The organism is Ottowia pentelensis, from assembly GCF_964341695.1.
In genome coordinates this window covers 336,437-388,905 of the sequence record NZ_OZ224513.1, presented here as the reverse complement: position 1 = coordinate 388,905, position 52,469 = coordinate 336,437, and the positions used below count along the sequence as shown (strand labels likewise).

Here is a 52,469-nt window from a genome sequence, read left to right as displayed (position 1 = left end):
CCATGGCGCTGTCCTCGGTCTACAACCTGCTGCACCGCCACGGCTGGCGCAAGCTGGCCCCCGACAAACGCCATCCGCAAAGCGATCCTTTGGCTCAAGAGGAGTGGAAAAAAAACTCCCCGAGCGCCTTGCCGAAATCTGCTCGCACTGGCCGCAGCAAGGCCCCATCAAGCTGATGTTCCAGGACGAGGCGCGCTTTGGACGCATCAACGACGTGCGCCGCTGCTGGGCGCCCAAGCCGGTGCGGCCGCTGTGCCAAGCCATGTTGACCCACGAGTACACCTACGCGTACGCCGCCGTCGATGTGGCAAGCGGCCAGTTGGACTCGCTCATCTTGCCTCACGTCAACACCGAGTGCATGCAGTTGTTTCTCGACGAGGTGAGCGAGCGTCACCCGCACGAGCGCATCGTCATGGTGCTTGACGGTGCCGGCTGGCATGCCAGTGGTGAGCTGCACCCGCCCGCCAACATGCGCCTACTGAGCCTGCCCCCCTATGCGCCGGAGCTCAACCCGGTGGAGCACGTGTGGGACGAGCTGCGCGAGAAGCGATTCCACAACCGCGTCTTCGACAGCCTGGAGGCGCTCGAAGATCACCTTGAGCTCGCCCTGCGAGACTTCGAGAGCAACTGCGAACGGATCCGATCCATCGTCGCCTGGCCGTGGATTATTGATGCGCTATTGAATTAGAAATGGAATAAGCCGCAGCCGTCCCGCCGACCTGCGCCAGCAGCCGGTCAACATCGACGAAGTCGCCGTCGGACCTGTCCCAGTGCGCGCTCCATCAGGCGATGCGCGGGCCAGCGACGGAGCGCGCGTGCTGAGCCAACCCGAGCGTCTGCAGGCGACCGCCCGGACGCCAGGCCGAGGCATGGCCGGCGACTACTTCAATTTACATAGCTGCTTGCGCAGGATGGGCGGGCGCTGCAGCCATTTTTCATTAAAAAATCGGGCCGGATGTCAGTGCAGCAGTTGCCCCGGCACCGTCACTTCCACCACCTCGCTGCGGCCGGGGCTGGCGTGGTGCGCGGCCAGGCGCCAGCCTTCGGCGGTCTTCACGAACACGTTGGTGGCGACCACCCAGGCGTGCTGCGGGCCTTCGGCGGTCATCAGGTCGATGCGCTCCAGCACGTTGTGCACGGCGGCGCCCAGCGCCTCGATGCGGCGCACGCGCTCGGGCGTGGCGCGGATGCTGCCTTGCGCGAACATGGCCTCGAAGGCGCCGCGAATGGCCTGCGCGCCCACCAGGCGCGGGCCGCCCGGGTGCACGCAGACGATCTCGTCCTCGTCGGCCCAGCAGGCCATCAGGGCGTCGATGTCGCCATGCTGCAACGCCTCGTAGAAGGCGGCCTCGACGTCGTCGGCGGAGCCGCCCAGCACGGCGGCGCGTTGGCGGGATTTGGGCATCGGCGTTTCAGGGGGTTCGGGCGGCGGGCGATCGACGCTGCCATTGTGCCCGCACGGGCCAGCCCTGGCGGGCATGGCGGCCACGGGCGTGCTATCTTGCGCGCTGTTTGAATCACCACGACCGGAGTCCGGCTCATGAAACACTGGCTCATACGCCTCAGCACCCTCCTGGCCCTGGCGCTGTCCCTCAGCGGCTGCGGCTACAACGACTTCCAGCGCCTGGACGAGCAGACCAAGTCGGCCTGGAGCGAGGTGGTCAACCAGTACCAGCGGCGGGCCGACCTGATCGACAACCTGGTCAACACCGTCAAGGGCGAGACCAACTTCGAGCAGGACACGCTGACCAAGGTGATCGAGGCGCGCGCCAAGGCCACCAGCATCCAGGTGTCGCCCGAGACGCTGAACAACCCCGAGCAATTCAAGCAGTTCCAGGCCGCGCAAGGCGAACTGTCGGGCGCGCTCAGCCGCCTGATGGTGACGGTGGAGCGCTACCCCGACCTGAAGGCCAACAAGGCGTTCTCCGACCTGCGGGTGGCGCTGGAAGGCACCGAGAACCGCATCGCCGTGGCGCGCGGGCGCTACATCGATGCGGTCAAGGAATACAACGTGCTGGTGCGCAGCTTTCCCAGCAACCTGACGGCCATGGTGTTCAGCTACAAGCCCAAGGAAAACTTCACCGTGACCAACGAGGCGGCGATCTCGACCGCGCCCAAGGTCAACTTCGGGCCCAGTTCGGCCCCCGCGCGCTGAGCACCCGGCTTTTGGAACAAATATGCTGTTTGCGCACATCCAGAAAGCGCTGATAGCTATTGTTTTTGTAGTTTTCGGATGGGCGTCGGCGCAGGCGCAGGGCGTGCAGCCGGTGCCGCCGCTCACCGGCCACGTCATCGACACCACCGGTACGCTGGACGGCGCGCAAGCGTCGGCACTGGAGGCCAAGCTGGCCGCGCTGGAGGCCGACAAGGGCGCGCAGCTGGTGGTGCTGATGGTGCCCAGCACCGCGCCCGAGGACATCGCCTCGTACGCCAATCGCGTCGGCAATGCCTGGAAGATCGGCCGCAAGAACGTCGGCGACGGCCTGATCGTGCTGGTGGCCAAGAACGACCGGCGCATGCGCATCGAGGTGGCCAAGACGCTGGAAGGCGCGGTGCCCGACATCGCGGCCAGCCACATCATCGACGAGGTGATGACGCCGGCCTTCAGGCGCGGCGACTTCGCCGGCGGACTGGACGCGGCGGTCGACCAGCTGAGTGCCCGCCTCCGCGGCGAGCCGCTGCCGCCGGTGCCGGCGCCGTCCGCGTCGCGGGACACCCAGCTGGGCGGCGGCCACTTCGAGCTGATCGTGTTCGCCTTCTTTGCCGCGCCGATCGCGGCCGCGCTGCTGCGCGGCATCCTCGGGCGCAAGCTGGGGGCGCTGGCGATGGGGCTGGGCGTGGGCGCTCTGGTGTTCTGGATCGGGCTGGGCGCGGTGCTGGCGGCGCTGGCGGGCGCCGGCGCCTTCCTGTTCGCCCTGATCGGCAACCTGGCCAGTGGCCTGCCCGGCGGGCGCTCGCGCGGTGGGGGCTTTGGCGGCGGCTGGGGCGGAGGGTTCGGCTCGGGCGGCGGCTTCGGTGGCGGGGGCGGCGGCTTCAGCTCGGGCGGCGGCGGCGACTTCGGTGGCGGCGGCGCCAGCGGGAGTTGGTGAACATGCTGGCCACCCTGCACCGCCTGTGGCGCCATCACTGGATGGACGAGAGCGACACGCGCCGCCTGGTGCCGCCGGACGCCGTCGAGCGCCTGCGCCGGCGCGTGGCCGAAAGCGAGGCCCGGCACAGCGGACAGCTGCGCATCTGCGTGGAGGCCGGCTTGCCCGCCAGCTACCTGTGGCGGCACCTGCGCCGGCACCTGCCCATGCAGCGCATCGTGCGCGAGCGCGCGCTGATGATGTTTTCCAAGCTGGGCGTGTGGAACACCGAGCACAACAACGGCGTGCTGATCTACCTGCTGCTGGCCGAGCGCGCCATCGAGGTGGTGGCCGACCGGGGCGTGGCGCGCGCCGTCGACGCCACCGCCTGGCAGGCGCTGACCGATCGCCTGGGCCGCAGCCTGCATGCCGGCCAGGTCGAGGACGGCCTGTCGAAGGCGGTGGACGATGTGTCGGCCCGGCTGGTCGCCCTGTTTCCGGCCGCCGATGGCGGCGCGGCGCGCCCTGCGAACGAGCTGCCGGACGAGCCGGTGCTGCTGTAAGCCGCCCGCGCTCAGGGGCGCGGCTCGGCCGCCGGTGGCGCCGCTTGGTCCAGTTGCTGCAACAGCCGCCGATTGACCGCGTGCGCGGCACCCAGCTCCTGCTGCAGCGCCTTGTTGACGCGCGCCAGCGTCAGCAGCTTGCGGTTGGTCTCGCGCAGATGACCGGCCACGCGCTGGCTGATGGCCAGCAGCAGACGGGTGGCGACGCCCGGCTGCTCGGCCATCAGCTGCTCGAAGGCTTCGCGCTTGAGCACCGCCAGCGCCAGATCGCTGGCCGCCGTGCAGGTGGCCGAGCGCGCCGTCTGATCGACCAGGCCCAGCTCGCCGATCAGGCTGCCGGGGCCCAGCACCGACACCACCAGCTCCTCGGTGGCCGATACGCTCTCGACCGTCACGTCGCCGCTGAGGATCAGCGCCATCGACTCGTCCCCGCCGTGCTCGCCCTGGCGCATCAGCACGGTGCCGGCGCTCAGGCGGTGCGGGCGCATGTAGCCGACGACCGCCAGGGCGTCCGCCTGGCTCAGCGCCACCAGGGCGCCCTGGGTGACCAACAGGGACGCCGCATGTTCCTGGACGCCGCGGTCGTCACGGGGTTTGCGTGCAAGCATAAGTCGCCCATTATGAAGAGCATCGGGGGTCGTGCGAAAGGGCCGCGACCAAAAAAAACCCACCAAGCGGTGGGTCTTGACGCGATGGCGGGCCGTTCAGTGCTTGGGCCGCTCGCGGTACTTGCGCAGCGCGGCCAGTTCGGCGGCCAGGATGGCGAGCTCGGAGGTGGCGCGAGCCACGTCGATCTCGCTCTTGGCGTTGCGCAGGGCCTCCTCGGCGGCCTTCTTGGCCGAGTTGGCGCGCTCGTCGTCCAGATCCTTGCCGCGGATGGCGGTGTCGGACAGCACGGTGACGACGTGGGGCTGCACCTCCAGGATGCCGCCGGCCACGAACACGAACTCCTCGCCGCCGTCGGCCTTCTGGATGCGCACCGAGCCCGGCTTGATGCGCGTGATCAGCGGCGTGTGGCGCGGGTACACGCCCAACTCGCCCGCCTCGCCGGGCAGCGCGACAAAGGTCGCCTCGCCCGAGAAGATCGACTCCTCGGCGCTGACGACATCGACATGAATGGTATTGGCCATGCTCTTGCGTTCCTCTCGGTTTCACGGTCGCCGGGCACGCGCGCGGCGCGGCCCGGGGGCGAGAACGTCAGGGTCAGACCTTCTTGGCCTTTTCCATGGCCTCGTCGATCGTGCCGACCATGTAGAAGGCCTGCTCGGGCAGGTGGTCGCACTCGCCATTGGCGATCATCTTGAAGCCGGCGATGGTGTCCTTGAGCGACACATATTTGCCCGGTGTGCCGGTGAACACCTCGGCCACGTGGAAGGGCTGCGACAGGAAACGCTGGATCTTGCGCGCGCGCGCCACGGCCAGCTTGTCCTCGGGGGCCAGTTCGTCCATGCCCAGGATGGCGATGATGTCGCGCAGCTCCTTGTAGCGCTGCAGCGTGCCCTGCACCTGGCGGGCGACGTTGTAGTGCTCCTCGCCCACCACGTGCGGGTCGAGCTGGCGGCTGGTGGAGTCCAGCGGGTCCACGGCGGGGTAGATGCCCAGCGCGGCGATGTCGCGCGACAGCACCACGGTCGAGTCCAGGTGGGCGAAGGTGGTCGCGGGCGAGGGGTCGGTCAAGTCGTCCGCGGGCACGTACACGGCCTGGATGGAGGTGATCGAGCCCACCTTGGTCGAGGTGATGCGCTCCTGCAGGCGGCCCATTTCCTCGGCCAGCGTCGGCTGGTAGCCCACGGCGGAGGGCATGCGGCCCAGCAGGGCGGACACCTCGGTGCCGGCCAGCGTGTAGCGGTAGATGTTGTCGACGAAGAACAGCACGTCGCGGCCCTCGTCGCGGAAGGACTCGGCAATCGTCAGGCCCGTGAGCGCCACGCGCAGGCGGTTGCCCGGCGGCTCGTTCATCTGGCCGTAGACCATGGCCACCTTGGACTGGCTCAGGTCTTCCTGCACCACGACCTTGGAGTCGGACATCTCGTGGTAGAAGTCGTTGCCCTCGCGGGTGCGCTCGCCCACGCCGGCAAACACCGACAGGCCCGAGTGCGCCTTGGCGATGTTGTTGATGAGCTCCATCATGTTCACGGTCTTGCCCACGCCGGCGCCACCGAACAGGCCCACCTTGCCGCCCTTGGCGAACGGGCAGATCAGGTCGATCACCTTGATGCCGGTCTCCAGCAGTTCCTGCGAGGGGCTGAGTTCGTCATAGGCCGGGGCCTTGCGGTGGATGGGCGCGGTGTGCGCCTGGTCGATCGGGCCGCGCTCGTCGATGGGGTTGCCCAGCACGTCCATGATGCGCCCCAGCGTGGCGGGGCCCACCGGCACGGTGATCGGGTGGCTGGTGTTGACCACCATCATGCCGCGGCGCAGGCCGTCGCTCGACCCCAGCGCGATGGTGCGCACGATGCCGTCGCCCAGCTGCTGCTGCACTTCCAGCGTCAGGGCCGCGCCTTCCATCTTGAGCGCGTCGTAGACCTTGGGCATGTGCTCGCGGGGGAACTCGACGTCAACCACGGCGCCGATGCACTGAACGATTTTTCCTTGGACTTGAGCCATGTCTTGCTCCAATAACTTGATTCTGGGGTAAACCGGTGGCGCGCTCAGACGGCGGCGGCACCGGCGACGATTTCGGTCAACTCCGTGGTGATCGCGGCCTGGCGGGTCTTGTTGTAGACCAGCTTGAGTTCGTTGATCACGTTGCCCGCGTTGTCGGTGGCGGCCTTCATGGCCACCATGCGCGCCGCCTGCTCGGACGCCATGTTCTCGGCCACGGCCTGGTAGACCAGCGCCTCGACGTAGCGCTTGAGCAGCTCGTCGATGACGGTCGGCGCATCGGGTTCGTAGATGTAGTCCCAGGCGTGCCCGGCGCCGCTGTCGCGGGTCTGCTGCTGCATGGCCTCGCTGGACAGGGGCAGCAGGGTCTCGATCACCGAGTCCTGCTTCATGGTGTTGATGAAGCGGGTGTAAGCGATGTAGACCGCGCTGAGCTCGCCCTTGGCGTACTCGTCCAGCAGCGACTTGACCGGGCCGATCAGCTTGTCGAGGTGGGGCGTGTCGCCCAGCTGGGTGGTCTGCGACACCACGCGCGCACCGATGCGGGTCAGGAAACCCAGGCCCTTGCTGCCGACGGCCACCGCGTCGATGGTCATGCCGACGCCCTGCAGCTCCTTGAGCTTGGTGGTCACGCCGCGCAGCACGTTGGTGTTCATGCCGCCGCACAGTCCCTTGTCCGTCGTCACCACGATGATGCCCACGCGCTTGGCGTCGTTGGCCTTCATGTAGGGGTGCGTGTACTCGGGGTTGGCCTCACCCAGGTGGGTGGCGACGTTGCGCACTTTCTCGGCGTAGGGGCGCGCCGCGCGCATGCGGTCCTGCGCCTTGCGCATCTTGCTCGCCGCGACCATTTCCATCGCCTTGGTGATCTTGCGGGTGTTCTCCACCGACTTGATCTTGCCGCGAATTTCCTTGCCGACAGCCATTGCAAAAGCTCCTTGTAGCTGCGATCAGGCGAAGGACTTCTTGAACGCCTCGATGGCGGCGGTCAGCTCGGCCTCGGCTTCCTTGTCCTTGTCGAGCGACTTGCCGCCTTCCATGCGCTGCAGCAGCGCGGCGTGCTTGTCCTTCAGGTGCGCGTGCAGGCCGGCCTCGAAGGGCAGCACCTGCTTGATCTCCAGGTTGTCCATGTAGCCCTTGTTGACGGCGAACAGCGAGGCGGCCATCAGGCTGATGGGCAGCGGGCTGTACTGCGCCTGCTTGAGCAGCTCGGTCACGCGCGCCCCGCGGTCGAGCTGCTTGCGGGTGGCTTCGTCCAGGTCGGAGGCGAACTGCGCGAAAGCGGCCAGCTCGCGGTACTGCGCCAGGTCGGTACGGATGCCGCCCGAGAGCTTCTTGATCAGGTCGGTCTGCGCCGCCGAGCCCACGCGCGACACCGAGATGCCGGCGTTGATGGCGGGGCGGATGCCGGCGTTGAAGAGGTTGGTTTCCAGGAAGATCTGGCCGTCGGTGATCGAGATCACGTTGGTCGGCACGAAGGCGGACACGTCGCCGGCCTGCGTCTCGATGATCGGCAGCGCCGTCAGCGAGCCGGTCTGGCCCTTGACCTCGCCCTTGGTGAAGGCCTCGACGTAGTCGGCGTTGACGCGCGCGGCACGCTCCAGCAGGCGGCTGTGCAAATAGAACACGTCGCCGGGGTAGGCTTCGCGGCCCGGCGGGCGGCGCAGCAGCAGCGACACCTGGCGGTACGCGACGGCCTGCTTGGACAGGTCGTCGTAGATGATCAGCGCGTCCTGGCCGCGATCGCGGAAGTACTCGCCCATGGTGCAGCCCGAGTAGGCGCTGACGTACTGCATGGCGGCCGATTCGGAGGCCGAGGCGGCCACCACGATGGTGTATTCCATCGCGCCGGCGCGCTCCAGCGCGCGCACCACGTTCTTGATCGACGACGCCTTCTGGCCGATGGCGACGTAGACGCAGGTCATGTTCTGACCCTTCTGGTTGATGATGGTGTCGATCGCCACCGCGGTCTTGCCGGTCTGGCGGTCGCCGATGATCAGCTCGCGCTGGCCGCGGCCGATCGGCACCATCGAGTCGATCGACTTCAGGCCGGTCTGCACCGGCTGGCTGACCGACTGGCGCGCGATCACGCCCGGCGCGACCTTCTCGATCACGTCGGTCATCTTGGCGTTGATGGGGCCCTTGCCGTCGATCGGCTGGCCCAGCGCGTTGACCACGCGGCCGATCAGCTCGGGGCCGACCGGCACTTCCAGAATGCGGCCGGTGCACTTGACCGTATCGCCTTCGGAGATATGCTCGTACTCGCCCAAGATCACGGCGCCGACCGAGTCGCGCTCGAGGTTCAGCGCCAGGCCGAAGGTGGGCTGGCCGTCGGGCGTGGCCGGAAATTCCAGCATTTCGCCCTGCATCGCGTCGGACAGGCCGTGGATGCGCACGATGCCGTCGGTCACCGACACCACGGTGCCCTGGTTGCGCACGTCGGCGCTGACGCCCAGGCCCTCGATGCGGCTCTTGATCAGTTCAGAAATTTCGGTGGGATTGAGCTGCATGACTCTTTCCTTAAAAGTCTTGGGGATTGCCGAGGACTCTCTGCCGACGCGCGGGCGCGTCAGGCGGTGAGGGCCACTTTCATTTGTTGCAGGCGCGCGCGCACGGAGGTGTCCAGCACCTCGTCACCCACGACCACGCGCACGCCACCGATCAGTTCGGGGTCGATGTGCACCTGGGTTTCCAACTGGCGGCCGAAGCGCTTTTCCAGCACCGTCTTGAGCTGCGCCAGCTCGGCGCCCTCGATCGGAAACGCGCTGTAGATCTGCGCGTCCGAGCGGCCGCTCTGGGCGTTGGCCAGATCGCGGAACTGCGCCGCCACTTCGGGCATCACCGCCAGGCGGCCGTTGTCGATCACGGTGCGCAGGAAGTTGGCGCCGCGATCGGGCAGGGCCTGCGGCAGCACCGAGGTCAGCAGCCGGAACACTTCGCTGCCCTGCACCTTGGGGTCGGCGGCAAACTGCAGCAGCTGGGGCGTCGCGCAGGCGGCGGCCAGGGCATCCAGCCAGCCCTGCGTGGCCGCGGCGTCGCCGCGACTGGTTTCGAACAGCGCTTCGGCGTAGGGCCGGGCGATGGTGGCGAGTTCAGCCATGGTGGTGTCCTCGCGCGATCAAAGCTCGGTTTTCAGGCGATTGAGCAAATCGGCGTGCACGGCGGGATTGACTTCCTTGCGCAGGATCTGCTCGGCGCCGCGCACGGCCAGCTTGGCCACCTCGTCGCGCAGGGCCTCGCGTGCCTGCACGGCCTGCTGCTGGGCCTCGGCGCGGGCGGCGGCGATGATCTTGGCGCCTTCGTCGTTGGCGCGCGACTTGGCCTCTTCGATGATGGCCTGGGCACGGCGCTCGGCGTCGGCCTGGCGCTGGGCGTTTTCGGTGCGCGACTCGGCCAGTTGCTGCTCCACGCGCTGGTTGGCGTCGGCCAGCTCGCTCTTGGCCTTGTCCGCGGCGGCCAGGCCTTCGGCGACCTTCTGCGCGCGCTCGTCCAGCGCGTTGGCGATCGGCGGCCACACAAACTTCATCGTGAATGCCACCAGCAGCAAGAACACGATGATCTGAATGATTAGGGTACCGGTGATGCTCACGGTTGTTCCTTGGATTGCAGCGGCGCGGGGGCCGCAAGACTCAATATGCGGGAGCGCGGCGCCGCCCTCGGGCGCGCGCCGCATCCCAACCCACCCGGAACCTTACTTGGCGATTTGCGCGAGTTGACCCAGGAACGGGTTGGCCGTGGCGAACCACAGGGCGATACCCACGCCGATGATGAAGGCCGCGTCGATCAGGCCGACCAGCAGGAACATCTTGGTTTGCAGCTCGCCCATCAATTCGGGCTGGCGGGCGGCCGATTCGAGGAACTTGCTGCCCATGAGGCCGATGCCGATACAGGCGCCGACGGCACCCAGGCCAATGATCAGGCCAGCGGCCAGGGCGACAAAGCTGATAACTTCCATGATGACTCCTAAAGGGACGTGGTGGGTTGATGGATAAAGGGAAAGGGAAAGCGAAACCGTTGCAGCCGCAGCAGCCTCAGTGATGATCGTGCGCCTGGCCGATGTAGACCAGCGCCAGCATCATGAAAATGAAGGCCTGCAGGATGATGATCAGAATGTGGAAGATGGCCCAGGCCAGGCCGGCGATGACGTGGCCGATCGCCAGGCCGATGCCGGTGCCGGTGAGGGCGAAAGCGCCGCCCATCAGGGCGATCAGCATGAAGATCAGCTCGCCGGCGTACATGTTGCCGAACAGTCGCAGGCCGTGCGAGAGCGTCTTGGAGGCGAATTCGATCAGCTGCATCGCGAAGTTGACGATGCCCAGCACGAAGGCCAGCAGCGGGTTCTTGCTGGTGCCGAACGGCGCCGTCACCAGTTCGTGCGCCCAGCCGCCCAGGCCCTTGATCTTGACGTTGTAGTACAGGCAGATCAGCAGCACCGCCACCGACAGACCCATGGCGCCCGACACGTCGGCCGTGGGCAGCACGCGCATGTAGGCGTGCGCCGGATCGCCGCCGGTGGCGCCCACCAGCTTGGCCCACAAGGTGGGAATCAAATCGACCGGCAGCAGGTCCATGGTGTTCATCAACGTGACCCACACGAAGATGGACAGGCCCAGCGGCGCCACGAACTTGCGGCTGTGGGCGTTGTGCACGATGCCCTTGGCCTCGTTGTCGACGAACTCGACCAGCATCTCGACCGCAGCCTGGAAGCGCCCCGGCACGCCCGAGCTGGCCTTGCGCGCGGCCGCCCACAGCAGAAAGAAAGTCAGCGCCGCCAGCAGCACCGAAAAGAGAATGGTGTCGATGTGGAAGACCGAGAAGTCGACCACCGCGTCGGACGCCTTGTTCTGCCAGAAGTGCAGGTGGTGGACGACGTATTCGCCCGCGGTGAGCCCGTGCTCGGCGGTGGATTCAACAGCGTTTTCAGCAGCCATCGGTGTTTACTCTTCGTGCGCCCGTCCGGATTCGGACTTCTTCTTCGGCCGCGCCCACAACAGGCCCAGCCAGTACATCTTGATCGTCAGTGCCAGGCCGATCAGCAGCGCTGGCCAGCTGGGCACCCCCAAAAATCTCGGGGCCGCCATCAGCATCCCCACGGTCAAGGCCAGCTTGACCCCCTCCCACAACAACACACCTGCCAGGGCCGCCGCCGGCGGAAACCCGGGCCGCGCCCAACGCACCGTGCCGCGCGCGGCCACTGCCGCCGGCAGCACCCCGGCCAAGGCGCCGTAGGCGGCCGACCAGGCCACCTCGGGGCGCCGGGTCAGCAACCAGGCCAACCCTGTCACCACCAAGCCGGTGAGCGCCTGCATCAGCAGGGCCCGCCCTACCGGCAACTGCGGATGCCGCACCCGCCATTGGCGGGCCTGCTCGGCCGTCAGCGGGGCCGCGCCCTCGTCGCTTGCCGCCGAATCGGGCCAGTCCGACCACCCGGGTGATTCACCCGAAGGCCGCCGTCCTGAGGCGCGCGTCGCGCCGGAGTCGATTGTGCCCATTCCTACGGCCGCCGCAATGACGTGCAAGGTACTCGCCAGCAAATCCATGGAATTATACGATGGATAACCCGCATTCCAGCCATATCCCCGCCACCTGCGCCGGTCATGGCGGGCGGCGCTGGTTCAAAATGCGGGCTTTGCACAACCACGCCCGCGAGCACCCCCATGCCAGCCTACAGCACCGCCCACCTGCCCGCCCTGCCCTGCTACCTCAATGGCGAGATGACCACGCTGGACGCGGCGCGCATCAGCCCGCTGGATCGGGGCTTCATTTTCGGCGACGGCATCTACGAGGGCATCGCCGTCTACGGCCGGCCGGGCCAGACGCCGCGGCCGTTTCGCTTCGAGCAGCACATGACGCGGCTGGAGCGCAGCCTGAAGGAAACGCGCATCGCCAACCCGCACACGCGCGAGCAGTGGCGGCAGATCGCGCTCGATCTCATCGCCGCGCACCCCGAGCACGCCAGCGTGGCCGATTGGTTCTACTACTTCCAGGTCACGCGCGGCGTGGCGCTGCGCGACCACCCGATGCTGGAGGGCCTGACGCCCACGGTGTTCGCCACCTGCCTGCCGATGAAGCCGCCCTCGGCCGAGCAACGCGCCCAGGGTGTCGCCTGCGTGACAGCGGACGACTTCCGCTGGAAGAAGGCGCACATCAAGTCCATCAGCCTGCTGGGGGCGGTGTTCGCGCGCCAGATCAGCTTCGACGCCGGCGCGCTGGAGACGGTGATGTTCCGCGACGGCTTTCTGAGCGAGGCGGCGTCCAGCAACGTGTGGGTGATCCAGAACGGCCGGGTGTTCGGCCCGCCCAAGGACAACCTGGTGCTGGAGGGCATCCGCTACGGCGCCATCGAGGAGCTGTGCCGCCAGGAGGGCATCGGCTTCGAGCTGCGGCGCATTCCCAAGGCCGAGGTGCTGGCCGCCGACGAGCTGATGCTGTCCTCGGCCACCAAGGAGGTGCTGCCCATCACCACACTGGACGGCCAGCCGGTCGGCAGCGGCAAGCCCGGCCCCGTCACGCAAAAGGTGTACGCCGCCTACCAACGCGCCAAGGACGCGCTGTTCGCGTCATGAGCGCGCCGGGCCGTTCCCAAGCGCGAATCCCGCAACGCCCAGCGTGGAGGGTCGTCCGATGAGCGCTTCCCACGACACCAGCGCCGACCGCCGCGAGGCGCTGATCGAATACCCGGTGCGCTTTCCGATCAAGGTGGTGGGCGTCAACGAGGACGGCTTCGTGCACGCCATCACCCACCTGGCGCGGCAGTTCGACCCCACGTTCGACGCCGCCACGGTCGAGCTGCGCGAAAGCGGCGGCGGCAAGTACCTGGGCGTGACCATCACCGTGCTGGCCACCAGCCGCGCGCAGCTCGACGACCTGTACCGCGCGCTCAGCACGCATCCGATGGCGCGCTGGGTGTTGTGACGGCGCATCAAGCGCCCCCGCAGTCGATGGGCATGGAGACGCGCTTTCTGGGCCGGGTGAATTACGCCCCCACCTTCCAGGCCATGAAGGATTTTGCCCACCAGCCGGCGCCGGACGAGCGCGAGCAGCTATGGATTTGCGAGCATCCACCGGTCTTCACGCTGGGCCTGGCGGGCCGGCCCGAGCATGTGCTGGCGCCGGGCGACATTCCGGTGGTGGCCACCGACCGCGGCGGGCAGGTGACCTACCACGGCCCCGGCCAGGTGGTGGCCTATCCGCTGATCGACCTGCAGCGGCGCGGGATTTTCGTCAAGGAATACGTCTACCGGCTGGAGGAGGCGGCGATCCGCACGCTGCGCGCGTTCGGCGTCACCGGCCATCGCGTGGCCGGCGCGCCGGGCATCTACGTGCGGCTGGCTGACCCGTTCAGCCACGCCCTGCTGCCCCAGCGCCCGCAGCGGCGCGAGCCGGGCCAGCCGGCGCCGGCGCCCGACTTCACCGGCCTGGGCAAGATCGCCGCGCTGGGCATCAAGGTCAGCCGCCACCGCAGCTACCACGGCCTGGCGCTGAACGTGGCGATGGACCTGCAACCCTTCGAGCGCATCAACCCCTGCGGCTACCCCGGCCTGCGCACGGTGGACCTGGCCAGCCTGGGCGTGGCCGTCTCGTGGGACGAGGTGGCGCACGAGCTGGCAGGGCAGCTGCAGCGGCTGCTGGCGGTGTGACGTCACCGCCACCCACGTCAGAGTCGATCAAAAACCAAAGAGCCTGCCGGCCGCGGAGCAGGCCACGCCAGCAAGCGCCGTGGCCGGGGTCTCCCCGGCCACTGGCGATGCCCCCTCGAGGGGGGAGGCGAAACATCGCGCAGCGAGTGGAGCAACGGGGGTGGTGATTCAAGTCGCCGGCTTGTCGCTCAGCGCCGTGAGGTTGTCCTTCAGCTCCTGGCTCATCGGCAGCCCGATGGCCTGGTTGCGCGGCGGGATGGGCTCCATGAACCACTTGTCGTAGAGCTTGGTGAAGGCGCCCGACTTCATCATGTCGTTGATCACGCCGTCGACCAGCGCCTTGAACTTGGGGTCGTCCTTGCGCACCATGCAGGCGTAGGGCTCGACCTGCAGCGACTGGCCCACCACGTCCAGCGCCGCCGGATCCTTGGCATTGGCCTTCAGGCCGAACAGCAGGATGTCGTCCATGGCGAAGGCGTCGGCGCGGCCGGTCTCCACCAGCATGGCGGCGTCGGCGTGGTCCTTGGTGCCGATGATGTCCAGGTTCAGGTTCTTCTCGTCGTTGTAGCGGCGCACCACCTGCATGTTGGTGGTGCCGGTGGTGATGGCCACCTTTTTGCCCTTCAGCTCGGCCCAGTTCTGGATGCCCGAGCTCTTTTTGACCATCAGCCGCGTGCCGGTGTAGAAGTAGTTGGTGGCGAAGCTGACTTCCTTGCCGCGCGCGCTGTTGTTGGTGGTGGAGCCGCACTCCAGGTCGATGGTGCCGTTGACCAGCAGCGGAATGCGGTTGGCCGAGGTGACCGACTGCCAGCCGACCTGGATGTCGTTCTTGCCCAGCGCCTTTTGCACCGCGGCCAGCACGGCGTTGGAGATCTCGACGCCGAAGCCGACCGGCTTGTCGGCCCCGGCCAGGTAGCTGAAGGGCACGGACGAGTCGCGGTAGGCGAAGGTGATCTTGTTGTCGGCGGCCACCTTGGCCAGGGTGTCGGCGGCCTGGGCCGGAACGCTCAGGGCACAGACCAGCGCGGCGCCGGTCAGCAAAAAGGCATGTTTCATGAAACCGGTCCTTTGACAGGAGAGAAGGTTGACGAAGCTTGGGCCCGCATGGCGGGCTGCGGGGGATGCTGCCGGTGCGCCGCGCCCTTGGCAAGCAGGAAAGCCCTTGGATGGCCCCGCCGGCGGGCGCGGCCGAGCCCGTAAGATCGCGCCTTTCGCGCCCGCGCGGCCCTTTTCGCCACCATGCCCCCCGCTGCCTCCAACCGCCTGGCCAACGGCCTGGCCCTGGCCACCATCGCGCTGTGGGCCTCGCTGGCCACGCTGGGCGCGGCGCTGGGGCACGTGCCGCCCTTCTTGCTGACGGGCCTGGGCCTGCTGGCCGGCAGCCTGATCGCGCTGCCGCTGGTGCGCTTCGACGTGCGGCGCCTGGTGGTGCCCTGGCGCACGCTGGCGCTGGGGGTGTACGGCCTGTTCGGCTATCACTTTCTGCTGTTCACGGCGCTGGGGCAGGCGCCGGCGGTGGAGGCCAACCTGGTCAACTACCTGTGGCCGCTGGGCATCGTGCTGCTGGCGCCGCTGCTGCTGCCGGGCGTGCGCCTGACGGCGGCGCACGTGGGCGCGGCGCTGGCGGGCTTTGCCGGCGCGGCCATCGCCATCCTGGGGCGCGGCGGCGCGGCGGCCGAGGCGCCGGGCAACGCCGCGCTGGGCTTTGCCTGCGCGGCGGGCGCGGCCTTCATCTGGTCGACCTACTCGCTGGGCACCAAGCGCCTGGCGCTGACGGGGCGCGACTTTCCCACCGCCGCCATCGGCGGCTTCGGCCTGGTGTCGGGCGCGCTGGCGCTGGTCTGCCACGCGCTGCTGGAGCCGGCCGTCAACCTGTCGGGGCGCGACATCGCGCTGATCGCGGCGCTGGGCCTGGGCCCGCTGGGCGGCGCGTTCTTCTTGTGGGACAAGGCGCTGAAGCTGGGCGACGCGCGCCAGATCGGCGTGCTGAGCTACCTGACGCCGCTGCTGTCCACCGCGCTGCTGCTGTGGAGCACGGGGCGCGCCATCAGCGGCTCGGTGCTGCTGGCCACGGTGCTGATCCTGGGCGCGGCGGTGATCGGCACGCGTGCCCGATAAACTATATATTTGATAGCTGTTTGCGCTTGAGTGGCGGGCGCTACAGGCCGATTTTGCTTGAAATCGCCGGCCACGCGCCGGCGCCCGCTCACGGCTCGGTCAGCAGCGCCGCCGGCTCGTCGCTCTCGATCACGGCCTGCGCCCAGGGCGCCAGCTTGCCGGCGTCGGCGCGCAGGATTTCCTGCTTGACGGGCAGGATCTGCGCCGGGTGCATGGAGAAGCTGCGCAGGCCCAGGCCCAGCAGCAGCCGCGTCATGGCCGGGTCGCCCGCCATCTCGCCGCACACGGTGACGGGCTTGCCCTGCGCGCGGCCGGCGGCGATGGTGGCCGCCAGCAGCTGCAGCACCGCCGGGTGCAGCGGGTCGTACAGGTGCGCCACCGACTCGTCGGCACGGTCGATGGCCAGGGTGTATTGCGTCAGGTCGTTGGTGCCCACCGACAGGAAGTCGAAGTGGCGCAGGAACATGTTCACCGTCAGGGCGGCGGCCGGCACCTCGATCATGGCACCCACCTGCACCACGCCGTGCACCTGGCCGCGCGCGTCCAGCTGCGCGCGCGCCTGCGCCAGCAGCTCCAGCGTCTGCCGGATCTCGCTGGCGTGCGCCAGCATCGGGATCAGCACGTGCACCTGGCCGTGCGCGGCGGCGCGCAGCAGGGCGCGCAGCTGGGTCAGGAACATCGCCGGCTCGGACAGGCTCCAGCGGATGGCGCGCAGGCCCAGGGCGGGGTTCAGGTGCGTGCTCTCGCGCCGGTCGTCCAGCGGCTTGTCGGCGCCGACGTCGATGGTGCGGATGGTGACCGGCATGCCGTGCATGCCTTCCACCGCGCGCCGGTAGGCCTGGTACTGCTCTTCCTCGTCGGGCAGCTTGCCCTCGCGCCCCATGAACAGGAATTCGCTGCGAAACAGGCCCACGCCCACCGCGCCGGCGTCCAGCGCGGCGGGGGTGTCGTCGGGCTGCTCGATGTTGGCCAGCAGCTCGATGCGCTCGCCGTCCAGCGTCAGCGCCGGCGTGTGCTTCAGGCGCGCCAGGCGCCCGCGCTCCAGCTCGGCCTGGCGCTGCTTGTAGGCGTATTCCTCGCGGATGATGGGCGAGGGGTCGATGAGGATCACGCCGGCGTCGCCGTCGATGATCAGCAGGTCGTCCTGGCGCACCAGGTCGCTGGCCACGCGCGCGCCCACCACGGCGGGGATGTCCATGCTGCGCGCGACGATGGCGGTGTGGCTGGTCTTGCCGCCCAGGTCGGTGACGAAGCCGGCGAACACGCTCTTCTTGAACTGCAGCATGTCGGCCGGCGACAGCTCGTGCGCCACCAGCACCAGCACCTCGCCCTCGGCGCGCACGGCACGCGGCGCGGCCAGCGGCACCGGCGGCGCCAGGCCCTTGAGACGGCGCAGCACGCGCTCGACCACCTGCTCCAGGTCGGCCTTGCGCTCGCGCAGGTACTCGTCCTCCATCTCGTCGAACTGGCGCGTCAGCACCTCGAGCTGGCTGACCACGCCCATTCGGCGTTGTAGTGGCGCTCGGTGATCCACTGGCGCACGCCGGCGGTGATCAGCTCGTCCTGCAGCAGCATCAGGTGCACGTCCAGCAGGGCCGTGAGCTCGGCCGGCACGTCCTTGGGCAGCTCGCGCTGCATGCGCTGCAGCTCGGCCACCACGGCGCCGCGCGCGGTGCGCAGGCGCGCCACCTCGGCCTCGACCTGGTCGGGCTCGATGAAGTCGTGCACCACCTCGACCCGGCTGGACGCCACCATCACCGCGCGGCCGATGGCGATGCCGCGGGCCACCGGCAGGCCGTGGATGGCGATGGTCATGATGGCCTCACTGTCCTTCGCCGAACTTGTCGTTGATCAGCCCCACGAGCGCCTCCATCGCCTCCTGCTCGCGCTCGCCCTCGGTCTCGATCTGCACCACGGCGCCGATGCCGGCGGCCAGCATCATCACGCCCATGATGCTCTTGGCGTTGATGCGCCGCTCGCCGCGGCTCATCCACACCTCGCACGGGTAGCTGGCGGCCAGCTTGGTCAGCTTGGCCGAGGCGCGGGCATGCAGGCCCAGCTTGTTGGAGATGGTGACTTCGCTGCGCGTCATGATGCGGTGGGGCGGGCTGGGGAATCGGCGGGCCGCGCCGGCACCTCGACCACGCCGCTGGCGCCGCCGGCCAGCGCGCGCTGGGTCAGGGCGGCCAGCGGCTCGTGGCGATAGCACAGCGAGCGCAGCAGCATGGGCAGGTTGACGCCGGCGACCAGGCGCGTGCGCTCGCCGGCCAGCAGGCGCGTGGCCACGTTGCAGGGCGTGGCGCCCAGCACGTCGGCCAGGATCAGCACGCCCTCGGCACCGGCGCAGCGCGCCAGCGCGGCGCGCGCGTCGGCCAGGCTGGCCTCGGGCGCATCGCTGGCGCGCACGTCCACCGCCTGCAGGTCGGGCGCGCAGTCGGCCAGCATGTGCAGCGCGGCCTCGCGCAGGGCGCTGGCCAGCGGGGCGTGGGCGATCACGAGCACGGCGTTCATGGGGCCTCGATTATCGGTGCGCCTCACCAGCCCAGGCCGGCGAAAAAGGCGTCGGCCGCCACCGGGTCGGCGCGCTCGGCGTACACCACGGCGTGCAGCAGTTCGATGCCGCCGCCCTCGGGCGCGGGGTGCGCGCTCCACACCGCCTGCGCCGCCACCGCGCGGCCGTCGGCGCGCCGGCCCTGGGCCACGATGCGCTGCGCGTGCGCCAGCGGCAGGCCGCCGGTGGGACGGAAGTCGCTGCGCTGCACCTGGGCGGCGTCGGCCTGCATGTTGGCCAGCGTGGCCTGCTGCCAGCCGGCCAGCACGGCGTCGGGCGACGCGCCGGCCGGCGCGCTGGCCGTCATGACGGCAAAGGTGGCGCCGGCGGCGTCGCAGCCGACCACCGCCAGCTCGGTGGCCACGCCGCCCAGCGGCACGCTGCGCGTGGCGCGCTCGGGCTTGCAGGGCAGCAGCGCGTGCGCGCTGGAGCGCTGCAGCGCCACCTCGCGCCAGTTCAGCGCCGGGCTGCAGGCCAGCAGCAACATCACCAGGGGGGCCGCCAGGGCCGCGCGCAGCATCGTCATGCGGGCGATTATGGGCTGGCGCGCGCACCATAATCGGCCCATGAACTCACTGGATGGCATTCGCGTTCTGGACCTGTCGCGCATCCTGGCCGGCCCCTGGTGCACCCAGACCCTGGCCGACCTGGGCGCCGACGTGATCAAGATCGAGCGGCCGGGCAGCGGCGACGACACGCGCGGCTGGGGCCCGCCCTTTCTGGTCGGCGACGACGGCCGCGAGACGCCCGACGCCGCCTATTACCTCAGCGCCAACCGCAACAAGCGCTCGCTGGCCTGCGACATCGCGCGGCCCGAGGGCCAGCAGCTGATTCGCGCGCTGGTGGCGCACTGCGACGTGTTCATCGAGAACTTCAAGGTCGGCGACATGGCGCGCTACGGGCTGGACTACGCCAGCCTGGCGGCCCTCAACCCGCGCCTGGTGTATTGCAGCCTGACCGGCTTCGGCCAGACCGGGCCCTACGCCGCGCGCGCCGGCTACGACTACGCCGTGCAGGGCATGGGCGGGCTGATGAGCGTGACCGGCGAGCGCGACGACCGCGGCGGCGGCCCGCAGAAGGTGGGCGTGGCGGTGGCCGACCTGTTCACCGGCATGTACAGCACGGTCGGCATCCTGGCCGCGCTGCGCCATGCCGAGCGCACGGGCGAGGGCCAGTACCTGGACATGGCCCTGCTCGACACCCAGGCCGCCATGCTGGCCAACCTGGGCGCCAACTACCTGGTCAGCGGCAAGGTGCCCGGCCGCGCCGGCAACGCGCACCAGAACATCGTGCCCTACCAGGTGTTCGAGGTGGCGCCCAAGCCCGACGGCAGCCAAGACTTCATCATCCTGGCGGTGGGCAACGACGGCCAGTACGCCAAGTTCTGCCAGGTGGCCGGCCGCCCCGAGCTGGCGCAGGACGCGCGCTTCGTCAAGAACCGCGACCGCGTGACGCACCGCGCCATCCTGGTGCCGCTGCTGGAGGCGGTGATGAAGACCCGCGCCGAGGCCGACTGGCTGGCCGCGCTGGAGGCCGCGCAGGTGCCCTGCGGCGCCATCAACAACCTGGCCGAGGTGTTCGCCGACCCGCAGGTGCGCGAGCGCGCCATGGTCGACAGCTGGCAGCACCCGGCCAAGCGCGAGCTGCGCCTGGTGGCCAGCCCGCTCAAGCTCAGCCGCACGCCCGTGCGCCACGAGCGGCCGCCGCCGCTGCTGGGCCAGCACACCGACGAGCTGCTGCGCGAGCTGCTGGGCTGGGACGCCGAGCGCGCCGCCGCGCTGCGCGCGCAGGGCGTGATTGGATGAACACTATATTTTTAATAGCTGTTTGCGCTTGCCACATGCTGGCTGGAGCCAGATTCGACCCATAAACCGGAGGAGTTCAAGCCATGGCCAACTACCTGCTCGTGCACGGCGCCTGGGGCGGCGCGTGGTACTGGCGACCGGTGCAGCACGCGCTGATCCGCGCCGGCCACCACGCGCAAGCCGTCACCCTCACCGGCCTGGGCGAGCGCGCGCACCTGCTGTCACCGGCCATCACGCTGGAGACGCACATCGCCGACGTGCGCGCCGCGCTGGCGGCCGAGGAACTGGCCGACTGCATCCTGGTCGTGCATTCCTACGCCGGCATGCTGGGCACGGCCGTGGCCGACCGCGAGCCGGCGGGCGCGCTGCGGCACCTGGTCTATGTCGACGCCGTGGTGCCAAAGCCCGGCGAGAGCTGGAGCAGCACGCACGGCCGCGCCACGCGCCAGGCGCGCCTGGCGGCGGCCGCCGCCACGCCCGACTTCGCCTTTCCGCCGCCCGACCCGGCGGTGTTCGGCCTGCAGGACGCGGACTACGAATGGGTCAAGCGCCGCCAGACGCCCCACCCCGGCCACACCTACGAGGCGGCGCTCGACTTCGACCCCGCGCGCGTGGCCCGCGTGCCGCGCACCTTCATCAACTGCACCCAGCCCGCGCTGGCCACCATCGACGCCATTCGCCCGCGCGTGCGCGACGCCAGGTTCTGGGACGGCGCCTGGCTGCCGGGCAGCCGCATCGTCGAGCTGGCCACCGGGCACGACCCCATGCTGAGCGAGCGCGCGGCCATGACGCGCCTGTTGCTGGAGCTGGCCTGAACTTTTGCCGGCGGGCGGTTTCCAACCGGACTGCACAAACCGGCCGGCCGTCCTAAAATGCACCCCGTGAACCTCGCATCCTCCACCCGCCGCGTTGCGCTGGCCGCCCTGGTCGGCGCCAGCGCGCTGCTGGCCGGCTGCGGCAACGACGCCGCACCGCTGTCCACCTTCGTGCTGCTGGACGGCTCCAGCCAGACCACGCAGGACATGAAGGGCAAGGTCACCCTGGTCAACTTCTGGGCCACCAGCTGCACCACCTGCGTGGGCGAGATGCCGCAGGTGATCGACACCTACGACAAGTACAAGGACCAGGGTTTCGACACCATCGCCGTGGCCATGTCCTACGATCCGCCCGCCTACGTCGTCAACTTCGCGCAAACGCGCAAGCTGCCCTTCAAGGTGGCCATCGACAACACCGGCGCCGTGGCCAAGGCCTGGGGCGAGGTGCAACTCACGCCCACCACCTACATCGTCGACAAGCAGGGCCAGATCGTCAAAAAATACGTCGGCGCGCCCAATTTCGACGAGCTGCACCGGCTGATCGAAAAGCTGCTGGCCGCCTGAGGGCAACCCACCCACGCAAAAAAGGGCGCTCCACGGAGCGCCCTTTGTCATGCCCGGCCGGCGCTTTACCGGCGGCGGAAGTCGTCGTGGCAGGCCTTGCAGCTTTGCGCGGTGGGGCCGAAGGCGGCCTTGAGCTGGTCGAGGTTGCCGCTGCGGGCGGCGGGCAGCAGGCGCTCGGCCACGGCGGTCTGCATCTTGTCGGCGCGGTCCTTGAACTTGGCCTGCTCCTGCCAGATCTCGGGGCGCGCGGCGCTCTCGCGGCCCTTGTCGGTGCCGGGGGCGAAGCCCGCCCAGGGCAGGTGCGACACCAGGGCCACCACCTCGGCGTTGCGCGCCGCCTGCGCCGCGTCGTAGGGCAGCTTGCCGTTGGCCATGGCACCGAGGCGGGCAAAGTGCGTGCCCATCACGGTGAGCGCGCTCTGGCGGTACTTGATGGCGTCCTCGGACTTGGCGAATTCGGCCGAGGCCGACAGCGAGACCAACGAGGCCGCGAGGGCCAGCGAGACGATCACGGGGGTTTTCATGCGGACAAGACTCCTGTGGATGAAAGAAGGGGCGGACTCGCTTAGACTGCCGGTTCACGGAAAGTGCCGCAGCATCGCGGGTTTGCGGCGATTTTTTGACCCTCCCCTCACGTGAAGTCATGCCAAGTGTTCGCATCTGGGATTTGCCCACCCGCCTGTTTCATTGGGTGCTGGCGCTGGCCGTGGTCCTGCTGGTGATCAGCGCCAAGGTGGGCGGCGACGCCATGCACCTGCACATGCGCCTGGGCTACCTCGTGTTCGCGCTGCTGCTGTTTCGCTTGGTGTGGGGCGTGCTGGGCGGGCACTGGTCGCGTTTTGCCCGCTTCGTGCCGACGCCGGCGCGGCTGCGCGCCTATCTGCGCGGCAGCCCCGAGGCCTCGCTGCACGCCGGCCACAACCCGCTGGGCGCGCTGTCGGTGCTGGCCATGCTGGCGGTGCTGTCGCTGCAGGTGGCCAGCGGGCTGTTCGCGGACGACGAGATCGCCTATTCGGGCCCCCTGACCGCGCGCGCCTCACACGCGCTCATCAAGCTGGCCACGCGCTGGCACACCGGCCCCGGCCAGGCGCTGGTGCTGGCCCTGGTCGCCTTGCACGTGGCGGCCATCGTGTGGTACTGGCGGCGCGGCCAGAACCTGGTGCGCCCCATGCTGAGCGGCGACAAGACCCTGGCGCAGGCCGTGCCGGCGTCGCGCGACGGCGCCGGCACGCGCGCGGCGGCCGTGCTCGTGCTGGCGGCCGCGGCCGCCGTGGTGTACGCCGTGGTGCAGTGGGGCGCGCGCGCATCGCTGGGCTAAACTGCCAGCGCCCTCCTGCTGCCCGCGCCCTGCCGATGTCTCCCGCCACCGAATCCCGTCCCGCCGTCGAGCTGGTCGTCGCCCAGACGCCCGAGCAGATCGAGGGCGCACGCGCCCTGTTTCAGGAATACGCCGATCAACTGGGCGTGGACCTGTGCTTTCAGGGCTTTGCCGACGAGCTCGCCGGCCTGCCGGGCGAGTACGCGGCGCCGCGCGGCACGCTGCTGCTGGCGCTGGTCGACGGCGCGCTGGCCGGCTGCTGCGCGCTGCGCCCGCAGGACGACGCCGACTACGCCGGCGCGGCCGAGATGAAGCGGCTGTACGTGCGCAAGGCCTTTCGCGGCTTCGGCCTGGGGCGCCAGCTCAGCGAGGCCATCCTGGAGGCTGCGCTGCAACGGGGCTACGCCTGCGTGCTGCTGGACACGCTGGACGAGATGGAGTCGGCGCGCGCGCTGTACGCCAACCTGGGTTTCGAGGAAATCCCGCCCTACTACCACAACCCGCTGCCGGGGGCGCATTACCTGAAGGTGGATCTGGACGCCTTGTGAGCGCCCGGTCTTCACGTCATTTCAGGCTGCAGCGCCCGCCAGACAAGCGCGAGTAGCTATGATTTTTATATCAATCAGCCCTTGACCTGCGCCAGCATAGTGGCGCCGTCGCTGACCTCGAACTTGCCCGGGCCTTCGACGTTGAGGGTGACGACCTTGCCGTCCTTGACCAGCATCGAGTAGCGGTTGCTGCGCAGGCCCAGGCCCTTGCCGGTCAGGTCCAGCGTCAGACCCGCGGCCTTGGCGAAGGCCGCGTCGCCGTCGGCCAGCATGCGGATCTTGCCGGCGGTCTTCTCGTCGCGCGCCCAGGCGCCCATGACGAAGGCGTCGTTGACCGCCAGGCACCAGATTTCATCCACGCCGGCGGCCTTCAACGCGTCGGCGTTCTTCAGGTAGCTGGGCACGTGCTGGGCCGAGCAGGTGGGCGTGAAGGCGCCGGGCACGGCAAACAGCGCGATGGTCTTGCCGGCGGCGGCCTGCGTCACGTCCACCGGGTTGGGGCCGATGCTGCAGCCGTTGCCCTCGACCTCGACGTATTCGGCCAGCTTGACCGCCGGCAACTTGTCTCCAAGCTTGATCATGAATGCTCCTTGAGAGTGAAACGATGCCGTCGTCACGGCGCCAACAAAAACGGCCCACATTGTGGGCCGTTTTGGCGATCCGCGCCGAAGCGGCGCGAAAGCGGGGGTGCGGTCAGACCTGCGCGGCCTTCTGCACCAGGCGCGTGGCCACCCAGTTCTTGGTCTTGGACAGCGGGCGGCTTTCGGTGATCTCGATGGTGTCGCCCAGCTTGAACTCGCCCTTTTCGTCGTGGGCGTGGTACTTGCTGGAGCGCATCACGATCTTGTCGTAGATCGGGTGCTTGACGCGACGCTCGATCAGCACCGTCACGGTCTTGGCGCGCTTGTCGCTCACCACCTTGCCGATCAGGGTGCGCTTGAGGGATGGTTTGGCTTCCGTCATGGTCGGGTCCTTCACTTGGCCGCAGCCTGCTTTTCGGCCAGCACGGTCTTGGCGCGCGCGATGGAGCGGCGCGTCTGGGCCAGCTGGGCCGTGTTGTTGAGCTGCTGTGTGGCCTTCTGCATGCGCAGGTTGAAGTGAGCCTTTTGCAGCTCCTTGACCTCGGCTTGCAGGCCGGCGACGTCCTTTTGGCGCAATTCAGCGGTTTTCATCGTCATGTTCCTTCGCTTACTGGCCGATCATGCGGGTGACGAAGGTCGTGCGCAGCGGCAGCTTGGCAGCGGCCAGCGCAAACGCTTCGCGCGCCAGATCCTCGGGCACGCCGACGATCTCGTACAGCACCTTGCCGGGCTGGATTTCGGCCACGTAGTACTCGGGGTTGCCCTTGCCGTTGCCCATGCGGACCTCGGCCGGCTTGGTGGAAATGGGCTTGTCCGGGAACACGCGGATCCAGATGCGGCCGCCGCGCTTGACGTGGCGCGAGATGGCGCGACGGGCGGACTCGATCTGGCGCGCCGTCAGGCGGCCGCGGTCGGTGGACTTGAGGCCGAAGTCGCCAAAGGCCACCGAGTTGCCGCGCGTGGCGATCCCGGTGTTGCGGCCCTTGTGCTCCTTGCGGTACTTTCTGCGAGCAGGTTGCAGCATCGTTTACTCTCCTTGGGCGCCGTCTGCCGATGCAGCAGGCGCGGCGGCTTTGCGGACGCGCTTAACGGCGGGTTGTGCGTCGGCGCCTTGGCCTTCCGCGGGTTTGTCGCTGCCATCGGCGGGCGCACCGGAGCCACCACGGGCATCGCGGCGCGGGCCACCGCGGCGATCGCCGCCGGGGCCACCGCGGCCGTCACGGCGCGGGCCACGCGGACCGCGGCGCTCCTCGCCCTCGGGGCGCGGCGTGCTGTCCAGCGAGGGCGCGTCGGTACGGCCCAGGTTGTCGCCCTTGTAGACCCACACCTTCACGCCGATCACACCGTAGGTGGTCTTGGCTTCGGAGGTGCCGTAGTCGATGTCGGCGCGCAGGGTGTGCAGCGGCACGCGGCCTTCGCGGTACCACTCGGTACGCGCGATTTCGATGCCGTTCAGACGGCCCGAGGACATGATCTTGATGCCCTGGGCGCCCAGGCGCATCGCGTTCTGCATGGCGCGCTTCATGGCGCGGCGGAACTGGATGCGCTTTTCGAGCTGCTGGGTGATCGAGTCGGCGATCAGCTTGGCATCGATTTCGGGCTTGCGCACTTCCTCGATGTTCACGGCCACCGGCACGCCCAGGCGCGTGGCGAGTTCCTTCTTCAGGTTCTCGATGTCCTCGCCCTTCTTGCCGATCACCACGCCCGGACGTGCCGAGTAGATGGTGATGCGGGCGTTCTTGGCGGGGCGCTCGATCAGGATGCGCGAGACGGCGGCGTTCTTCAGCTTGGCCTTGAGGAACTCGCGCACCTTGATGTCTTCGGCCAGCATGCCGGCGAAGTCACGGTTGCTCGCGTACCAGCGGCTGGCCCAGTTGCGGCTGACCGAGAGGCGAAAGCCGGTAGGATGGATTTTCTGTCCCATATTCGTTCCTATTGGCCTTAGTTACCCACGGTCACGTAGATGTGGCACGTCGGCTTGCTGATGCGATTGCCGCGGCCCTTGGCGCGCGCGGTGAAACGCTTGAGCGTGGTGCCTTGCTCGACGAAGATGGTCTTGACCTTCAGTTCGTCGATGTCGGCGCCGTCGTTGTGCTCGGCGTTGGCAATGGCGGACTCCAGCACCTTCTTGACGATGCCCGCAGCCTTTTTCTGCGTGAACGTCAGGATGTCCAGGGCTTGATCCACCTTCTTGCCGCGGATCAGATCTGCGACCAGGCGACCCTTGTCAACCGACAGGCGGACGCCACGCAGGACTGCACGTGTTTCAGACATGGTCATTCCTTACTTCTTGGCCTTCTTGTCGGCGGGGTGGCCCTTGAAGGTGCGCGTCAGGGCGAATTCGCCCAGCTTGTGGCCCACCATCTGGTCGGTGACGTAGACCGGCACATGCTGCTTGCCGTTGTGCACGGCAATCGTCAGGCCGATGAACTCGGGCAGCACCATGGAGCGGCGCGACCAGGTCTTGACGGGCTTCTTGTCCTTGGTGGCGATGGCCTTCTCGACCTTGGCCAGCAAGTGATGGTCAACAAACGGACCCTTTTTGAGAGAACGAGTCATTTGCTACCCCTTACTTCTTGCGACGCGACACGATCATGGTCTGTGTGCGCTTGTTGTTGCGGGTGCGGTAGCCCTTCGTCAGGTTGCCCCATGGGTCAACCGCGTGACGGCCTTCGCCGGTACGTCCCTCGCCACCACCGTGCGGGTGGTCGATCGGGTTCATGGCAACGCCGCGCACCGTCGGGCGGATACCCATCCAGCGCTTCACACCGGCCTTGCCGAGCTGGCGCAGGCTGTGCTCTTCGTTGGCCACCTCGCCGATCGTGGCGCGGCACTCGATGTGGATCCTGCGCACTTCGCCAGAGCGCATGCGCACCTGGGCGTACACGCCTTCGCGGGCCAGCAGCGTGGCCGACGTGCCGGCCGAGCGCGCGATCTGGGCACCGGCACCGGGCTTGAGCTCGATGCAGTGGATGGTCGAGCCCACCGGGATGTTGCGGATCGGCAGCGTGTTGCCGACGCGGATCGGCGCCTCGGCGCCGCTCACCAGCTGGCTGCCCACCTCGACGCCGCGCGGCGCGATGATATAGCGGCGCTCGCCGTTGGCGTAGCACAGCAGGGCGATGTGCGCCGAGCGGTTGGGGTCGTACTCGATGCGCTCGACCTTGGCCGGGATGGCGTCCTTGTCGCGGCGGAAATCGACCACGCGATAGTGGTGCTTGTGGCCACCGCCCTTGTGGCGCGTGGTGATGTGGCCGTTGTTGTTGCGGCCCGACTGCTGGAACTGGGGTTCGAGCAGGGGCGCGAAACCGGCACCCTTGTGCAGGTGATCGCGGGTGATCTTGACCATGCCGCGGCGACCCGCGGAAGTCGGTTTGATCTTGATGACAGCCATGGTTTACGCAGCCTCCCCGGACAGGTTCAGCTCTTGACCTTCCTTGAGCAGGACGTAGGCCTTGCGCACGTGGTCACGACGGCCCACGGTGCGGCCAAAGCGCTTGGTCTTGCCCTTGACGTTGGTGACCGACACGGTCTTGACCTGCACCTTGAACAGCAGCTCCACGGCGGCCTTGATCTCGGGCTTGGTCGCATCGCGCAGCACCTTGAAGGTGACGGCGTTGGATTTTTCGGCCACCAGGGTGGCCTTCTCGGAGACGATGGGCGCCACCAGCACCTGCATCAGGCGGCCTTCGTCGAATTGGCGCTCGGCCGGAGTCGGGTTGATGCGGCTCATGCGAACATCTCCTTGAGCTTGTCGATGGCGCCCTTGGTGACCAGCACCTTCTTGTAGTGCACCAGCGAGACCGGATCGGCGTAACGCGGCTCGATGACCAGCACGTGGCCGAGGTTGCGCGAGGCCAGGTACAGGTTCTCGTCGACCTCGTCGGCAATCACCAGCACCGAGTCGAGCCCCATGGACTTGAAGCGGGCGGCCAGCTGCTTGGTCTTGGGCGAATCGACCTTCATCGACTCGACCACGGCCAGGCGGCCGTCGCGCGCCAGCTGCGACAGGATGGAGGCCATGCCGGCGCGGTACATCTTCTTGTTCAGCTTCTGGCTGAAGTTCTCCAGCGGGCTGTTGGGGAAGATGCGACCGCCCCCGCGCCACAGCGGCGAGGAGGTCATGCCGGCGCGCGCGTTGCCGGTGCCCTTCTGGCGGAACGGCTTCTTGGTCGAGTGCTTGACCGTCGCGCGGTCTTTTTGCGCCCGCGTGCCCTGGCGGGCGTTGGCCTGGAAGGCCACCACCAGCTGGTGCACCAGCGCTTCGTTGTAGTCACGGCCGAACAGCGTCTCGGGAGCGTCCACCTTGGACGCGGCCTGACCCTGCTCGTTCAGGAGTTCGAGCTGCATTAGTTGGCCTCCTGCTTGGCGGGCGCGGCCTTGACGGCCGGGCGCACGGTGACGAAGCCGCCGCGCGAACCGGGCACGGCGCCCTTGATCAGCAGCAGCTGGCGCGCTTCGTCGACGCGCACGATGTCCAGGTTCTGGGTGGTGACGGTCTCGTCGCCCATGTGGCCGGTCATCTTCTTGCCCGGGAACACGCGGCCCGGGTCCTGCGCCATCGAGATCGAGCCCGGCACGTTGTGCGAACGGCTGTTGCCGTGCGACGCGCGTTGCGAACTGAAGTTGTGGCGCTTGATGGTGCCGGCGTAGCCCTTGCCGATGGAAGTGCCCTGCACGTCCACTTTCTGGCCGGCGGCAAACACGTCGGCGACGGGCACTTGCGCACCGGCGGCGTACTTGCCCGCCACGTCGTCAGCGACACGGAATTCCTGGGTGATTTCACCGGCTTGCACGCCCGCCTTGGCGAGGTGACCGGCCTCGGGCTTGGTCACGCGCGAGGCCTTGCGCGAACCGAACGTGACCTGCAGGGCCACGTAGCCGTCGTTTTGCTGGGTCTTGACCTGGGTAACGCGGTTGTCCGACACATCGACCACCGTGACCGGCACCGAATCGCCGTCATCGGTGAACAGACGCATCATGCCCACCTTGCGCCCCAGCAACCCCAATCGATTGCTTTGACTCATTTATTGACTCCTTGGCTTTCACCGCGCGAAGCTTCAATTGGCCCGCGCGTTTGGTGTGTGAAAGAGGGTTGATTGAACTTGCCCCCATGAAGGGCAAGCCGCAGATCATAGCGCGAATGCCAAAACTTGGCAAGGCGCCGGTCTGCGGACTGGCGCGGTGGGGCCGATGCAGCCCCGCCGCAACACGCTTACTGCAGCTTGATCTCGACGTCCACGCCGGCGGGCAGGTCGAGCTTCATCAGCGCGTCGACGGTCTTGTCGGTCGGATCGACGATGTCCATCAGGCGCTGGTGCGTGCGGATTTCGAGCTGGTCGCGGCTGGACTTGTTGACGTGCGGCGAGCGCAGGATGTCGAAGCGCTTCATGCGCGTGGGCAGGGGCACGGGGCCCTTGACCACGGCGCCGGTGCGCTTGGCGGTGTCCACGATCTCGGCCGCCGACTGGTCGATCAGCTTGTAGTCGAACGCCTTCAGGCGGATGCGGATTTTTTGCTGTGCCATGAATCCGCTCCTTACTCGATGATCTTGGCCACCACGCCGGCGCCCACGGTGCGGCCACCTTCGCGGATGGCAAAGCGCAGGCCTTCTTCCATGGCGATGGGGGCGATCAGCTTGACGGTGATCGACACGTTGTCGCCGGGCATCACCATTTCCTTGTCCTTGGGCAGCTCGATGGAGCCGGTGACGTCGGTGGTGCGGAAGTAGAACTGCGGGCGGTAGTTGTTGAAGAAGGGCGTGTGACGGCCGCCTTCGTCCTTGGACAGGACGTAGACCTCGCCGGTGAAGTGCGTGTGCGGCTTGATGGAGCCGGGCTTACAGAGGACTTGGCCGCGCTCGACGTCTTCGCGCTTGGTGCCGCGCAGCAGGATGCCGACGTTGTCGCCGGCCTGACCCTGATCGAGCAGCTTGCGGAACATCTCGACGCCGGTGACGGTGGTCTTTTGGGTGGCCTTGATGCCGACGATTTCGATTTCTTCGCCGACCTTGATGATGCCGCGCTCGACGCGGCCGGTCACCACGGTGCCGCGCCCGGAGATGGAGAACACGTCTTCGACGGGCATCAGGAAGGCGCCGTCGATGGCGCGCTCAGGCGTGGGGATGTAGGTGTCCAGGGCGTCGGCCAGGTTCATGATGGCCACTTCGCCCAGCTCGCCGGTGTCGCCTTCGAGGGCCAGCTTGGCGCTGCCCTTGATGATGGGGGTGTCGTCGCCGGGGAATTCGTACTTGGACAGCAGCTCGCGCACTTCCATCTCGACGAGCTCCAGCAGCTCGGCGTCGTCGACCATGTCGCACTTGTTGAGGAAGACGATGATGTAGGGCACGCCGACCTGGCGGGCCAGCAGGATGTGCTCGCGGGTCTGGGGCATGGGGCCGTCGGCGGCCGAGCACACCAGGATGGCGCCGTCCATCTGAGCGGCGCCGGTGATCATGTTCTTGACGTAGTCGGCGTGGCCGGGGCAGTCGACGTGGGCGTAGTGGCGGGCCGCGGTCTCGTACTCGACGTGCGAGGTGTTGATGGTGATGCCGCGCGCCTTTTCTTCGGGGGCGTTGTCGATCTGGTCGTAGGCCTTGGCCTGGCCGCCAAACTTCTTGGCCAGCACGGTGGCGATGGCCGCCGTCAGGGTGGTCTTGCCGTGATCGACGTGACCAATGGTGCCCACGTTCACGTGCGGCTTGCTGCGCTCGAATTTCTCTTTTGCCATTTCAAAATCTCCAAAGAGCCATGCCTGTGTTCGGGTTTAACGTCTGCACCCGGTTGCTCGATCGTCCCGCACAGGGCGACAGGACGGCACCGGATCGCAGATTGCAAAAACTATCAATTTGATAGCTGCCGGCGCTTGATGGACAAGCGTCGGAGGCTGATTTCATCAATATTTATTGAGGTGCCTGAGCAAGCCGTGTACGCTGGCTTGGTCCGACACCCTTCTGGTCAGAGGTGCCCGAGCAAACCATGCTTCGCTGGTTTGGTCCGGCACACTGGTCATTATTTTGCCCTTGCCGCGATGATGGCCTCGGCCACGTTCTTCGGCGCCTCGGCGTAGTGCTTGAACTCCATCGTGTAGGTGGCGCGACCCTGCGTCATGGAACGCAGCGTGGTGGCGTAGCCGAACATCTCGGACAGCGGCACCTCGGCCTTGATGGCCTTGCCGCCACCGACCATGTCGTCCATGCCCTGCACCATGCCGCGGCGGCTGGACAAGTCGCCCATCACCGTGCCGGCGTAGTCCTCGGGCGTTTCCACCTCGACGGCCATCATGGGCTCCAGGATCACGGGGCTGGCCTTGCGGGCCGCTTCCTTGAAGCCGAAGATGGCGGCCATCTTGAAGGCCTGTTCGGACGAGTCCACGTCGTGGTAGGAGCCGAAGGTCAGCGTGACCTTGACGTCCACCACCGGGTAGCCGGCCAGCACGCCGCTGGTCAGCGCCTCGACCACACCCTTCTCGACCGCCGGGATGTACTCGCGCGGCACCACGCCGCCCTTGATGGCGTCGACGAACTCGAAACCCTTGCCCGGCTCCTGCGGCTCCAGCGTGAAGACGACGTGGCCGTACTGGCCCTTGCCGCCCGACTGGCGCACGAACTTGCCTTCGACGTCGGTCACGGTCTTGCGCACGGTTTCGCGGTAGGCCACCTGGGGCTTGCCCACGTTGGCCTCGACGTTGAACTCGCGCTTCATGCGGTCGACGATGATTTCCAGGTGCAGCTCGCCCATGCCGGCGATGATGGTCTGGCCCGATTCCTCGTCGGTGCGCACGCGGAACGACGGGTCTTCGGCGGCCAGGCGCGACAGGGCCAGGCCCATCTTTTCCTGGTCGGCCTTGGACTTGGGTTCCACCGCCTGCGCGATCACGGGCTCGGGGAACACCATCTTTTCCAGCATGATGGGCGAATCGACGTCGCACAGGGTTTCACCCGTGGTGACGTCCTTCAGGCCCACGCAGGCGGCGATGTCGCCGGCACGGATTTCTTCGATCTCGATGCGCTCGTTGGCGTGCATCTGCACGATGCGGCCGATGCGCTCCTTCTTGCCCTTGACGGCGTTGAACACGGTGTCGCCCTTGGACAGCACGCCCGAGTACACGCGCACGAAGGTCAGTTGGCCGACGAAGGGGTCGGTCATCAGCTTGAAGGCCAGCGCCGAGAACTTCTCGGCGTCGTCGGCCTTGCGCGACAGGTGCTTGTCGTGGTCGTCCGGGTCGGTGCCGGCCACGTCGGGGATGTCCACCGGCGAGGGCAGGTAGTCGATCACGGCGTCCAGCATGCGCTGCACGCCCTTGTTCTTGAACGCCGTGCCGCACAGCATGGGCTGGATTTCGGTGGCGATGGTGCGCGTGCGCAGGCCGAGCTTGAGGTCGTCCTCGGAGAGGTCGCCCTCCTCCAGGTACTTGTTCATCAGCTCTTCGCTGGCTTCGGCCGCGGCCTCCACCATGTTCTCGCGCCACTTCTTGGCATCGGCAACCAGCTCGGCCGGGATGTCCTGATACTCGAACTTCATGCCCTGCGTGGCTTCGTCCCAGATGATGGCCTTCATCTTGACCAGGTCGACCACGCCCTTGAAGTTGTCCTCGGCGCCGATCGGGATCACCACCGGCACGGGGTTGGCCTTCAGGCGCAGCTTCATCTGGTCATAGACCTTGAAGAAATTGGCGCCGGTGCGGTCCATCTTGTTGACGAAAGCCAGGCGCGGCACCTTGTACTTGTTGGCCTGGCGCCAGACGGTCTCGGACTGGGGTTGCACGCCGCCCACGGCGCAGTACACCATGCAGGCGCCGTCCAGCACGCGCATGGAACGCTCCACCTCGATGGTGAAGTCCACGTGCCCCGGGGTGTCGATGATGTTGAAGCGGTGCTCGGGGTAGGACATGTCCATGCCCTTCCAGAAGCAGGTCACGGCCGCCGAGGTGATGGTGATGCCGCGCTCTTGCTCCTGCTCCATCCAGTCGGTGGTGGCGGCGCCGTCGTGCACCTCGCCCAGCTTGTGGGTGACGCCGGTGTAAAACAGGATGCGCTCGGTCGTCGTGGTCTTGCCCGCGTCGATGTGGGCCGAGATACCGATGTTGCGGTAGCGCTCGATGGGGGTTTTGCGTGCCATGATGTGCTTTCTTTAACGGCCAATGGCCCGCCCACCGCAACCGGCAGGTCGGGCCGCAAGCCTTCAATGCAGGATGCTGCGCCTTTAGAAACGGAAGTGGCTGAAGGCCTTGTTGGCCTCGGCCATGCGGTGCACCTCGTCGCGGCGCTTCATCGCGCCGCCGCGGCCTTCGGTGGCCTCGAGCAACTCGTTGGCCAGACGCATCGCCATCGACTTCTCGCCGCGCTTGCGAGCGGCTTCCTTGATCCAGCGCATCGACAGCGCCAGACGGCGCACCGGACGAACCTCGACCGGCACCTGATAGTTCGCGCCGCCGACGCGACGGCTCTTGACCTCGACCATCGGCTTGACGTTGTTGATGGCGATGGAGAACAGCTCCAGCGGATCCTTGCCGCTCTTCTTCTCCATCTGCTCGAGCGCGCCGTAGATGATGCGCTCGGCGACCGCCTTCTTGCCACCTTCCATGATGACGTTCATGAACTTGGACAGTTCGACATTGCCGTACTTGGGATCCGGCAGGATTTCACGCTTGGGGACTTCGCGACGACGTGGCATTTCAATTCACCTCTCAATGTGCTTCAGTTGGCGTCGGGTGGTGAGCCTTCACCGGCTCCGACTGCCGCGCAGATTCAATGGAAACCTGCACTTACTCGACCCGCCAATCGGGCCACTTCGCTCGACGCGGGCTGCCATCGCCCCGCCAAGCACCAAAAAAAAAACGAACGATCAGGCCTTCTTGGGCCGCTTGGCACCGTACTTGGAGCGCGACTGCTTGCGATCCTTGACGCCTTGCAGGTCGAGCGAGCCGCGCACGATGTGGTAGCGCACGCCCGGCAGGTCCTTGACCCGGCCGCCGCGCACCAGCACGACGCTGTGCTCCTGCAGGTTGTGGCCTTCGCCGCCGATGTACGAAATGACCTCGAAACCGTTGGTCAGACGCACCTTGGCGACCTTGCGCAGCGCCGAGTTCGGCTTTTTCGGCGTGGTGGTGTACACGCGCGTGCACACACCGCGACGCTGCGGCGAGTTTTGCATCGCCGGGCTCTTGGACTTGGTCGTCTCGACCGTCCGCCCGTGACGCACCAGTTGACTGATGGTTGGCATGAATATCCCTAAAACGTGAAAACACGTGGCCCTGCCACGTGGGTGATCGCGCCGCTTGCTGCCCTTGGTTGCCCCAAAAGCGGCCGGGCCGCGCGCTGATTTCCCGCAAGGCCCCGTGCCCGGCGCCATGCAAAGCGCCATGCCAAAGGCCTCCCAAAGCGGGAAAAGCCTTAAATTATATGACGCACGCGCCCGGCCGACAAGCGCGGGATAATTGCCGGGTGAATTTCCCCAAGCATCGCATCGTGGTCGGCCTGTCGGGCGGCGTGGATTCGGCCGTCAGCGCCCACCTGCTGCAGCGGGCCGGGCACGAGGTGGTCGGCATCTTCATGAAGAACTGGGAGGACGACGACAACAGCGAATACTGTTCATCCAACCAGGATTTCATCGATGCCGCCGCCGTGGCCGACGTGCTGGGCATCGAGATCGAGCACGTCAACTTCGCCGCCGAGTACAAGGACCGCGTGTTTGCCGAGTTCCTGCGCGAATACCAGGCCGGGCGCACGCCCAATCCCGACGTGCTGTGCAACGCCGAGATCAAGTTCAAGGCCTTTCTGGACCACGCCATGCGCCTGGGCGCCGACCAGATCGCCACTGGACACTACGCCCGCGTGCGCCTGAACGGCGCCACCGGGCGGCACGAACTGCTCAAGGGACTGGACCCATCCAAGGACCAGAGCTCTTTTTGCATCGCCTGAACCAGGCGCAGCTGGCGCGCACGCTGTTTCCGGTGGGCAAACTGCACAAGAGCGAGGTGCGACGCATCGCCGCCGAGATCGGGCTGCCCAACGCCAAGAAGAAGGATTCCACCGGCATCTGCTTCATCGGCGAGCGGCCGTTTCGCGAGTTCCTGGGCCGCTACCTGAAATCCCAGCCCGGCCCGATCAAGGACGAGCGCGGGCGCACGCTCGGCCGGCACGTCGGCCTATCCTTCTACACCCTGGGCCAGCGCCAGGGCCTGGGCATCGGCGGCATCAAGGACAAGGGGGCCGCGCGCGGCGGCGGCGCGCACGAGCCCTGGTTCGTGGCGCGCAAGGACCTCGCCGCCAACACCCTGGTGGTGGTGCAGGGGCATGACCACCCCTGGCTGCTGTCGCAGCGGCTCAGCTTCGACGACTGCGCCTGGGTGGCCGGCACGCCGCCCGCCGCCGGCGCGCACGCCGCCAAGACACGCTATCGCCAGCAGGACGCCGCCTGCCGCCTGTCGCCCGGCGCGGCGCCGGGGACCTTCGAGTTGAGCTTCGAGCAGCCCCAGTGGGCCGTCACGCCGGGCCAGAGCGCCGTGCTGTACGACGGCGAGGTCTGCCTGGGCGGCGGCGTGATCGCCACGGCGTCCGCCCTGCCGCAGCCGCCGGCGACGGCGGCGCTTCAGGCCTGAGCCTCAATCGCGGCGCGACAGGCCTTCGGCCGCCGCCCGGCTGAGCACCTGGGCCACGATGCGGTCGCAGCGCGCGCCGTCGAAGGCAAAGGCGTCACCCAGCGCGACGTCGATCTGGCTGGCCAGCCCCTCGCGCAGCAGGCCGCGGGCGCGAAAAAAGCGCGTGCGCACGGTGGCTTCGGGGATGCCCAGCGCCTGCGCGACCTCCTCCACGCTCAGCTCCTCCACCGCGCGCAGCATGAAGACGGTGCGAAACGCATCGGGCAAGTGGTCGATGCGCGACTCCAGCAGTTGGCGCAGCTCGGCGCGCATGGCGGCCGGCTCGGGCTGGCGCTCGGGCTCGTCGGTCAGCGCGGCCTGGATGGCGGGTTCGGGCGAGATCATGGCGGCGTCCAGTGGAATAACGGGGGCGTGTTTGCGGCGCAGGCGTCCGAAGGCCTCGTTGGCGACGATGCGCACCAGCCAGGTGGACAGCTTGGCGTCGGCGCGAAAGCTGCCGAGCGCGCGCCAGGCACGCAAATAGGCCTCCTGCACCACATCCTCGGCCTCGGCGTCGTTCTTGACCATGCTGCGCGCGGTGCGAAACAGCAGCTGGTTGTGACGGCGCATGATGGCCTCGAAGGCCAGCTCATCACCCTGCGCGCCCCGGGCCGCCAGTTCGGCATCGGGGGTTTGGGTGGTGACGGGCGCGGCGGCTTGGCGCAGGGCATTCGGCATGGGTCTCTCCTGTGCGGCATTGGATGCGGGCAGCGCACGCGGCGTTCCGGATTGTGGCCTCAGCCGCGCCCGCCCAGCAGGCTCAGGAACTCGCGCCGCAAGCTGGCGTCCTGCAAAAAGGCGCCGCGCATCACCGAGTTGCGCATCAGCGCCCCATCGTCCCTGACCCCGCGCCAGTGCATGCAGAAGTGGCTGGCCTGCATCACCACCGCCAGGCCATCGGGGCGCATGCGCCGCTCCAGCTCGTCGGCCAGCATCACCACCGCCTCTTCCTGGATTTGCGGGCGGCCCAGCACCCATTCGGCCAGGCGCGCGTATTTGGACAGGCCGATCAGGTCGGACTGGGCGTTGGGCAGCACCCCGATCCACACCTGGCCGAGGATGGGACACAGGTGGTGCGAGCAGGCGCTGCGCACCTTGAGCGGACCGACGATCATCAGCTCGTTCAGCTGCGACACGTTGGGAAAGGCCGTGACCGCCGGCGCCGCCTCGTAGCGGCCGCCAAAAACCTCGCGCACGAACATCTTGGCCACGCGCCGGGCGGTGCCCTGCGTGTTGTGGTCGTTGTCGGTGTCGATCACCAGCGCCTGCAGCACCTCCTGCAGCCGGGCCTGCACCTCGTCCTGCAGCTCGGCCAACTCACCGTCGTGCACGAAGTCGGCGATGTTGTCGTTGGCGTGGTAGCGCCGGCCGGCGGCGATCAGGCGGTAGCGGATGCGGTCGGACGCCGGCATGCGCGCGGTGACGTCTTCGGTGGCGAGGATGGGCGGCGAAAGCTGGGTGAGCATGATGCGTTCCTGGGGACGGCGCGCGCAGGGGCCGCGCCTTCATCCCGCCCATTGGATGGAGGGCCTGCGCGCGGCGTTCCGGCGCGTGCGTGCGCACCGGATTATTCAAGCAAAATCGGGCTGCATCGCCCGCCGATCAAGCGCGAGCAGCTATCGAATCAGGAGAATATTCAGGGCGTGCGATCGCCCCGGCTGGCCGTGATCGACTTGACGGGCGCGGCCTCGGGCGCCAGCAGCGTGCCGTCGCGCCAGCTCTTCCAGCTGGACAGCGCCAGCCACAGCACCACCACGCTGGCCAGCGCCAGCGCCACCACGGCCAGCATCTGCGCGGCGGGGTTCATGAAGGCCAGCCGCAGTGTGAGCCCCGCGAACGCCGCCAGCGGAAAGCCCAGCGCCCAAAAGCCGATGCCGAAGGGCTGCGCCAGGATGCGGCGCATCAGCGGCGCGCACCACAGCAGCATCAAGAGGGCCACGCCCCAGGCCATCCAGGCCAGCGCGGGCGCGACACCCAGCTGCAACGCGCCGCTGCCGACCAGCGCCGGCGGCGTGACGGCGATGAAGCTGGCCGGCAGCAGCCGATCGGGCCACAGGCCCTGCGTGGCGATGCGCGCCAGCAGCAGCGCCAGCACCACCGGCCACAGCAGCACGCCCATGCCGAACTGCGCCGCCGCCCAGCCGCCCGCGCCCAGCGGCACGCCCGCCAGCGGCGCCAGCACGTTGCCGACGACCGGGATGAACAGCACCGGCGTCAGCGCCGCCCAGCTCAGCCCCTGCTCGCGGTCGGCGCGCAGCCAGCGCCCCAGCGCCCACAGCGTGACCGCCAGCTGCAGCAGCGAGCCCACCCACCACAGCGCCGCCAGCGCCGCCGACGTGCCGAACAACGACACCCCTGCCGTGGCCAGCAGCAGCAGCGACACCGGCACCGCGCCCAGAAAGGCGTGGCGCGCCGGATGCGCCAGCTCGGCCGCCACCGCCTCGCCCTGCACCTGCCAGCGAATCCAGGACAGCACCGCCAGCACCACGAAGGCCAGCGCCGCCACGCCCGCCAGCACCAGCGCCACGCCGGTGGCCGTATCGCCCAGCATCGGCATGGCCTGCAGCCAGGCCAGCGCCAGCCCGGCCACGCTCATCACGATGGCGAACCAGTTGAAGGACAGGTGCTGGAGGTTTTCGGGCTGGCTGGGCATGGCGCGGGATGATACGGCCCACACCCATATCCTTCTTGCATATCCTTCTTGCGGCTCGTGAGAATCGGGCGCTCGGGTTACTTCTTGATCAAGGGGCAGCGCGACTGGGATAGAGGCTGAAAAGCCTGGTCCCCGGGGATCACGGTCTTGATCTGGTACACATCCCAAGGCGCCTTGGATTCGGCCGGCGTCTTGACCTGCACCAGCAACATGTCGTGCACCAGCCGGCCGTCATCGCGGATATGGCCCTTTCGCACCACGGCGTCGTTGACCTCGATCGCCTTCATCTTGGCCATCACCGGCTGCGCCTCATCGGTCCCCGCTGCCTGAATGGCCTTCAGGTAGTGAAGCACCGCCGAATACACCGCTGCCTGCATCATGCTGGGCATCTTGTTCATGCGCTCGTAATAGCGGCGCGAGAAGGCACGTGTCTGTTCGTCCTGATCCCAGTAGAAGCCCGTGGTGATGAACATGCCTTGGGCGTTCTGCAAGCCCATGCCATGGATCTCGGTGATCAACGCCAACAGCGGCGTGAACACCTGCTTGTTGGCGCCGACGCCCAAGCCGAACTCACGCGCCTGCTTGACCGTGTTGAGGGTATCGGCCCCCGAATTGGCCAATCCGATGACCTGCGCCTTGGACGCTTGCGCCTGCAACAGGTAGGACGACATGTCGCTGGTGCCCACCGGGTGCCTCACGCTGCCCAGAACCTGGCCGCCCTGGGCCTGCACGATGGCGCGCGCGTCTTTCTCCAGCGCGTGCCCGAATGCGTAGTCGGCGGTGATGAAGAACCAGCTTTTCAGCCCCTGGGCCGAGAGCGCCCGCGCGGTGCCGGTGGCCAGCGCATAGGTGTCATACATCCAGTGCACCGTGCTCTTGTTGCAGTTTTCGTTGGTGATGGCCGCCGAACCCGCGCCCGTGACCAGCGCCAGCTTGCCCTTGTCGTCGGCGATCTTCTGCACCGCCAGCGCCACGTTGGAGAAGGTCAGGTCGGTGATCATGTCGACCTGCTTGGTGTCGAACCATTCGCGCGCCAGGCTGGCGCCGATGTCGGTCTTGCCCTGATGGTCGGCCGCGATCAACTCGATCGGCTTGCCCAGCACCTTCTTGTCCTTGGCGAAGTCCTCGATCGCCAACTCGGCCGCCGCCACCGACCCCTTGCCCGAGTTGTCGGCCGACACGCCCGACATGTCGGTCAGAACGCCAATCTTGACCACGCCGTCGCTGATCCCGGCTGCCTGAGCCCACCCGGCAGCCAGCAGCGCCAGAACGCCCAAGCTCTGCCGTGCACGGCGTGCCACTTTCGATCCATTCCCGCTCATGTCAGCCCCTCGCAAGTGTGAAACTTGACACCGTAGTGGCTGCCTTGGCACGCGTCAATCCGGGCTTGCCGGGAGTCCTGGCCCCTCACCCGGTGGGCGCCGGTTCGCCAGCGCGAACGGGCGTCAGAACGGAATGTCGTCGTCCATGCCGCCGAAGCCGCTGTCGGGCTTGGCGGGCTCGGCCGCGCGCGGGGCGGGGGCCGGGCGGGCGGCGGGCGGGCGGGCGGCGGGGCGCGATGGGGCGTCGTAGCCGCCGCCGTAGCCGCCCTCGTCACCGGCCGGTGCGCCGGCGCCCTGGCGGCTGCCCAGCATCTGCATCTGGTCGACGCGTACCTCGGTGCTGTAGCGGTCCTGCCCGTCCTGGCCCTGCCACTTGCGGGTGCGAATGCTGCCCTCGACGTAGATCTGGCTGCCCTTGCGCAGGTATTGCCCGGCGATTTCGGCCAGCTTGCCGTTGAACACCAGGCGGTGCCATTCGGTGTGCTCGCGCGGTTCGCCCGACTGCTTGTCGCGCCACTTGTCGGTGGTGGCCAGGGTCACGTTGGCCACCTGGTCGCCGCTGGGAAACGAGCGCATCTCGGGGTCGCGCCCCAGATTGCCGACGAGGATGACTTTGTTGACTGAGGCCATGGTGATGAAAATTTCTCTGCGGATAATGCCGGCCCGCCGACCGGCGACTGCCGCATTGTGCCGCAGAGCCTGCCAGGAAAACCCGTCAGCGTCGCTGCGCCGTACGCCGCAGCAGTTGCCGGGCACCCAAAGAGGCAGCAAAAAGGGACAGCAGCCCCAGCGCCCATTCGCCCATCGTCGGCACGGGCGCCGGTGTGGCGACCAGTGTCAGCACCACCGAACCGGCGCCACCCACCTGGGCCGCGGGCACCGGCGCGCCAAACACGCCTCCCGCGCCGCCGGCGCCACCGCCTGCCGTGGCCGACAGGCTCTGCACCGCGCCGAGGTAGCACGAACCACCGGCTCCTCCGCCGCCCGCTGCAGCCGTGCCGTCATGTCCCGCTGTGCCGGCCGTTCCTGCGGTGACGCCGCCGCCGCCACCGCCGCCGCCGCCGCCATCCGTAGCACCCGGGTTGCTCCCTGTGGCGCCTGTCGTGCCCGTTGCGCAGTTGGGCGCCGAGGCGGCTCCCGCAGCGCCAGCGCCGTTGCCGCCGATCTCTGAATAGCTGCCACCTCCACCACCGCCACCGCCACCGGCTTGCACCACGATGCCAGCGACGGACACGCTGCTGCTGCCGCCGCCCCCGCCGCCCGAACCGCTGCCGCCAGACGTGCCTGACCGACTACCCGGGCCACCCGCACCTTGGCCGCTGCCACCCGCGCCGCCGGCGGGCGGATTGCCGTCGCTGTCCGATGTGCCGCCCGCGCCTGGCCCGCCAACCACCACGCTCACCGTGCTGCCCGGCGTCACCGCGATGGTCCCGTTCAACAGGGCACCTACACCACCGGTGCCGCCGTTGCCTCCAGAGCCGCCGGATATGTCATACCCGCCACCGCCGCCGCCGCCGCCCGCCACCGCCACCCTGATGGCGCTGACGTCTGCGGGAACCGTGTAGCTGTAGGTGCCGGGCGTGGTGTAAGGCGGCGGCTGCGTCAGCGCGAATGCCGCACCGGAGCCCATGGCCGCCAGGCAGGCGACCCCTGCCACGACGGGCGTTGAGGCACGAGTCCTAAGTCCGATCATATTTTTCTCTCCCTGTATGAATGCGCAAAAGCGAGGCATCCTGCCGTGAAGGCGGGAGAATTGTCAAGAGACAGTCTTGTCCAACGAGGTATGAGCCTGAACGAGTTGCCGAGATTCCAACGAGATATGAGCCTGAATGGGCGATCTGGGTCGATCATTTTTCAGATGGTGATCGACATGGACGAATCCCGGCTGGGCAGCATTGCCCAATTGCAGGCGTTTCTCGAAGGCACGCTGGAGGTCAGCTTCAGCGCCTTCGCCGATGATCAAGAGCGCTATGCGCACATTGCCAGCGTGGTGCGCCGCTTGGGCTATACGCGTCTGTCCAGGCCCGACAAGGGCATCGTGCTGCGCTATCTGGCGCGCACCAGCGGCTACTCGCGCGCGCAACTGACGCGGCTGCTGGCGCGCGTGCTGGAAGGCCAGCCTCTGGCCAAGCGCTACCGCGTGCCAGCGCATGCCTTTGCCCGGCGCTACAGCCCCGCCGATGTGGCGCTGCTGGTGAGCGTTGATCGCGCCCATGGCTGCTTGTCGGGGCCGGCGACGGTGCACCTGCTGCGCCGCGCCTGGCATGTGCACGGTGATGCGCGCTTTGAACGCCTGGCGCAACTGTCGCCCTCGCACCTGTACAACCTGCGCAAGAGCGGCCCATACAAAGCCGCCCGGGTGTCCTTGACCAAAACCCGGCCCGTGCTCAATGCCATTGGCCAGCGACGCGCGCCCGACCCCGGCGGGCGAGTGGGCTTCATTCGCATCGACAGCGTCCATCAGGGCGATCTCGATCGCATCAAGGGGGTGTACTACGTCAATGCCGTCGATATCCTCACTCAGTGGGAGGTGGTGGCTTGCTGCGAGCGCATCAGCGAGGCGTTCTTGCTGCCGGTGTTGGAGCAGCTCATGGCTCAGTTTCCGTTTCCGATCCGCGGCTTTCATTCGGACAACGGCGGCGAGTTCGTCAATCGACAGGTGGCCGCCTTGCTGGGCAAGCTGCAGGCCGAGCAGACCAAGTCGCGCCCGCGCAAGAGCAATGACAACGCGTTGGCCGAGAGCAAGAACGCCGCCGTGGTGCGCAAGACGTTCGGCTACAGCCATATTCCGCAGCGCTTTGCCGGCCTGATCAACACGTTCTGCCAAGAGCATCTGAACACCTACGTCAACCTGCACCGCCCTTGCCTGTTTGCCAAGCAGGTGATGGATGCCAAGGGCAAAATTCGCAAGACCTACCCACCCGAGCTGGTGCAAACGCCGTTGGAGAAGCTCGCGAGCTTGCCGGACATTGACAAGCAGTTGCGCCGCGGCATCACTGTCCAGCTGCTGCAACAGCAGGCCGTGCAAGTGACTGACTTGCAGGCCGCTGAACAGCTCAATGCAGCGCGCATGGCGCTGTTTGCGACAATTGAAAAACGATCCAGACGCTTGGCCTGAACCCAACCTTCAATCCGGCTCGTTCAGGCTCATACCTGAATTGGAAAAGACTGAGACCGCGACTCGGCCGGAGTCGCGCCAATGCCACACCAGCGCCCAGAGAACTACGGCCCAGCGCTGCAGGAATCGCAGCGTGAGGGTCGAGCCGGGTTCAGCGCTTCGTCGCGGGCACGATCTGCGCCCAGCCCAGCACCAGCCACAGCGCCACCAGCACCGAGGTGCCGCCCAGCACCGCCCCATAGCCGCCGTGCTTGAGCAGCCAGCCGCCCAGCGCCCCGCCGGTGAACAGGCCCAGCGACTGCAGCGTGTTGTAGACCCCCAGCGCCGCGCCGCGCGCGTTGGCCGGGGCCAGGCGCGAGATCAGGCTGGGCTGGCTGGCCTCGATCAGGTTGAAGGCGACGAAGAAAAAGAACATCACCCAGCCCATGGTCCACAGCCCCGGCGCCTGCGGCGCCAGCCACAGCAGGGCCAGTTGCACCAGCAGCAGCAGCGCGATGCCGCCGCGCAGCACGGCGCGCAGGTAGCCGCGCCGCTCCAGCGTGAACAGCCCGCCCATCAGCACGAAGGAGGCCAGCACCGCCGGCAGGTACAGCTGCCAGTGGTGCGCCTTTGGCAGGCCGGCGCCCACCAGCAGCTCGGGCACCACCACCCACATCGACATCTGCACCGTGTGCAGCACGAACACGCCCAGGTCCAGCCGCCACAGGTGCGGGTGCAGCCACACGTCCTGCAGGCGCCCGCGTGGCTCGTCCTTGTGGCGCGCGGGCTCGTCGGGCGTGGCGCGCAGCACCACCACGATGCCGCCCACGGCCAGCAGCGCCGTCAGCCAAAACAGGCCCGACAGGTGGATGGCGCCAGCCAGCGGCGGCGCCACCACCAGCGACAGCGCGAACATGCCGGCGATGCTGATACCGACCGCCGCCATGGCCTTGGTGCGCACCTCGTCGCGCGTCAGGTCGGCCAGCAGCGCCGTCACCGCCGCCGACACCGCGCCCGCGCCCTGCAGCGCGCGCCCGGCCACCAGCATGTGCACGCTGCCGGCCAGCGCCGCCACCATGCTGCCCAGCGCGAACACCACCAGGCCGGCGACGATCACCTTCTTGCGGCCGATGCGGTCCGACGCCAGCCCCAGCGGCACCTGCATCACCGCCTGCGTCAGGCCGTAGATGCCCATGGCCAGGCCGATCAGCGCCGGGTCGTCGCCGCCCGGATAGCGCGCCGCCTCCAGCATGAACACCGGCAGCACCAGGAACAGCCCCAGCATGCGCAGCGCGAAAATGCCCGCCAGCGACTGGGTGGCGCGGCGCTCGTCGCCGGTCATGCGGTGGGCAGGGGATGTGGGAATGTTGGCAGAAACAGTGGCGGACATCGGCGGACGTCACGGCAAGGCGCCGTGCGGCGGCAAGGCAACAAGCTGGCTATTGTCGGGCATCGGGCTTGTCCCTGATCCAAACCGGGCATGGAAGGCCCGGCCTTGCCGGCGCCCCGCAGTCCCGCCGTGGCTTGGCGCCCGTCAGTGCTTGCTGAACGCCTTGGTCAGCGGCGCGTCGAACTGCACCGTGCCCACGGCGCCCTCGGCATCGCTCTGGCTCCAGCGCCCGGCCAGGCGCTGGGCGCTGTTCTCTTGCAGGCTCATGGTGTCGGGCGTGGCGGTGTCGGAGTGCTGGATGAGCTGGTCGTTGGCCACGAACCAGGTGTTCAGGCGCGGGCCGGCGTCGAAATCCACCGTGGCACCGCTGCCCAGCTTGCCGCTGACGCAGCCCAGCCCGTCGCAGCCGGCGATGGCCGATGCCAGGTCCTGCTCGGACAGCACCAGTTCGCGGATGGGCTGTCCCATGGCGTCGGGGCCGGTCACCAGATAGGCGTGGTGCAGCGTGACGGTGACGGGCCCGCGCTTGGCCTGGTAGCGCAGCTCGCCCGACGCATCGCCGGCCTGCGCCGCCCCGGCAAGGCCAAGAACCCCGACGGCGGCGACGGCCGCTTCAAGCACAAACGTGGACAAAAAACGCAAAGCAGTCCTGGACATGGCGTTCCCCAACGCCACCTCACGCGGGCGGCGCGCATGCGATGCTAGGTTCGATCGCCCGGCCGCGCCATCGGCCAGATGGCACAGGGCAAGCGCCGCCCCGCGAGCGGCTGAAATGGCGTGCAAACGGACGTTCACCGGCGCCGGCGCGCCCATTTCTTGATGTTTCCCAAGAAGCGGCGGGTTTGCCGGAACGGCCGGGCCGCCCCCTTCTCGAATCGTCCATGCAGCCGATGTACGGCTGCTGCCAACCGTTGGAGAAGGACATGGAAGCACTGAAATGGACCCTGGCCGCGACCGCCGTGGCCACCCTGCTGGCCGTGGGCGCACCCGTGCAGGCGCAAACCGCCGGGCACGACCACGGCAGCGCCGTCCCGCAGGAACTGACGCTGAACCAGGGCCGCAAGTGGAGCACCGACGCGCCGCTGCGCAAAGGCATGGACAACATCCGCGGTCTGGTGGCGCCGAAACTGAAGGCCGCCCACGCCGGCACGCTGCAGCCCGCGCAGTATCGCGACCTGGCAGGCAAGATCGAGCAGGAAGTCGCCTTCATCGTCCAGAACTGCAAGCTCGCGCCCGACGCCGACGCCCAGCTGCACCTGGTGATCGCCGACATCGGCGCCGGCCTGGACGCCATGAACGGCAAGAGCGCCGGCACCGAGCCCGCCGACGGACTGATGCACGTGGCGCAGGCCGTCAATCAATACCGAACCCATTTCGACCACCCCGGCTTCCGGGCCCTGCCGGTCGCTCACTGAGCGGCCCACATTCAGAAGGAGATCCTCATGACTTTCAACACGTTCCTGCGCACCCTGGCCTCGTCGATCACGGGCCTCGTCATCCGCCCCGCCTCGGCGCACTGCGATACGGCCGACGGTCCGGCGGTTGCGGATGGCCGCCGCGCGCTGAGCACGGGCCAGGTCAACATCGCCCTCAAATGGGTACAGCCCGAGGGCGAAGCCGAGTTGCGCGGCATCTTCGAGCGCGCCGCCAGGGTGCGCGCCGCCGGTGGCGAGGCCGCGGCGCTGGCCGAGCAGTGGTTCCTGGAGAACCTGGTGCGCATCCACCGCGCCGGCGAAGGCGCAGGCTACGACGGCATCAAGCCCGTGGGTACCGCCATCCCGCCCCAGGTGCGCGCCGCCGACGAGGCGCTGGCGCGCGGCAGCATCGAGCCGCTGCGCGGCCTGATCGACGCCGAGCGCTGGCCCGAGCTGGAAAAGCGCTTCGACCAGGCGATCGCGCTGAAGCACTTCAACGACGACGACCTGCCGGCCGCACGCAGCTACATGGACGCCTACGTGTCCTTCTTCAAATACGCCGAGGGCCACGACCATGAGCACGCCCACGGGCACCATGGGCACGGTGGCGGCGGCTGCGGGCACTGACATGGCCTGGCTCACCCGCGTGCAATCGCACTCGATGGCGCCCGCGCTGCGGGACGGCGCCCTGGCGCTGACCCTGCGGCTGGGGCGGCGCGCCACGCTGCGGCGCGGCGACATCGTGGTGGTCGATTCACACGAGCTGGGCCGGCGCGTGGTCAAGCGCATCATCGGCCTGCCTGGCGAAACGGTGGACTTGCGCGCGGGCCAGGTACACATCGACGGCCGGCCGCTGGCCGAGCCCTACGCCAGCCGCTCGGTGTTCACCGACAGCTTTCAGGTGCCTCCGGGTCACTATCTGCTGCTGGGTGACCACCGCGATGCCTCCAGCGACAGCCGCAGCTGGCGCCAGCCCTACATCGCGCGCGCCGCCATCGTCGGCAGAATCGTCGGGCGGGGTTGGCTGCCGCCGTGGCGTGCACCGCAGCGCGGCCCAGGTGCCGAACCGGATCGAACCCGCAGGCCAGGGCCGGTTGGCGCTACGCTCGGGCATGGCCCCGCGCGAAATCCCCGCTGAAACCCTGCTGGCGCGACTGCCGCTGTTCCAGGCGCTGGACAAGGCCACGCTGGCGCGACTGGCGGCGGCCACGACGCGGCACGCCTTCAAGCGCGGTGACCCTGTGTTTCGCCGCGGCGAGCGCTTGGGCGGCCTGTACGTCATCGTCTACGGCCAGGTGCGCCTGGTAGGCCACAAGCCCAAGGGCGGCACGCGGCTGACCGGCGTCGCCGGGCCCGGCCACAGCCTGGGCGAGCCGATGATGTTCCTGGAACGACCAGCGGTGGTGAGCGCCGAGGTCGCCAGCGACGCGCTGCTGCTGCAGGTGCCCAAGCAGGCGGTGTTCGACGAGTTGGAGCGCAACCCGCGCTTTGCGCGCCTCATGCTCGTGGGCCTGAGCCGACGCGTGGAAAGTCTGGTGCAAGAACTGGAGCTGCAGGCGCTCGGCAATGGCACCGAGCGCTTCGTGACCTGGCTGCTGCGCCACTGCGACGACCCCGCAGCACCCTTCGCCCTCACCCTGCCGGCCACCAAGGGCGCCATCGCCTCGCACCTGAACCTGACACCCGAGCATTTCTCGCGCATCCTGCAAGAGCTGCAGCAGGCCGGGCTGCTGCAGGTCAGCGGGCGCAAGATCACGGTGCCACACCCCGCGCGGCTGATGGGCAACTGGGCGCGACCGTGACGGCTGATGTGCACGCTTGCACCCAAAAACCGATAATGCTGGGTTGCCCTGCGCACAGGGCCGCCCGCCATGAACGATCTCGCCTTTCACGCCCCGCCCCGCCCCGACGACACCGACGGCCTGCCCCTGGCCGCCGCGCTGCGCCAGCAGCGCATCAGCATTCGCGGCGCGCGCACGCACAACCTGAAGAACATCGACCTGGACATCCCCAAGGACCAGCTGGTGGTCATCACCGGCCTGTCGGGCTCGGGCAAGTCCAGCCTGGCCTTCGACACGCTGTACGCCGAGGGCCAGCGCCGCTACGTGGAAAGCCTGTCGGCCTACGCGCGGCAGTTCTTGCAGCTGATGGACAAGCCCGACGTGGACCTGATCGAGGGCCTGTCGCCGGCGATCGCCATCGAGCAGAAGGCCACCAGCCACAACCCGCGCTCCACCGTGGGCACGGTGACCGAGATCCACGACTACCTGCGCCTGTTGTTTGCCCGCGCCGGCACGCCGTATTGCCCCGTGCACGATTTGCCGCTCACCATCCAGACGGTGAGCCAGATGGTGGACGCGGTGCTGGCGCTGCCGGCCGAGACGCGGCTGATGATCCTGGCGCCGGTGGCGCGCGAGAAGAAGGGCGAGTTCGGCGAGCTGCTGGCGCAGATGCAGGCGCAGGGCTACGTGCGCTTTCGCATCGACGGACAGATCGTCGAGGCCACCGAGCTGCCGGCGCTCAAGAAGAACGACAAGCACGACATTGATGTCGTGGTCGACCGCCTGAAGGTGCGCGAAGACATCAAGGCACGCCTGGCCGACAGCCTGGAAGCCGCGCTGCGCCTGGCGGGCGGGCGGGCCATCGCGCTGGAGATGGATGGTGAGAAGGAGTATCTGTTCAACAGCACCTTCGCCTGCCCGGTGTGCAACCACTCCATCGCCGCGCTGGAGCCGCGCCTGTTCTCGTTCAACGCCCCGGCCGGCGCCTGCCCCAGCTGCGACGGCCTGGGCACCACCGAGGTGTTCGACGTCGAGCGCGTGGTGGCCTTCCCCAGCCTCAGCCTGGCCAGCGGCGCCATCAAGGGCTGGGACCGGCGCAACGGCTATTACTTTGCCCTGATCGAGTCGCTGGCCGCTCACTACCAGTTCAGCGTCGACACGCCGTTCGAGGATCTGCCCGCCGCCGTGCGGCACGTCATCCTGCACGGCTCGGGCGAGGAGCAAATCAAGTTCAGCTACACCTTCGACAGTGGTGCCTCGGCCGGCAAGAAGGTGAGCAAGAAGCACCCCTTCGAAGGCATCCTGCCCAACATGGCGCGGCGCTATCGCGAGACCGATTCGGCCGTGGTGCGCGAGGAGCTGGCACGCTATCGCAGCCAGCAGCCCTGCCCCGACTGCGGCGGCACGCGCCTGAACGCCTCGGCGCGCCACGTGTTCATCGGCGAGGGCGCGCAGCGCCGCGCCATCTACCAGGTCAGTCACGTCACGCTGGGCGAGGCCAAGGCCTATTTCGACACACTGGAAATGACGGGCGCCAAGGCCGAGATCGCCGCCAAGGTGGTGCGCGAGATCGGCAACCGCCTGCAGTTTCTCAACGACGTCGGCCTGTCGTACCTGAGCCTGGAGCGCAGCGCCGAGACCCTGAGTGGCGGCGAGGCGCAGCGCATTCGCCTGGCCAGCCAGATCGGCAGCGGCCTGACGGGCGTGATGTACGTGCTGGACGAGCCCAGCATCGGCCTGCACCAGCGCGACAACGACCGCCTGATCGCCACGCTCAAGCACCTGCGCGACCTGGGCAACAGCGTGCTGGTCGTCGAGCACGACGAGGACATGATGCGCGAGGCCGACCACATCATCGACCTGGGCCCCGGCGCCGGCGTGCACGGCGGGCGCGTGATGGCGCAGGGCACGTTTGCGCAAGTGGCGGCGGCGCCCGACTCGGTGACCGGCCAGTTTTTGCGCGGCGAGCGAACCATTGCTGTACCCAAGAAACGTCGGAAGTTCAAAAATGATAGCTGCTCGCGCTTGTCAGACAAGAGCGATGGCCCTAAAACACTTGAAACTCTTGCCGCTCAGCCCACGCGCACCTCCACAGAGCGAGGGCGATCAATTACACCGGATTTGCCCCCTCTCCCCTTGGGAGAGGGTAGGGGTGAGGGCAAGCTGCGCATCGTCGGCGCCAGTGGCAACAACCTCCAGCACGTGACGGTGGACTTTCCCGTCGGCCTGCTCACCTGCGTGACCGGCGTGTCGGGCTCGGGCAAGAGCACTCTGGTCAACGACACGCTGTACGCTGCCGCCGCGCGCGAAATCCACCGCGCCCACGCCGAGCCCGCGCCCATGCAGGCCATCGAAGGTCTGGATCAGTTCGACAAGGTCATCGCCGTCGACCAAAGCCCCATCGGCCGCACGCCGCGCAGCAACCCGGCCACCTACACGGGCCTGTTCACCCCCATCCGCGAGCTGATGGCCGAGACCGCGACGGCGCGCGAGCGCGGCTACGGCCCCGGGCGCTTCAGCTTCAACGTGCCGCAGGGCTCGGGCGGCGGGCGCTGCGAGGCCTGCCAGGGCGACGGCGTGGTCAAGGTCGAGATGCATTTCTTGCCCGACGTGTACGTGCCCTGCGACGTGTGCCACGGCCGGCGCTACAACCGCGAAACGCTCGAAGTGCAGTGGAAGGGCCGCGACATCGCGCAAATCCTGGACATGACGGTGGAGCAGGCCAACGCCTTCTTTGCCGACCAGCCCGCCATCGCGCGCAAGCTGCAAACGCTATTGGACGTGGGCCTGAGTTACATCACCCTGGGCCAGAGCGCCACCACCCTCTCGGGCGGCGAGGCCCAGCGCGTGAAGCTGGCGCTGGAACTCAGCAAGCGCGACACCGGCCGCACGCTCTACATCCTGGACGAGCCCACCACCGGCCTGCACTTTGCCGACATCGAGCTGCTGCTGAAGGTGCTGCAGCAACTGGTCGAGGCCGGCAACACCATCGTCGTCATCGAGCACAACCTGGACGTCATCAAGACGGCGGACTGGATCATCGACATGGGCCCCGAAGGCGGTGCCGGCGGCGGCACCGTGGTGGCGCAGGGCACGCCGGAGGACGTGGCGGCGAATGCGGGGAGTTTTACCGGGCGGTATTTGAAGGCGCATCTGCGCTCAAACTCATCCTGAAGCCGCGCCACCATCGCATGGTGATTCTGACGATTTACGGCAATTTGCCGTAAAATCGATACAAAGGACCTCGTCATGTCAACCGCCGCCACCACCGCCCGCCTCGAAGCCCGCATCAGCACCGAGCTGCACGCGCAGCTCAAGCGCGCCGCCGAGTTGCAAGGGCGCACCATGACGGACTTTGTCGTCGCGGCCGTCCAGCAAGCCGCGCAGCAGGCCATTCAACAGTCCAGCGTCATTCAACTCTCGGTCCGCGATCAGGAGCTCTTTGCACAGGCCCTGCTGGAGCCAGCTCGCCCCGCATCGGCACTCAAGCGCGCGTTCAAGCGCCAGCGCGATCTCATGCGCGCTGAATGAATCGCCCGCCATTTCGAGTCGCGCCGCTGGACGCCGCCCGGCACGACCGCAGCGCGTTCGATTGCGAGTCGGAGCCGCTCAACCGCTATCTGCAGCAACAGGCCACGCAAGACGTGCGCCGTCGCTTTGCCTCGTGCTTTGTGGCGTTGACGGACGACGAGCGCATCGCCGGCTACTACACACTGGCATCCAGCAGTGTGTCGCTGATCGACCTGCCGGTCGACACCCGCAAGCGGCTGCCCCGCTACCCCACCGTTCCGACCGTGCGCATGGGCCGGCTCGCCATCGATCGTCGCTTCAAGGGCATGGGCCTTGGCGGCGGGCTACTGGCCGATGCATTGATGCGCGCAGCGCGATCGGAAATTGCGGCCCACGCGCTGATCGTTGACGCCAAGGACAAAGCCGCGCTCGCGTTCTATCGACACCACGGCTTCATCGCGTTGCCAGATGCGCCGTTGACCGTGTTCTTGCCATTGGAAACTGTTCGCGGTGTCTGAAATCGACGCCGGGACGTGCAAGGCAGTAGGGCTGCCGTGACGGCTGGTTGCGTGTCCGCTTTAGGCTGATTGCGGTCACCCATTCGCGACAACAGAGTCTTGTCGCGGCATCGCACCCAGTCGCTGGACTTTTCATATCAGCCTGACTTGTGCGCAGCCAGCCAAGCCACAGACCGGCGTGAGGCAGTTCGGCGTCGACCTGGCTGCCGTCGGGAAATCGCCTGTGGATGGCGTGGAAGAGTTGCTCCTGCTGGTCATCAAACGAGGAGATCTTGGACGCCGTGACTGGGATAACGGCGAGCCGACCTCGGTCCGACCGAGCCTTAACGAAGTCTTGGACGTTTACCTGACGAAACTCGTAGCGCCTGAGCATGCAGCGTTGCGGAAGACGATTGTTCTGGCCACGACGGGGGATCTCAAGCAAGACGTTGAAACGAATTGGACGGGATTCAAGGAGCAGAACTCGACACGGGCAAGCTTTGATTTTTGGGGCGCGGATCGCGTGTCTGCTCTGATCGAGCAGTTCATGCTGGACGAGAACCTCTTTGCACCAAGCGACCGAGCCGATCTTCGAAAATCCCTCGCACTGGCCAGCGACTCAGAGTATGACTTCCGCGATCTGAATCGCATGTTGCTGCGGCAATTGGGCCTGACAGCAGACGGAAAGCTTCAGATGCCGAGCCTGGACACGAAGGCGCTGCAAAAGGTCTTCCGACGAGTTCACCTGGCCGCGCAGATCTGTACGAGGTGGGCCCAAGCCGAAGGCGATTTCCGGCAAGCGCTTTGGGTCAGCGAGCGCACCCTGCTTTGGGCCTGGCACAGGCTACAGCTGATGGATCCGGGGGAGCAGCCCAAGCTTCACGCGGCCATCGCTGGAATGTGGCACTCGTACACGGAGGCAGCGGCGAAGTACTTCGATGTGATTCGACCGCATCTTGAGGTACGGGACGGCATGGCGGGTTACGGCA

The 52,469-nt window shown here is 67.9% G+C and carries 65 protein-coding genes and 1 pseudogene (2 of these 66 running past the window's edge); 24 read left to right on the top strand and 42 right to left on the bottom strand.

The genetic code is table 11. From position 1 onward, the window contains the following. Together ACWHMB_RS01905 and ACWHMB_RS01900 are read left to right on the top strand one after the other, a co-directional pair. Positions 1–176 carry the end of a helix-turn-helix domain-containing protein gene (locus ACWHMB_RS01905; protein WP_377516474.1) on the top strand. Its footprint begins 370 nt before the window's first position, so the window shows 176 of its 546 coding nt (coding positions 371–546); its start codon lies off the left edge, out of view; its stop codon occupies positions 174–176. Further along, positions 104–688 carry an IS630 family transposase gene (locus tag ACWHMB_RS01900; RefSeq protein WP_377516475.1) on the top strand — a complete coding sequence of 195 codons (585 nt, stop codon included), beginning with the start codon at positions 104–106 and terminating at the stop codon, positions 686–688. Before ACWHMB_RS01905 ends, ACWHMB_RS01900 begins: the two co-directional genes overlap by 73 nt. A 270-nt stretch (positions 689–958) precedes the next feature. Here the strand turns inward: ACWHMB_RS01900 and ACWHMB_RS01895 are convergent, their stop codons facing one another. After that, positions 959–1,405, bottom strand: a complete 447-nt coding sequence (locus ACWHMB_RS01895; RefSeq protein WP_377479412.1) for a YybH family protein — start codon at positions 1,403–1,405, stop codon at positions 959–961. 135 nt (positions 1,406–1,540) lie between these two features. Here ACWHMB_RS01895 and ACWHMB_RS01890 point away from each other — a divergent pair, with 135 nt between their 5' ends. Genes ACWHMB_RS01890 through ACWHMB_RS01880 form a run of 3 tightly spaced genes read left to right on the top strand, consistent with a single transcriptional unit; the run spans position 1,541 to position 3,631 of the window. Next, positions 1,541–2,155 carry a LemA family protein gene (locus ACWHMB_RS01890; RefSeq protein ID WP_377479409.1) on the top strand — a complete coding sequence of 205 codons (615 nt, stop codon included), beginning with the start codon at positions 1,541–1,543 and terminating at the stop codon, positions 2,153–2,155. 22 nt (positions 2,156–2,177) lie between these two features. Further along, positions 2,178–3,089 (top strand): TPM domain-containing protein, encoded by a 912-nt coding sequence (locus tag ACWHMB_RS01885; protein ID WP_377479406.1) that lies wholly within the window; start codon positions 2,178–2,180, stop codon positions 3,087–3,089. A gap of 2 nt (positions 3,090–3,091) precedes the next feature. Next, positions 3,092–3,631 (top strand): TPM domain-containing protein, encoded by a 540-nt coding sequence (locus tag ACWHMB_RS01880; protein WP_377479402.1) that lies wholly within the window; start codon positions 3,092–3,094, stop codon positions 3,629–3,631. An 11-nt stretch (positions 3,632–3,642) separates the two neighbouring features. On the opposite strand, the gene ACWHMB_RS01875 is transcribed toward ACWHMB_RS01880, so the two are convergent. From ACWHMB_RS01875 to ACWHMB_RS01830, 10 genes are all read right to left on the bottom strand, one after another. Further along, on the bottom strand, positions 3,643–4,239 hold the full coding sequence (locus ACWHMB_RS01875; RefSeq protein WP_377479399.1) for a Crp/Fnr family transcriptional regulator: 597 nt from the start codon (positions 4,237–4,239) through the stop codon (positions 3,643–3,645). 96 nt (positions 4,240–4,335) lie between these two features. After that, the gene (locus ACWHMB_RS01870; RefSeq protein ID WP_293223559.1) at positions 4,336–4,761 is read right to left on the bottom strand and encodes a F0F1 ATP synthase subunit epsilon; all 426 of its coding nucleotides are present in this window, start codon (positions 4,759–4,761) and stop codon (positions 4,336–4,338) included. Between the two features lie 73 nt (positions 4,762–4,834). Continuing rightward, positions 4,835–6,238: a F0F1 ATP synthase subunit beta gene (gene atpD, locus ACWHMB_RS01865; protein ID WP_293223561.1), complete on the bottom strand. Its 1,404-nt coding sequence runs from the start codon at positions 6,236–6,238 to the stop codon at positions 4,835–4,837. A gap of 44 nt (positions 6,239–6,282) precedes the next feature. Continuing rightward, positions 6,283–7,161, bottom strand: coding sequence for a F0F1 ATP synthase subunit gamma (gene atpG / locus ACWHMB_RS01860; protein ID WP_377479394.1), 879 nt, complete (start codon positions 7,159–7,161; stop codon positions 6,283–6,285). A 24-nt stretch (positions 7,162–7,185) separates the two neighbouring features. Further along, positions 7,186–8,745 (bottom strand): F0F1 ATP synthase subunit alpha, encoded by a 1,560-nt coding sequence (gene atpA, locus ACWHMB_RS01855; RefSeq protein WP_293223566.1) that lies wholly within the window; start codon positions 8,743–8,745, stop codon positions 7,186–7,188. Between the two features lie 59 nt (positions 8,746–8,804). Next, complete coding sequence (locus ACWHMB_RS01850) at positions 8,805–9,335, bottom strand: F0F1 ATP synthase subunit delta (protein WP_293223569.1); 531 nt, start codon at positions 9,333–9,335, stop codon at positions 8,805–8,807. Positions 9,336–9,353: 18 nt separating this feature from the next. After that, entirely contained in the window at positions 9,354–9,824 is a 471-nt protein-coding gene (locus ACWHMB_RS01845; protein WP_377479390.1) for a F0F1 ATP synthase subunit B, read from the bottom strand. Positions 9,825–9,926: 102 nt separating this feature from the next. Further along, on the bottom strand, positions 9,927–10,190 hold the full coding sequence (gene atpE / locus ACWHMB_RS01840) for a F0F1 ATP synthase subunit C (RefSeq protein ID WP_377479387.1): 264 nt from the start codon (positions 10,188–10,190) through the stop codon (positions 9,927–9,929). Between the two features lie 76 nt (positions 10,191–10,266). Further along, positions 10,267–11,166 (bottom strand): F0F1 ATP synthase subunit A, encoded by a 900-nt coding sequence (atpB, locus tag ACWHMB_RS01835; protein ID WP_293223250.1) that lies wholly within the window; start codon positions 11,164–11,166, stop codon positions 10,267–10,269. 6 nt (positions 11,167–11,172) lie between these two features. Beyond that, positions 11,173–11,775, bottom strand: coding sequence for an ATP synthase subunit I (locus ACWHMB_RS01830; protein WP_377479384.1), 603 nt, complete (start codon positions 11,773–11,775; stop codon positions 11,173–11,175). A 117-nt stretch (positions 11,776–11,892) separates the two neighbouring features. Between ACWHMB_RS01830 and ACWHMB_RS01825 the strand changes: the two genes are divergently transcribed. The 3 genes from ACWHMB_RS01825 to lipB are packed head-to-tail and all read left to right on the top strand — an operon-like array spanning position 11,893 to position 13,875. Further along, the gene (locus tag ACWHMB_RS01825) at positions 11,893–12,801 is read left to right on the top strand and encodes a D-amino acid aminotransferase (protein WP_377479381.1); all 909 of its coding nucleotides are present in this window, start codon (positions 11,893–11,895) and stop codon (positions 12,799–12,801) included. A gap of 58 nt (positions 12,802–12,859) precedes the next feature. Next, positions 12,860–13,150 (top strand): YbeD family protein, encoded by a 291-nt coding sequence (locus ACWHMB_RS01820; protein WP_293221366.1) that lies wholly within the window; start codon positions 12,860–12,862, stop codon positions 13,148–13,150. A gap of 32 nt (positions 13,151–13,182) precedes the next feature. Then, on the top strand, positions 13,183–13,875 hold the full coding sequence (lipB, locus tag ACWHMB_RS01815; protein ID WP_377479415.1) for a lipoyl(octanoyl) transferase LipB: 693 nt from the start codon (positions 13,183–13,185) through the stop codon (positions 13,873–13,875). A 168-nt stretch (positions 13,876–14,043) separates the two neighbouring features. Here lipB and ACWHMB_RS01810 read toward each other — a convergent pair whose 3' ends face one another. Further along, complete coding sequence (locus ACWHMB_RS01810; RefSeq protein ID WP_377479378.1) at positions 14,044–14,931, bottom strand: transporter substrate-binding domain-containing protein; 888 nt, start codon at positions 14,929–14,931, stop codon at positions 14,044–14,046. Positions 14,932–15,114: 183 nt separating this feature from the next. On the opposite strand from ACWHMB_RS01810, the gene ACWHMB_RS01805 reads away from it, so the two are divergent. Further along, positions 15,115–15,993: a DMT family transporter gene (locus tag ACWHMB_RS01805; protein WP_377479374.1), complete on the top strand. Its 879-nt coding sequence runs from the start codon at positions 15,115–15,117 to the stop codon at positions 15,991–15,993. An 88-nt stretch (positions 15,994–16,081) separates the two neighbouring features. Here ACWHMB_RS01805 and ptsP read toward each other — a convergent pair whose 3' ends face one another. From ptsP to ACWHMB_RS01780, 5 genes are read right to left on the bottom strand one after another with little or no spacing between them, the layout of a single operon-like run. Continuing rightward, positions 16,082–17,491 (bottom strand): phosphoenolpyruvate--protein phosphotransferase, encoded by a 1,410-nt coding sequence (gene ptsP / locus ACWHMB_RS01800; protein WP_447648422.1) that lies wholly within the window; start codon positions 17,489–17,491, stop codon positions 16,082–16,084. Beyond that, positions 17,467–17,808 carry a phosphoenolpyruvate-utilizing N-terminal domain-containing protein gene (locus ACWHMB_RS01795; protein WP_447648421.1) on the bottom strand — a complete coding sequence of 114 codons (342 nt, stop codon included), beginning with the start codon at positions 17,806–17,808 and terminating at the stop codon, positions 17,467–17,469. The genes ptsP and ACWHMB_RS01795 overlap by 25 nt, the downstream gene beginning before the upstream one ends. A gap of 7 nt (positions 17,809–17,815) precedes the next feature. Further along, positions 17,816–18,085 (bottom strand): HPr family phosphocarrier protein, encoded by a 270-nt coding sequence (locus ACWHMB_RS01790; RefSeq protein WP_377479369.1) that lies wholly within the window; start codon positions 18,083–18,085, stop codon positions 17,816–17,818. Then, positions 18,082–18,504, bottom strand: coding sequence for a PTS sugar transporter subunit IIA (locus ACWHMB_RS01785; RefSeq protein WP_377479366.1), 423 nt, complete (start codon positions 18,502–18,504; stop codon positions 18,082–18,084). The genes ACWHMB_RS01790 and ACWHMB_RS01785 overlap by 4 nt, the downstream gene beginning before the upstream one ends. 23 nt (positions 18,505–18,527) lie before the next feature. After that, positions 18,528–19,070 (bottom strand): hypothetical protein, encoded by a 543-nt coding sequence (locus ACWHMB_RS01780; RefSeq protein ID WP_377479363.1) that lies wholly within the window; start codon positions 19,068–19,070, stop codon positions 18,528–18,530. Positions 19,071–19,110: 40 nt separating this feature from the next. Between ACWHMB_RS01780 and ACWHMB_RS01775 the strand changes: the two genes are divergently transcribed. The 3 genes from ACWHMB_RS01775 (at position 19,111) to ACWHMB_RS01765 (ending at position 21,728) form a co-directional block, all read left to right on the top strand. Next, complete coding sequence (locus ACWHMB_RS01775) at positions 19,111–20,349, top strand: CaiB/BaiF CoA transferase family protein (protein WP_377479360.1); 1,239 nt, start codon at positions 19,111–19,113, stop codon at positions 20,347–20,349. An 83-nt stretch (positions 20,350–20,432) separates the two neighbouring features. Then, complete coding sequence (locus tag ACWHMB_RS01770; RefSeq protein ID WP_377479357.1) at positions 20,433–21,164, top strand: alpha/beta hydrolase; 732 nt, start codon at positions 20,433–20,435, stop codon at positions 21,162–21,164. A gap of 57 nt (positions 21,165–21,221) precedes the next feature. Further along, on the top strand, positions 21,222–21,728 hold the full coding sequence (locus tag ACWHMB_RS01765) for a TlpA disulfide reductase family protein (protein WP_377479354.1): 507 nt from the start codon (positions 21,222–21,224) through the stop codon (positions 21,726–21,728). A gap of 65 nt (positions 21,729–21,793) precedes the next feature. Here the strand turns inward: ACWHMB_RS01765 and ACWHMB_RS01760 are convergent, their stop codons facing one another. Then, entirely contained in the window at positions 21,794–22,252 is a 459-nt protein-coding gene (locus ACWHMB_RS01760) for a c-type cytochrome (protein WP_377479352.1), read from the bottom strand. 119 nt (positions 22,253–22,371) lie between these two features. Between ACWHMB_RS01760 and ACWHMB_RS01755 the strand changes: the two genes are divergently transcribed. Then, positions 22,372–23,046, top strand: a complete 675-nt coding sequence (locus ACWHMB_RS01755; protein ID WP_377479348.1) for a cytochrome b/b6 domain-containing protein — start codon at positions 22,372–22,374, stop codon at positions 23,044–23,046. A gap of 35 nt (positions 23,047–23,081) precedes the next feature. Next, positions 23,082–23,594 carry a GNAT family N-acetyltransferase gene (locus ACWHMB_RS01750; protein ID WP_447648420.1) on the top strand — a complete coding sequence of 171 codons (513 nt, stop codon included), beginning with the start codon at positions 23,082–23,084 and terminating at the stop codon, positions 23,592–23,594. A gap of 74 nt (positions 23,595–23,668) precedes the next feature. On the opposite strand, the gene ACWHMB_RS01745 is transcribed toward ACWHMB_RS01750, so the two are convergent. The 16 genes from ACWHMB_RS01745 to rpsL all read right to left on the bottom strand — a co-directional run bounded on the left by ACWHMB_RS01745 (position 23,669) and on the right by rpsL (position 34,398). Next, a complete protein-coding gene (locus ACWHMB_RS01745; protein WP_377479341.1) occupies positions 23,669–24,175 on the bottom strand; it encodes a peroxiredoxin in 507 nt (168 codons plus the stop codon). Between the two features lie 112 nt (positions 24,176–24,287). Continuing rightward, the gene (gene rpsQ / locus ACWHMB_RS01740) at positions 24,288–24,557 is read right to left on the bottom strand and encodes a 30S ribosomal protein S17 (protein WP_377479338.1); all 270 of its coding nucleotides are present in this window, start codon (positions 24,555–24,557) and stop codon (positions 24,288–24,290) included. Positions 24,558–24,568: 11 nt separating this feature from the next. Beyond that, positions 24,569–24,766: a 50S ribosomal protein L29 gene (gene rpmC / locus ACWHMB_RS01735; RefSeq protein ID WP_377479334.1), complete on the bottom strand. Its 198-nt coding sequence runs from the start codon at positions 24,764–24,766 to the stop codon at positions 24,569–24,571. A gap of 16 nt (positions 24,767–24,782) precedes the next feature. After that, a complete protein-coding gene (gene rplP, locus ACWHMB_RS01730) occupies positions 24,783–25,199 on the bottom strand; it encodes a 50S ribosomal protein L16 (RefSeq protein ID WP_377479331.1) in 417 nt (138 codons plus the stop codon). A 3-nt stretch (positions 25,200–25,202) separates the two neighbouring features. Beyond that, a complete protein-coding gene (gene rpsC / locus ACWHMB_RS01725; RefSeq protein ID WP_377479328.1) occupies positions 25,203–26,099 on the bottom strand; it encodes a 30S ribosomal protein S3 in 897 nt (298 codons plus the stop codon). Between the two features lie 17 nt (positions 26,100–26,116). Next, complete coding sequence (gene rplV / locus ACWHMB_RS01720) at positions 26,117–26,449, bottom strand: 50S ribosomal protein L22 (RefSeq protein WP_013517324.1); 333 nt, start codon at positions 26,447–26,449, stop codon at positions 26,117–26,119. 9 nt (positions 26,450–26,458) lie between these two features. Beyond that, positions 26,459–26,734: a 30S ribosomal protein S19 gene (gene rpsS, locus ACWHMB_RS01715; protein ID WP_003059413.1), complete on the bottom strand. Its 276-nt coding sequence runs from the start codon at positions 26,732–26,734 to the stop codon at positions 26,459–26,461. 10 nt (positions 26,735–26,744) lie between these two features. Beyond that, entirely contained in the window at positions 26,745–27,569 is an 825-nt protein-coding gene (gene rplB, locus ACWHMB_RS01710; RefSeq protein WP_447648419.1) for a 50S ribosomal protein L2, read from the bottom strand. A 3-nt stretch (positions 27,570–27,572) separates the two neighbouring features. Beyond that, positions 27,573–27,908 carry a 50S ribosomal protein L23 gene (gene rplW / locus ACWHMB_RS01705; RefSeq protein ID WP_377479320.1) on the bottom strand — a complete coding sequence of 112 codons (336 nt, stop codon included), beginning with the start codon at positions 27,906–27,908 and terminating at the stop codon, positions 27,573–27,575. Beyond that, entirely contained in the window at positions 27,905–28,525 is a 621-nt protein-coding gene (rplD, locus tag ACWHMB_RS01700; RefSeq protein ID WP_377479317.1) for a 50S ribosomal protein L4, read from the bottom strand. The genes rplW and rplD overlap by 4 nt, the downstream gene beginning before the upstream one ends. Beyond that, positions 28,525–29,202: a 50S ribosomal protein L3 gene (gene rplC, locus ACWHMB_RS01695; RefSeq protein WP_377479315.1), complete on the bottom strand. Its 678-nt coding sequence runs from the start codon at positions 29,200–29,202 to the stop codon at positions 28,525–28,527. Before rplC ends, rplD begins: the two co-directional genes overlap by 1 nt. Positions 29,203–29,390: 188 nt before the next feature. Then, a complete protein-coding gene (rpsJ, locus tag ACWHMB_RS01690) occupies positions 29,391–29,702 on the bottom strand; it encodes a 30S ribosomal protein S10 (protein WP_377479312.1) in 312 nt (103 codons plus the stop codon). Positions 29,703–29,713: 11 nt separating this feature from the next. Next, positions 29,714–30,904: an elongation factor Tu gene (gene tuf, locus ACWHMB_RS01685; protein ID WP_377516472.1), complete on the bottom strand. Its 1,191-nt coding sequence runs from the start codon at positions 30,902–30,904 to the stop codon at positions 29,714–29,716. A gap of 281 nt (positions 30,905–31,185) precedes the next feature. Then, positions 31,186–33,294: an elongation factor G gene (gene fusA, locus ACWHMB_RS01680; RefSeq protein WP_377482973.1), complete on the bottom strand. Its 2,109-nt coding sequence runs from the start codon at positions 33,292–33,294 to the stop codon at positions 31,186–31,188. 84 nt (positions 33,295–33,378) lie between these two features. Then, positions 33,379–33,849, bottom strand: coding sequence for a 30S ribosomal protein S7 (gene rpsG / locus ACWHMB_RS01675; RefSeq protein WP_377482976.1), 471 nt, complete (start codon positions 33,847–33,849; stop codon positions 33,379–33,381). Positions 33,850–34,020: 171 nt separating this feature from the next. Beyond that, complete coding sequence (gene rpsL / locus ACWHMB_RS01670) at positions 34,021–34,398, bottom strand: 30S ribosomal protein S12 (protein ID WP_324423478.1); 378 nt, start codon at positions 34,396–34,398, stop codon at positions 34,021–34,023. 179 nt (positions 34,399–34,577) lie between these two features. On the opposite strand from rpsL, the pseudogene mnmA reads away from it, so the two are divergent. Then, a pseudogene (gene mnmA / locus ACWHMB_RS01665) lies at positions 34,578–35,776 on the top strand (tRNA 2-thiouridine(34) synthase MnmA). Between the two features lie 3 nt (positions 35,777–35,779). On the opposite strand, the gene ACWHMB_RS01660 reads toward mnmA, so the two are convergent. The 6 genes from ACWHMB_RS01660 to ACWHMB_RS01635 form a co-directional block, all read right to left on the bottom strand. Continuing rightward, a complete protein-coding gene (locus ACWHMB_RS01660) occupies positions 35,780–36,493 on the bottom strand; it encodes an RNA polymerase sigma factor (protein WP_377482981.1) in 714 nt (237 codons plus the stop codon). Positions 36,494–36,552: 59 nt separating this feature from the next. Further along, positions 36,553–37,281: a GTP cyclohydrolase I gene (gene folE, locus ACWHMB_RS01655; protein WP_377482983.1), complete on the bottom strand. Its 729-nt coding sequence runs from the start codon at positions 37,279–37,281 to the stop codon at positions 36,553–36,555. 170 nt (positions 37,282–37,451) lie between these two features. After that, positions 37,452–38,468: an SLAC1 anion channel family protein gene (locus ACWHMB_RS01650; protein WP_377482985.1), complete on the bottom strand. Its 1,017-nt coding sequence runs from the start codon at positions 38,466–38,468 to the stop codon at positions 37,452–37,454. Positions 38,469–38,545: 77 nt separating this feature from the next. Then, entirely contained in the window at positions 38,546–39,790 is a 1,245-nt protein-coding gene (locus ACWHMB_RS01645; RefSeq protein WP_377482987.1) for an ABC transporter substrate-binding protein, read from the bottom strand. Between the two features lie 123 nt (positions 39,791–39,913). After that, positions 39,914–40,420, bottom strand: coding sequence for a single-stranded DNA-binding protein (gene ssb, locus ACWHMB_RS01640; RefSeq protein ID WP_377482989.1), 507 nt, complete (start codon positions 40,418–40,420; stop codon positions 39,914–39,916). Between the two features lie 85 nt (positions 40,421–40,505). After that, a complete protein-coding gene (locus ACWHMB_RS01635) occupies positions 40,506–41,447 on the bottom strand; it encodes an IPTL-CTERM sorting domain-containing protein (protein WP_377482991.1) in 942 nt (313 codons plus the stop codon). Between the two features lie 162 nt (positions 41,448–41,609). On the opposite strand from ACWHMB_RS01635, the gene ACWHMB_RS01630 reads away from it, so the two are divergent. Then, positions 41,610–42,908, top strand: a complete 1,299-nt coding sequence (locus tag ACWHMB_RS01630; protein WP_377542571.1) for an integrase — start codon at positions 41,610–41,612, stop codon at positions 42,906–42,908. Positions 42,909–43,059: 151 nt separating this feature from the next. On the opposite strand, the gene ACWHMB_RS01625 is transcribed toward ACWHMB_RS01630, so the two are convergent. Together ACWHMB_RS01625 and ACWHMB_RS01620 are read right to left on the bottom strand one after the other, a co-directional pair. After that, positions 43,060–44,229 (bottom strand): MFS transporter, encoded by a 1,170-nt coding sequence (locus tag ACWHMB_RS01625; RefSeq protein ID WP_377481227.1) that lies wholly within the window; start codon positions 44,227–44,229, stop codon positions 43,060–43,062. A 192-nt stretch (positions 44,230–44,421) separates the two neighbouring features. Beyond that, positions 44,422–44,934, bottom strand: coding sequence for a hypothetical protein (locus tag ACWHMB_RS01620; RefSeq protein ID WP_377481224.1), 513 nt, complete (start codon positions 44,932–44,934; stop codon positions 44,422–44,424). Positions 44,935–45,200: 266 nt separating this feature from the next. Here ACWHMB_RS01620 and ACWHMB_RS01615 point away from each other — a divergent pair, with 266 nt between their 5' ends. The 8 genes from ACWHMB_RS01615 to ACWHMB_RS01580 form a co-directional block, all read left to right on the top strand. Continuing rightward, positions 45,201–45,692: a hypothetical protein gene (locus ACWHMB_RS01615; RefSeq protein WP_377481221.1), complete on the top strand. Its 492-nt coding sequence runs from the start codon at positions 45,201–45,203 to the stop codon at positions 45,690–45,692. 27 nt (positions 45,693–45,719) lie between these two features. Then, positions 45,720–46,319: a DUF6448 family protein gene (locus ACWHMB_RS01610; protein ID WP_377481218.1), complete on the top strand. Its 600-nt coding sequence runs from the start codon at positions 45,720–45,722 to the stop codon at positions 46,317–46,319. Continuing rightward, entirely contained in the window at positions 46,267–46,830 is a 564-nt protein-coding gene (gene lepB / locus ACWHMB_RS01605) for a signal peptidase I (protein WP_377481215.1), read from the top strand. Before ACWHMB_RS01610 ends, lepB begins: the two co-directional genes overlap by 53 nt. Further along, positions 46,805–47,494, top strand: a complete 690-nt coding sequence (locus ACWHMB_RS01600) for a Crp/Fnr family transcriptional regulator (protein ID WP_293222561.1) — start codon at positions 46,805–46,807, stop codon at positions 47,492–47,494. The genes lepB and ACWHMB_RS01600 overlap by 26 nt, the downstream gene beginning before the upstream one ends. A gap of 69 nt (positions 47,495–47,563) precedes the next feature. After that, a complete protein-coding gene (gene uvrA / locus ACWHMB_RS01595) occupies positions 47,564–50,647 on the top strand; it encodes an excinuclease ABC subunit UvrA (RefSeq protein WP_377481211.1) in 3,084 nt (1,027 codons plus the stop codon). A gap of 75 nt (positions 50,648–50,722) precedes the next feature. Then, positions 50,723–51,004 (top strand): type II toxin-antitoxin system TacA family antitoxin, encoded by a 282-nt coding sequence (locus tag ACWHMB_RS01590; protein WP_293222557.1) that lies wholly within the window; start codon positions 50,723–50,725, stop codon positions 51,002–51,004. Then, positions 51,001–51,501 carry a GNAT family N-acetyltransferase gene (locus tag ACWHMB_RS01585; protein WP_293222555.1) on the top strand — a complete coding sequence of 167 codons (501 nt, stop codon included), beginning with the start codon at positions 51,001–51,003 and terminating at the stop codon, positions 51,499–51,501. Before ACWHMB_RS01590 ends, ACWHMB_RS01585 begins: the two co-directional genes overlap by 4 nt. Before the next feature lie 178 nt (positions 51,502–51,679). After that, positions 51,680–52,469, top strand: partial view of a hypothetical protein gene (locus tag ACWHMB_RS01580; protein ID WP_377481208.1) — the beginning only. 833 nt of this gene lie beyond the right edge of the window; 790 of the gene's 1,623 nt are visible here — the first part of the coding sequence; its start codon is at positions 51,680–51,682; its stop codon lies off the right edge, out of view.

Excerpts from the sequence above, each read along its gene's own strand:
- rpsG (WP_377482976.1), bottom strand. The coding sequence starts at position 33,849 with ATGCCACGTCGTCGCGAAGTCCCCAAGCGTGAAATCCTGCCGGATCCC.
- rplC (WP_377479315.1), bottom strand. The coding sequence starts at position 29,202 with ATGAGTCAAAGCAATCGATTGGGGTTGCTGGGGCGCAAGGTGGGCATG.
- tuf (WP_377516472.1), bottom strand. The coding sequence starts at position 30,904 with ATGGCAAAAGAGAAATTCGAGCGCAGCAAGCCGCACGTGAACGTGGGC.
- rplB (WP_447648419.1), bottom strand. The coding sequence starts at position 27,569 with ATGGCTGTCATCAAGATCAAACCGACTTCCGCGGGTCGCCGCGGCATG.
- ACWHMB_RS01780 (WP_377479363.1), bottom strand. The coding sequence starts at position 19,070 with ATGACGATGCTGCGCGCGGCCCTGGCGGCCCCCCTGGTGATGTTGCTG.
- ACWHMB_RS01885 (WP_377479406.1), top strand. The coding sequence starts at position 2,178 with ATGCTGTTTGCGCACATCCAGAAAGCGCTGATAGCTATTGTTTTTGTA.
- ACWHMB_RS01830 (WP_377479384.1), bottom strand. The coding sequence starts at position 11,775 with ATGGATTTGCTGGCGAGTACCTTGCACGTCATTGCGGCGGCCGTAGGA.
- ACWHMB_RS01765 (WP_377479354.1), top strand. The coding sequence starts at position 21,222 with ATGCACCCCGTGAACCTCGCATCCTCCACCCGCCGCGTTGCGCTGGCC.
- ACWHMB_RS01775 (WP_377479360.1), top strand. The coding sequence starts at position 19,111 with ATGAACTCACTGGATGGCATTCGCGTTCTGGACCTGTCGCGCATCCTG.
- rpsS (WP_003059413.1), bottom strand. The coding sequence starts at position 26,734 with ATGACTCGTTCTCTCAAAAAGGGTCCGTTTGTTGACCATCACTTGCTG.
- fusA (WP_377482973.1), bottom strand. The coding sequence starts at position 33,294 with ATGGCACGCAAAACCCCCATCGAGCGCTACCGCAACATCGGTATCTCG.
- ACWHMB_RS01875 (WP_377479399.1), bottom strand. The coding sequence starts at position 4,239 with ATGCTTGCACGCAAACCCCGTGACGACCGCGGCGTCCAGGAACATGCG.
- atpE (WP_377479387.1), bottom strand. The coding sequence starts at position 10,190 with ATGGAAGTTATCAGCTTTGTCGCCCTGGCCGCTGGCCTGATCATTGGC.
- ACWHMB_RS01825 (WP_377479381.1), top strand. The coding sequence starts at position 11,893 with ATGCCAGCCTACAGCACCGCCCACCTGCCCGCCCTGCCCTGCTACCTC.
- ACWHMB_RS01620 (WP_377481224.1), bottom strand. The coding sequence starts at position 44,934 with ATGTCCAGGACTGCTTTGCGTTTTTTGTCCACGTTTGTGCTTGAAGCG.
- ACWHMB_RS01660 (WP_377482981.1), bottom strand. The coding sequence starts at position 36,493 with ATGCCGAATGCCCTGCGCCAAGCCGCCGCGCCCGTCACCACCCAAACC.
- ACWHMB_RS01745 (WP_377479341.1), bottom strand. The coding sequence starts at position 24,175 with ATGATCAAGCTTGGAGACAAGTTGCCGGCGGTCAAGCTGGCCGAATAC.
- atpB (WP_293223250.1), bottom strand. The coding sequence starts at position 11,166 with ATGGCTGCTGAAAACGCTGTTGAATCCACCGCCGAGCACGGGCTCACC.
- ACWHMB_RS01790 (WP_377479369.1), bottom strand. The coding sequence starts at position 18,085 with ATGACGCGCAGCGAAGTCACCATCTCCAACAAGCTGGGCCTGCATGCC.
- ACWHMB_RS01755 (WP_377479348.1), top strand. The coding sequence starts at position 22,372 with ATGCCAAGTGTTCGCATCTGGGATTTGCCCACCCGCCTGTTTCATTGG.
- rpsL (WP_324423478.1), bottom strand. The coding sequence starts at position 34,398 with ATGCCAACCATCAGTCAACTGGTGCGTCACGGGCGGACGGTCGAGACG.
- ACWHMB_RS01760 (WP_377479352.1), bottom strand. The coding sequence starts at position 22,252 with ATGAAAACCCCCGTGATCGTCTCGCTGGCCCTCGCGGCCTCGTTGGTC.
- ACWHMB_RS01650 (WP_377482985.1), bottom strand. The coding sequence starts at position 38,468 with ATGCCCAGCCAGCCCGAAAACCTCCAGCACCTGTCCTTCAACTGGTTC.
- atpA (WP_293223566.1), bottom strand. The coding sequence starts at position 8,745 with ATGCAGCTCAATCCCACCGAAATTTCTGAACTGATCAAGAGCCGCATC.
- ACWHMB_RS01880 (WP_377479402.1), top strand. The coding sequence starts at position 3,092 with ATGCTGGCCACCCTGCACCGCCTGTGGCGCCATCACTGGATGGACGAG.
- ACWHMB_RS01820 (WP_293221366.1), top strand. The coding sequence starts at position 12,860 with ATGAGCGCTTCCCACGACACCAGCGCCGACCGCCGCGAGGCGCTGATC.
- ACWHMB_RS01785 (WP_377479366.1), bottom strand. The coding sequence starts at position 18,504 with ATGAACGCCGTGCTCGTGATCGCCCACGCCCCGCTGGCCAGCGCCCTG.
- ACWHMB_RS01645 (WP_377482987.1), bottom strand. The coding sequence starts at position 39,790 with ATGAGCGGGAATGGATCGAAAGTGGCACGCCGTGCACGGCAGAGCTTG.
- ssb (WP_377482989.1), bottom strand. The coding sequence starts at position 40,420 with ATGGCCTCAGTCAACAAAGTCATCCTCGTCGGCAATCTGGGGCGCGAC.
- rpsC (WP_377479328.1), bottom strand. The coding sequence starts at position 26,099 with ATGGGACAGAAAATCCATCCTACCGGCTTTCGCCTCTCGGTCAGCCGC.
- ACWHMB_RS01810 (WP_377479378.1), bottom strand. The coding sequence starts at position 14,931 with ATGAAACATGCCTTTTTGCTGACCGGCGCCGCGCTGGTCTGTGCCCTG.
- uvrA (WP_377481211.1), top strand. The coding sequence starts at position 47,564 with ATGAACGATCTCGCCTTTCACGCCCCGCCCCGCCCCGACGACACCGAC.
- rpsQ (WP_377479338.1), bottom strand. The coding sequence starts at position 24,557 with ATGACGGAAGCCAAACCATCCCTCAAGCGCACCCTGATCGGCAAGGTG.
- ACWHMB_RS01630 (WP_377542571.1), top strand. The coding sequence starts at position 41,610 with ATGAGCCTGAATGGGCGATCTGGGTCGATCATTTTTCAGATGGTGATC.
- ACWHMB_RS01600 (WP_293222561.1), top strand. The coding sequence starts at position 46,805 with ATGGCCCCGCGCGAAATCCCCGCTGAAACCCTGCTGGCGCGACTGCCG.
- rpmC (WP_377479334.1), bottom strand. The coding sequence starts at position 24,766 with ATGAAAACCGCTGAATTGCGCCAAAAGGACGTCGCCGGCCTGCAAGCC.
- ACWHMB_RS01625 (WP_377481227.1), bottom strand. The coding sequence starts at position 44,229 with ATGACCGGCGACGAGCGCCGCGCCACCCAGTCGCTGGCGGGCATTTTC.
- ACWHMB_RS01890 (WP_377479409.1), top strand. The coding sequence starts at position 1,541 with ATGAAACACTGGCTCATACGCCTCAGCACCCTCCTGGCCCTGGCGCTG.
- ACWHMB_RS01585 (WP_293222555.1), top strand. The coding sequence starts at position 51,001 with ATGAATCGCCCGCCATTTCGAGTCGCGCCGCTGGACGCCGCCCGGCAC.
- ACWHMB_RS01590 (WP_293222557.1), top strand. The coding sequence starts at position 50,723 with ATGTCAACCGCCGCCACCACCGCCCGCCTCGAAGCCCGCATCAGCACC.
- atpG (WP_377479394.1), bottom strand. The coding sequence starts at position 7,161 with ATGGCTGTCGGCAAGGAAATTCGCGGCAAGATCAAGTCGGTGGAGAAC.
- ACWHMB_RS01750 (WP_447648420.1), top strand. The coding sequence starts at position 23,082 with ATGTCTCCCGCCACCGAATCCCGTCCCGCCGTCGAGCTGGTCGTCGCC.
- rplW (WP_377479320.1), bottom strand. The coding sequence starts at position 27,908 with ATGAGCCGCATCAACCCGACTCCGGCCGAGCGCCAATTCGACGAAGGC.
- rplV (WP_013517324.1), bottom strand. The coding sequence starts at position 26,449 with ATGTCTGAAACACGTGCAGTCCTGCGTGGCGTCCGCCTGTCGGTTGAC.
- rplP (WP_377479331.1), bottom strand. The coding sequence starts at position 25,199 with ATGCTGCAACCTGCTCGCAGAAAGTACCGCAAGGAGCACAAGGGCCGC.
- atpD (WP_293223561.1), bottom strand. The coding sequence starts at position 6,238 with ATGGCTCAAGTCCAAGGAAAAATCGTTCAGTGCATCGGCGCCGTGGTT.
- ACWHMB_RS01795 (WP_447648421.1), bottom strand. The coding sequence starts at position 17,808 with ATGACCATCGCCATCCACGGCCTGCCGGTGGCCCGCGGCATCGCCATC.
- rpsJ (WP_377479312.1), bottom strand. The coding sequence starts at position 29,702 with ATGGCACAGCAAAAAATCCGCATCCGCCTGAAGGCGTTCGACTACAAG.
- ACWHMB_RS01870 (WP_293223559.1), bottom strand. The coding sequence starts at position 4,761 with ATGGCCAATACCATTCATGTCGATGTCGTCAGCGCCGAGGAGTCGATC.
- folE (WP_377482983.1), bottom strand. The coding sequence starts at position 37,281 with ATGCTCACCCAGCTTTCGCCGCCCATCCTCGCCACCGAAGACGTCACC.
- ACWHMB_RS01895 (WP_377479412.1), bottom strand. The coding sequence starts at position 1,405 with ATGCCCAAATCCCGCCAACGCGCCGCCGTGCTGGGCGGCTCCGCCGAC.
- lepB (WP_377481215.1), top strand. The coding sequence starts at position 46,267 with ATGAGCACGCCCACGGGCACCATGGGCACGGTGGCGGCGGCTGCGGGC.
- ACWHMB_RS01610 (WP_377481218.1), top strand. The coding sequence starts at position 45,720 with ATGACTTTCAACACGTTCCTGCGCACCCTGGCCTCGTCGATCACGGGC.
- ACWHMB_RS01770 (WP_377479357.1), top strand. The coding sequence starts at position 20,433 with ATGGCCAACTACCTGCTCGTGCACGGCGCCTGGGGCGGCGCGTGGTAC.
- lipB (WP_377479415.1), top strand. The coding sequence starts at position 13,183 with ATGGAGACGCGCTTTCTGGGCCGGGTGAATTACGCCCCCACCTTCCAG.
- ACWHMB_RS01805 (WP_377479374.1), top strand. The coding sequence starts at position 15,115 with ATGCCCCCCGCTGCCTCCAACCGCCTGGCCAACGGCCTGGCCCTGGCC.
- ACWHMB_RS01850 (WP_293223569.1), bottom strand. The coding sequence starts at position 9,335 with ATGGCTGAACTCGCCACCATCGCCCGGCCCTACGCCGAAGCGCTGTTC.
- ACWHMB_RS01615 (WP_377481221.1), top strand. The coding sequence starts at position 45,201 with ATGGAAGCACTGAAATGGACCCTGGCCGCGACCGCCGTGGCCACCCTG.
- rplD (WP_377479317.1), bottom strand. The coding sequence starts at position 28,525 with ATGCAGCTCGAACTCCTGAACGAGCAGGGTCAGGCCGCGTCCAAGGTG.